This is a genomic window from Thiospirochaeta perfilievii (assembly GCF_008329945.1).
Lineage (GTDB): Bacteria > Spirochaetota > Spirochaetia > DSM-2461 > DSM-2461 > Thiospirochaeta > Thiospirochaeta perfilievii.
Genome location: NZ_CP035807.1, coordinates 749727 through 807397 on the forward strand (window position 1 = coordinate 749727; position 57671 = coordinate 807397).

Consider the following 57671-nt stretch of genomic DNA (forward strand, 5'->3'; position numbering starts at 1 on the left):
GCTAGTAAAACCAGATAATCTCTCCTTTTTTTTATTTAATTCAAAAATTACTCTTCTTAAAATATCAAGATTTAGTTTAATTGAAGTGATATACTTATTAGCCTGACTTCCAACCTCTGTAATAGCGGCAAAGAGTATATGCTCGGTTCCTACTAAGTCCCTATTGAAATTTCTAGCCTCTTTTGTAGCAGACTCTAGTAACCATTTAGTTCTTCTAGATTGGGGGATCTCCCCAGCGATAAAAACATCTTTGTCATCTTTCTTAATAGAGTCTAGAATTTCACTCTTCATATCATCTATATCAACACTCATTGCAGATAGGGCCTTGTATGCTAGACACTCAACATCATCTATTAGTCCAAGTATTACATGTTCTGGCTCAATCTTAACAGAGTTATTATCTTTTCCAATTTTTTGTACAGTTACTGAAATAATTTTTTGAAACTCTGGAGTAAAACCTCTTATCATAATTATCTCCTTAATTTAATTTTAGGATATAATTAAAAAAAATAAAATAAATTAATATTTTTGCATAATTTTTAGTGGCTTTATCAATCCTGCCTTTCTTGCTGGTAAGAAAGAGGCTACGGCTGTAGTTGTAATAGAGAAAAATGTCATTAATAGAAGTTTTAAATAGTCTAGATCCACAGGAATATCATCAAGATAGTACTCGGAATCTAATAATATAAACTTTTTATCACTCTCAATATTTAGTATAAAGTTAACAAATCTTAAACCATAGTTTAATAAGCTTTCAAACATGTCAATAAGTTGATTTATATTAAGGGAGATAAAAATTCCAATTACAACCCCTAAAATTGTACCTAAAACACCTATAATTATTCCAGTTAAAAGATATGAACCCATTACCTCATTAGGAGATAGCCCCATCCCCTTAAGAATAGCTATATCTCTTCTCTTCTCTAAAACAAGCATAATTAGGGATGATGATATATTTATTGCTGCCACAATAACAATTAGCCCCATAATTAATGCTAAAACCATTTTTGTAGTCTTAAAATTCTCATAGGTATTTCTATTTAACTGTTCCCATTTACGGATTATCCAACCACTGGGAATACTGCTTTTAATTTGTGAATATAGTTCATCTAAATTATTATATGGTTCTAAACATTTAACTCCAATAAAAGTATCAGAACTCTTATTTGGTAGAATTTTCTTTGCAAGATCCAGGGTTGTAAATAACCATAGTTTATCTAAATCTTCATACCCAGTTTTAACAATACCAACAACTTTTAATCTAGTTATTTTTGGAAGAACTCTATTATTGCTTAAAACCTTACCAGTTATAACCCTAATATCTTCACCAACTTTAACATTGAGTTTTCTAGCTAGAAAGCTACTAATCACAGTAGTGTCATCACTTAAGTTATCAAAAGAGCCATCCTGGACAGTAATATATTTATTAAACCCCTTATCACTTTTAAGAGCAATAGGATCTATCCCCCTAATATATATTCCAGTTTTAATATTGTTAACAACACCAACGGCTGCTCCTGTTCTCTCTATCTCTGAGGATATTATCCCTGGGACTTTATTTAACTCATTCCTAGTTTTATTATACTCATCAAAGTCTATAATATCCGCCGGCTGCCTTGAGTAGACTCTAAAGTGGTAACTAGAAGTTTCAATATATCTACTTGTAATCCCCTGTATCATACCATCTGCAACCATTACTACAACTACCAATGGAAGCATTGCTATAGTTACAACTAGAATTGTATGAACTACAACCCCCTTAATTCCATGTTTTTTAGGTTTAAATGGCCGTAACCCTAGGTAAAAAATAGTTTTTAGACTCATTGATTAACAAACCTTCCACTTTTAATTGAGTAATGGAAATTTCCCTTACTCTTTATTGTTGCGTCATGGGTTACTAGAATTAAAGATTTATTATAATCCTCTACTAGTTTAAAAAGTAAATTCTGTATTAATCCTGAATTCATCTCATCAAGGTTACCTGTAGGTTCATCTGCTAAGATAATTTTAGGTCTATTGGCAAGAGCCCTAGCTATAGCTACTCTCTGTCTCTCCCCACCTGATAATTGGGATGGGTAGTGTTTCTTTCTATCATATAAACCAACATCATTAATTAGTTTTAAAGCGTGTTCTTTAGCTATTTTTTTACTCTCACCATTTATTAATAGGGGTAACATTAAATTTTCTAGCGCAGAAAAGTCCTTTAAAAGGTAGTGAAACTGAAATATAAACCCTACTGACTTCTTTCTATAACTTGTAAGTTTTTCCTCACCCATATCTGTTATGTTTAAGCCACAACTATTTATACTACCAGATGTTACAGAGTCTAAACCTCCAATTATATTTAGTAGTGTACTCTTACCACACCCACTCTCACCTGTAATAATAAGAGATTCCCCTTTTTTTAGATCAAAGGAGATCTCCTGAAGAACCTCTAAACTCTCACCCTCAGACTTATATATCTTATTTACATTTCTAACTTCTAATAAACTACTCATTTCTAATTACCTCTCCAGGTCTAATCTCTGAAATTCTCTTTGATGCAGCATAGGCTGCTATTATGGATGTACCAACAGCAGATAAGTATACTAGGATTGACTCATTTAAATAGACTTCTACCGGAACTGTATTTAAGTAGAAAAATTGGGGACCATAAAATGATATAGAGCCTCCATTTGTAAATGAAAATACAAAATTTACTATATTTTCAAGAATTTCAAATATGTAGTTAATATTATTTACTATCCATAAACCTAGGAATACCCCTAGGGTAGCTCCAACAAAACCAATAAAAAAACTCTCTAAAATAAAAATTACCCTTATATCAAAGGATGTTGCACCTAATGTTTTTAAAACAGAAATCTCCTCAAACCTCATGTAAACCGATCTTCTTAGGGAGTTATAAATATTAATACCTACAACTAAAAATATAAGACCAATTAAAATTGTCATTAGATCCTTTTCATTTTTTAATGCGTTGTAATAACTTGTATTATAATCCTTCCATGACTTTATAGTATAGTTATCCAAAACTTCAGGAATACCTGAAAGAGTATTTACAAGGGATTGATATCTATTTCTATTCTCAATTTTAAATTTATACATAAATTCATTTTCAGAGATGAAATATCTTTCTGCACTCTCATTAGAGATAAATACAAGGCGTTCATCATACTCAATACTACCTGATCTAAAAATTCCACTAATGGTATACTCAATCTCCTTAGGACTGAATTTAGTCTCCTTTGATCCAAATGCAATTAAATTGATCTTATCACCAATTGATAGATGTCTACTATATGCTAAAGATTTACCAATAATAATAGAATTGTCACTATTAATATTAAAACTACCACTATGTATTTTTACCCAACTCTTAAAGGATTCATCAATTTTATAGATATTTTGAGGAAGAGAGTTTACCTGTAAGCCGATAATCTCACTGTCCCTACCATCTGAAGCTGCAGTTACAAACTCAGAACTCTTATAAAAACTCTTTACATTTTTAAGGTTGGTTAACAGGTTTATGTTAATAGATGAGTTATTTGAAATAGGTTCTAACGCTACGTGGCCGGATCCAATCTCAACTCTTTTATCAATGTTACTCCCTTGAAAACCATTCATTACCCCAATTACTGTAATCATAGTCATTACACCAGAGAGTATCCCAATAACAGATAAGAAAGTTGATGTATCTCCCTTCTCCTTTCTCTTTGTCTTTAGATGACGCAAAGATGTAAATATAATCCAATTATTCACTTAATTTCTCACTTTTAAATAGTTCTCCATTTAAGAACAGGTCCCTTTTTATTTTCTCACCCTTTTCATAGTACTCTTTAAGATAGATAACCCCACTCTTATACTCTTCTGTGGTATAACTACTGTTATTAAGATAAATACTCTTCTTATTTATAACATTGTTAACAAGATAATCTGTCTGTTTTATATTCCCATCCATATCTCTTTGATATATATATTCCTCTTTTTTTCCATGGCCACTAATCACTTCAGATATTAAATATGAGTTTTTATACTTAAACGTTGTTCTCTTACTTAAAATATCATCATAAAATTCCCTCTGTTCAGTAAGTTCTCCACTTAAATTATACTGGGAATCAGTTTTTTTACTACCTGTAATCTCTACAGTATTTAATAGAAGGTTATCCTTATTATAGTTAAATACCTTATTTGAATAAATCTGATCATTGATATATATTGATATTTTTGAAAATGTACCATTTATATTATATATACTCCTAGTGGATTTATCCCCTTCAATTAACCATGATTCTAAAATATACCCATCTTTATAAAACCAGTGGATATAGTAACCTTCAACTGTAGATCTCTCTATTTTTCTTAAGCTCCCATCCTTATTATAGAAGTAGCTCTCTACATATCTTTCATCTTCATTAGAGTCTAGACGCTTAGTATAAATTAATTGACCCCTATCATCATATAAGAAATTATTACTGTATTGTAAAATGTTTTTAGTATAAAACTCCTCCCTATCGATGCCAGAGTCATTATATATTTCAATGGTTTTATTAATTCCATCAAAAATTCTTCTTCTCTCTAGCATTAGAAAGTTACTTGTATACTCTTCTTCTGTTTTTTTAAGTAATTTTTTAGACTGATAAAAATTTAATGTCTTTGTCCAGTTAAGATCATCAACAATCTCTTCAATGTGGTACTCTCCCACACTGCTATCATCTATTGGCTCTAATGTCATTCCAGACTTGTTAGAGTTATATATTAGACTTTCTGGAAAAAGAGAAATAGATATTGTAAAAAAGATAATTAGAAAAAGTCTCATTAAACTCCTATTAACTCTTTTATATACTCTACCTTATTAAAGGGTTTAATATCATCTAATCCCTCCCCTGTACCAATAAAATAGAAGGGTATATTTAGCCTATTACATATTGCAGGGATTATCCCTCCCTTAGCACTTGAGTCATACTTTGTTAAAACTACACCATCAATCTTGACAGCTTCATTAAACTGTAGAGCTTGATTTAGACCATTTTGTCCAGTAGTACAATCAACTACTAATATTTTTTTATAATTTGCCTTATCAACAGCGTTTAAAACAATTTTATTTATTTTTTCCAGCTCCTTAATAAGGTTAGTTTTATTATGCATACGACCTGCTGTATCAGCTAATATTAGCTCTTCTCCCTTAGATTTAGCTGACTTTACAGTATCAAAGATAACCGCTCCTGGGTCAGCACCATGTTGCTGTGAAACAACTCTGCAATTGGTTCTCTCTCCATGGATTTTTAACTGATCAATAGCTGCGGCTCTAAAGGTATCACCTGCACTTAAAACAATATCCTTTACACTCTCTTTAGTCTTAAAATAATGGGCTAAACGGCCTATAGTAGTTGTTTTACCAACACCGTTTACCCCGAGAAAAAGGAAAAGATTTAGTTCCCCAGGTTTAACCTTTAAACTGTCCTCGATAACATAGTCACTTAAAATATTTCTAAGTTCTCCCTTTAATCCATCAAGGTTTTTTATACTCTTTTTTTTACACGATTCCCTTAGCTTATCAGAGATCTCCATTGAAAGCAGAGCTCCTAAATCAGATTCTACTAAAAGATCCTCCATGTTTTCAAAAAATTCTTCATCTATTTTTGCACTAAATATACTCTTAAGTCTCTGTCCAAAACTCTTCATACTAACTCCTTTATTCAACACTTAATTCTGCTGCTTTTAAATATCTAAATAGATCGATAAAAAGATTTATCCCCCAAAAAAATGCATTTCCAATTGATATATTATATACAGAACTATTTATATTATCACCCTGTGTCCCTAAAAATAGTGGTATGGCTAAAGAGAAAGAGAAAATAGCTGTATTCCTATAAAAGCGGTTCTTTTTAAGTATATAGTTGCTCTCTTTGTCTACTACTCCAGCTTTTAATTTAATTGTGCGGCTTATACTCTTTTGATCAATGATTAAAGATTTATCTAGATACCCATCTAAGGAGATAGTTAACTTCTGGGCAAAAGAGTATTTAGGAATATCTAAAGGGGTTGTCCCCATATACCTTGAACCGTAATAGATAGAAGCACCACTAGGTAGAGTATCTAAATTAATAAAATCACTCTCTAGGGGTTTTAATTCAAATTTCATGGTTCTACTTAAATTATTATCCCCACTTGTCATAATTTGGGTTTCATATCCCTCTTTTGAAAGTTTAATATCAAATTTATTGCCATTTAAGATGTAGCCGTTGTAGTGACCTAAGCCTTTAAACTTATTATTAATGTATATTAGGGTATCACTAGGTTCAACCTCTATTTTATACTCAACAATATTAGGAGAGATAACATACTTAATAAGCTGCTCTAATATCTCTTTTCTATAACCTAAAATCTCCTCACTACTACCTATCCCCGACCATATATTAATTGGGTTATTATTATATCTTGAGTATAACTTAATATCTAAAAGTAGATTATCCCCTAACTCCTCTAATATACCAGTTATATAATAATCAATCTCAGACTTTTCTAGGTAGTACTCTAATTCAATCTCCTTTTTAAAAGAAAACTTGTTATCTTTTGTAGGCGAGTAGAGTATTGGTAGGGATTTGATAGGTTCTAATTTTCCAATATCCAGGCTTTGGTTTTTTTAATATCAACCCTAAGTTTTTCAATATCTTCAACTAATTTATTATACTTTTTTTCATCTCTTTTAGTTTCAAAAAAGAGTTTATCTTTACTAATATATTTTAAACTTAACTCCTGCTGTAGTTCAGTTATTCTATTTCTAACAATCATTTTGTGTACTTCTTTAGACTCAACATCATCTAAAAAGTGGTACAATTCAGTATCTATATTATCCCTAAAATATGTTGGAATAATATTTAATAGAATCTTATTACTAAGGGACAAATTTTTGCCTTCTAAAGCTCCCCACTCTACACTCCAGGATTTTTTTACACTCTCATCAGCATTTATTATAAATATAACTTGAACCAGTAGAATAAGAAGATATTTTTTCAAAGTATAGCTTTCTCTAAGGCTGATAATATTCGCTCTTTTCTAAAGGGTTTAACAACAAAATCCTTTGCTCCAAGGGAAATTGCATTAACAATATTCTCCTGATCTCCTAGAGAAGAACACATAATAATTATTGCCTCTTTATTAATTTTCTTAATCCGCTTTAATGTCTCAATCCCATCTAAAACGGGCATATTAATATCTAATAAAACAACATCAGGTTTTACAGCCTTATACATAGCTAGAGCTTGGGCTCCATCAGAGGCCTCCCCAACAACACCAAAATCACCTGCAATGAGTATATCCTTAATAACGGACCTTATAAATGGAATATCATCTACTATTAAAACTCGTCTCATAGTCCTGCATTAAACCTCAAATAACTCTCTATAAATGGATCAAGATCCCCATCCATGACTCCGTTAATGTTTGAAGTCTCGTGTCTTGTTCTTAAATCCTTAACCATTCTATAGGGCTGAAATACATAACTACGTATTTGACTACCCCAACCTATATCATGCTTTTCTGCAGAGTTTTCAGCATTTTTAGCATCTTGTATCTGTTTATAATACTCATAAAGTCTAGATTTTAATACCTTCATTGCTAGTTCTCTATTCTTTAATTGACTTCTTTCATTTTGACATTGTACAACAATTCCCGACTCAAAATGAGTTAATCTTACTGCACTGGAAGTTTTATTAACATGCTGACCACCTGCCCCTGATGCCCTATAGGTATCGACTCTAATGTCATCAGGTTTTATATCCACAGTTATACTGTCATCTATTACAGGGGATACATATACAGAGGCAAAAGATGTATGTCTTCTTGCATTTGAATCAAAGGGAGATATTCGGACTAAACGATGAACACCTGTCTCTCCTTTTAACATCCCAAAGGCGTAATCCCCTTTAACCTCAAGGGATACGGATTTAATACCACCTTCTGCATCCTGCATCTCTATTATTGAGTATGTAAAGTTACTTTTTTCTATCCAACGAAAGTACATTCTATACAACATGTTTGCCCAATCACAGGCTTCAGTTCCCCCTGCTCCAGAGTGAATTGTAATATAGGCACCTGCGGGGTCTGCCTCATCCCCCATTAATTCTAGAACTGTTAACTTCTCATAGGTAGCATTTAGTTGGGATAGAGAACTCTCTATCTCTTCAAAATAGGATTCTTCACCCTCTTCTATGGCAAGCTCATACAAACCTTTAAGATCATCCATAACATGAACTAACTCTTCCCATGGCTCATATAACCCTTTAAGTTGATTCATCTTGGACATCTTAGACTCTGCCTGTTCCCTATCATTCCAGAAATCCGGAGCACCAGAGAGTAGTTCTATCTCCTTAACTTCCTTTTTTATAGTTGTAGCGTCAAAGACGCCTCCATGAGTCTTGGATTTTATTATATAAACTTTTTATTTGTGGATTTAAATCTTCTAACATATTTATCCCTTAATTATTGATTTATCTAGTATTATTTTCTTTTTCCATCTCTTTTCATGTAGATAGGAAATAACTAATTTATGATCTAATGGGTACTGATATAGTCTAACTTTATCAAAGGCGTCACAGTGTCTATCAATCTCTAATTTTAATTTAGAGACACTATTATCACCAATTGAGTTCATCTCGTAGGTATCTGTTTGAACCCTATTAAATCCATACTGCATTAATATGGAATCAACAACCTTTCTACTATTATCGCTATTAAAATCACAAACTATTGATACATACATAAATACAATCTATTTTAAAAAGTAGTACTATGTCAAACATTAATATTAAAAAACTAACTAAGAGATAGATTAATTGCTAAAGTCCACACCTTGTTAGGCCCGATTTTAATATCCCACTGGGGTAGAAATGTCGTAAACTGGTAAAGATCTAATAACTCACCATCCTTCATTGATTTTGAATATTGGGGTATCGACCAAAATTTTGATGTTTCATTGGAAAATGATAAATTTACTGTTACATTATCACTCTTATCTTCTATTATAAGATTATTAATATTTTTTGTTTTTGTTATTTTATCTAATAAAAAATACTCTTTATCAGATGATAGTGAAGGAATCTCTTTTTTTTCTATACCACTTAAGGAAAGATTAAATTCTGGGGAGAATGTAGTCTCAAGGGGAAGTTCATCATGGTTTTCAATATTGTAAGTTAAAACTAACCCCTTTTTATTAAAAAGATATTTTTTTTGTATAGATACATTGTGTTTAGACCCAGAACAGTTTACTAATCCCTTAGCTAATAAAACAATATATTTACTCTCCCTATTTAAACTATCATAGTCGTAAACACCATCAATAAAATTTCCTAATTCATTATACTCGTTCTTAAGAAAATTCTCTGGAGTAATACTCGATTCTAAAAAATGATCATGGAACATTTTTCTAGGATAACTATCATACCCATATGGGTTATTATCATCTGTATGATAGGACTCTTCTACCCGTTGTACTGTTGATAGTAGGTTTAGATTACTCTTAAAAAAATCAAGCTCAAAAATAATACCACCGTTAGCTGAGATATAAGAGTTATAATTATCACCCTGATATAGGGCCTCTTTTTTTCCATCTAAATTAATATCTATATGGCTTATTCCAGCTTTAAAAATACCCTTCTCTCTTGTGCTAAGTTCAGCCTCTAGTAGAAACTTATAAGTTCGAGATCTTAATTTTTTATCGTATATTCCAAGATGGGAACCGTGCCAGTAGACGTAGTGAGACTGGGTTCTCCACAGCTCTTCCCTTGCGGTTTTCTTTCTAGAACGATCACCCTTTATCTGGTTTACAAGAAGACTTATATATGTCATTTTTGAATATATTAGAGAGGAGTCATAGTATCTAGCTATAAACTGCTTAAAAAAACCACTATTTATCCAGTGGGATACATCCCCTAGGGCTCCTAAGTGTCTTGTTAACCGATTTAACTCTTTTTGAGATATTAAAGGTAGAGGTTTATTTCTCATACCATTTATTGAATATTGGGGAAAATAGACCCTATCTAAACTACCTTGAATCTGTTTTACATACTTCCCTGTATTAATCGTATCTATCCAACTACTATTCTCTTCTAAAAGTGAGTTAAACTCTTCTAACCAACTCTTGATCCCTTTTGAATCTAACTCTAGGCTGTTTAGATACTCCCCTTTGAACAAAATTGTAAAAACACCATCTAAATGGGAATTCTCCTGTAAATAATCAATTAGTTCCTGGGGATTACTTCTTAGATACATATTTGTTAGTTTTGAGTTAATAGGAATAACTGTAATTATCTTTCCTTGATCCTCAGTTATAACAGGCCTACACAACTTTTCATCTAAAATACCACTTGCTTTAAACTGGTTATCATCTAAAAATATATATTCAAAACCACAAGTTTTAAGACTTGAAACCAGGGATGAGTCCCAAACATTTTCTGCAAGAAAACATCCCCTAGGTTTTTTACTAAAATTCTTTCTTATATAAGTTGTAAGTTTCTCCATTTGACCAACACGGTCAGTAATTGGAAGCAGGGTTTGAGCTGGATCGTAATATCCACCACTTAACATTTCCACCTGTTTAGAATTTACCATCTCTTGTACTACAGATAAAAATTCAGGATGAGAATTTTCGATCCACTCAAGAAGTGCCCCATTATAATAAAGTGATAACTTTATACTAGGGCTATTATAAAGGGTAGTGAGAAAAGTCTTATAAGCCCTTTGATAAAACTCTTCAACTACAGAGTTCTCTTCTTCAGGAGGTTGACTATTATATATACCTAAAATTAACTTAACTTTCCCCATTCCCTTTTATTAAATGTTCCCTTTCTTTTCTTTGTATGGATGTATAATACATTTAACCGGACAAGCTTTTTCAACTTCTGTACGGTCACTATCAATGGTATAATCAACACTGGATAGATTTTTGTCAACTACAAAACCAGCTTCTGGGAATTTTCTTACACAAATCGAACATGCAATACAACCTACAGAACATTTTGACTTAACAGCTTTTCCCTTCTCCTGAGAAGAACATGCTACAATATAGTCAGCTGAGTATGGGATCATTTTTATAACGTTTGTTGGACAAATATCAACACATTTTTCACATCCAACACACTTATTCTTATCTACCCAAATTAAATTCTCTTCATCTCTGTAAATTGCATCAACAGGACAAACAGCCATACAGCTACCATCACCTAAACAACCAAATTTACATAGTTTATCACCACTATAAAGCTGATATTTAGCGTTACAATCACCGATACCATCATATTTAAATTGATCCTTGGAAGTACCTTGACCACCTCTACAGTGAACCTGGGCAACCATTCTTTTTACACCATCTGTCTTTACACCTAGCTGAGCTGAAATTTTATCTAATAAATCAGGCCCACCTGGAGTACATTTATTAATCGCTTCACCACTATTAATAACTGCATTTGCATATCCTGAACAACCAGAATAACCACACGCTCCACAATTATACTGAGGTAATATTTCTTCTAAATTCTTTACTCTTAAATCTTCTTCAACCTTTAATTTATCAGATGCTAAGGATAATACTGCTCCTAAAATCCCACCGATAAAACCAATTGAAACAATTGCAATTAGTATATTTAACATATCTACCCTACCAAATTCATTAACAACGCTTTATCAAAAGCCATAAATGCCATAGCCATTAAACCTGCAGAAATAAAGGCTATTGGAACACCTCTAAAACCCTTAGGAACCCACTCAATCTCTAGCTGTTCTCTTATTGCTGACATAAGTAAAATAGCAACAAGAAATCCTATCCCCGCCGAAAACCCAGCTAAGACACTGTTAAAAAGTGATAACTTTTCAACTTCAACAACCAATAAAGCGATACCCATTACAGCACAGTTTGTTGTTATTAGTGGAAGATATATACCTAAAGCTCTATAAAGTGCAGGTGAGTTCTTTTTTACAAACATCTCTACAAACTGAACTAAAGAGGCTATTACTAAAATAAATAGTATTATCTTTAAATACTCTAAACCTGCAGGAACTAATAACCAGTTATACAACATCCATGTAAACATTGTTGCTAATGTCATTACAAAAGTTACCGCAAAACCCATACCAACAGCAGATTCACTATTTTTTGAAACACCAATAAAAGGACATAAGCCTAAAAATTGAGTCAATATTACATTACTTACAAGAACGTAAGCAACAACTATACCAATAATATCTGTCAAAACTTCCATTATTTATTCCCCTTACTAATTCCATCAAATAGAGCCTTAAAATAACCCATAACTATAAGAGCTCCAGCAGGAAATGCAAAAACTCTAATTGGATTTTCATTAAGAGCACCTAACTTAATACGAACTAAGGTTTCACCCTGTTCAAAAAGTGTAATTTGACCCGATCCAAGAACTTCCCTTACAAAAGCTATTGCAATCAATGCAATTGTAAAACCAATACCCATACCTAAACCGTCTAAAACAGAGTCTAATGGTTTGTTCTTACTTGCAAAAGCTTCGGCTCTACCTAAAATAACACAGTTTACTACAATAAGAGGGATAAAAATTCCTAAACTTGCAGCTAATGAGGGTAAATAAGCCTTCATTAGTAACTCTACAATTGTAACAAATGCAGCTATAACAACTATATAAGCTGGAATATGAACCTCATCTGGGATGAAATTACGTAAAAGAGATATAATTAAATTAGAACATACTAATACAAAAATAACACCAAAACCCATACCAATAGCGTTCCAAACCATAGATGTAACAGCTAGGGCTGGACATAGACCAAGGGCTATAGCAAAAACAGGATTTTCTTTAAAAATACCTTTTGTTAAAATTTTCATTTAAGTCCTCCCTTTACAAAGTCACTACCATTTTTCAGAGCACTAGAAACACCCATAAATGTTATAGTTGCTCCAGAGACAGTATCAACCTCTTCCTCAACTTGGTAACTAAATAGGGGAATTGGATTATCACGACCACCACGACCAATAAACTTTCTCATATAGTCAGGTTTTTCTGCTTTTTTACCAAAACCAGGAGTCTCTGAGTTCTCCATTAAAACAGAACCGATTAAACTACCGTCTAATTTATAAGAAGCCATAACAGTCATCATTCCACCGTAACCCTTAGCCTTTAAGTATAGTATATAACCAATAGTTTCAATATCTTTTTCAATTAAATAGTAGGATGAAACAGTGCTGTTATCTTGAACAATCACCTCTTTATTTGGATCAGCGTAACCACTTTCAACTAGATCACTAAGAGCCTTAGCCTTAGCTTCATCTTCAAGTTTTTTAATCTCAGGAGCTGTAAATGCATTAACTACACCTAAAGCAAAAGCTGCTGCAGCGCAAATTACAAGTAATTTTAGAGCCATATTTAAAGTTTTATTCATTTTCAAGCTCCTTTTTATTATGTCCAAAAAGACGTGGTTTAGAGTATCTATTTATGATAGGAACAATAATATTCATAACTATAATTGCAAGGGAAACACCCTCTGGATTAGCACCATATACCCTAAAAAGGAAGGTTAAAAATCCACAACCAATACCATATATAATCATACCCTTTGCAGAGATTGGAGATGTTACCATATCAGTAGCCATGAAAAAGACACCTAATATTAAACCTCCAGATAGTAGATGAAATAGAATATCTCCTGTAAATAGACCATTACCAAATCTAGTTCCATCAAATATCCAGATAAATACAGTAAATGTTAATAGATATGAGGCAAAGATTTCCCATCTTATTATTTTTTTAATTATCAGATATATTGCACCTACTAATAATAAAAGGGCAGAAACTTCACCTATAGACCCACCAATTTTACCTAAAAACAGATCAAAATAACTAATACTGTTATCCCTTACTTCATTTAGTAGTGATAGTGGATTATTAGCACTGCCTGAGTAACCTAAAAGTCCAGATTTAACAGCGCCTAAGGGAGTTGCCCCTGTAACACCATCAAGCATTGGAACTTCCCACACAGTCATATGCTTAGTCCAAGAGAAAAATACAAATACCCTTCCACCTAGAGCTGGATTCATCCAGTTATTACCTAAACCACCAAATGCTCCTTTTACAATAAATATTGCAAAAAACGAAGCACCTAAAGGAACATAGATCCAGGCTAAACCTGGCATTTGAGGAGGCATATTTAATCCAATTAAAAGTCCTGTTAAAAATGCACTACCATCCCACAAGGATGATTTATTATAAATTTTATTTAATATAAATTCAGCAAACGTTGCTGAAACAATTGAAACTAATACAATCCATAGGGAGGAGAGCCCAAACATAGCAACACCCCAAACTAAGGCCGGGATTAGTGCCAATGAAACACTCCACATTACCGTTAGTGTAGAGTCACCATTATGAAACTGGGGACTCGACGTTATAACTAATTTATCCTTCACTACTTAGCTCCCTTACTTCTTCTTACGATTGATTTACCAGATCTAAACTGTTGCACTAAAAATAGATGGGCAGGACAATTGTAGGCACAGGAGCCGCACTCTACACAATCGTTTAACCCCTCATCCAATGCTTCATCATATTTATTATGGTCAATAAGTTTATATAATTTTGATGGTAATAACCCCATAGGACAACCATCGACACATCTTCCACACTTTAAACAGTTAGTAGTTTTAGCAGCATTAACCTCTTTTTTAGTTAAAGCAAGAATCCCCGATGTTCCCTTTGTAATAGGCACATCTAGATCAAAAACAGTGAAACCCATCATCGGACCACCAAAAATAACCTTTGATGGCTCTTCAATTAACCCACCACACTCTTCTATTAAAGATTTTGCAGTTGAACCAACTCGAACTCTATATACACCAGGTTTTTTAACTGCTCCACCAGCTATAGTAACAAAACGTTCAACTAGTGGTCTATTTAAACATACTGCCTCATAAATAGCATAAACTGTAGAAACATTAAGATTAATTACTCCAACAGATAGGGGTAATTTACCACTTGGAATTTCCTTACCAATTATTGCTCTAACTAAATTCTTCTCAGCTCCCTGGGGATACTTATTTTTTAATAATACAACACTTGCATCTAGGGACTCTTCTTTAAAAGTATTAGTTAATAACTCCCCTGCATCTTTTTTATTTACTTCCATTCCCACATATATATTTTTTGGGTCTAGAATTTTCTTTAAGATTTTAAGTCCAGTTGTTATCTCTTTACTATATTCAAGCATTAATACATGGTCACTAGAGAGATAGGGTTCACACTCTGCAGCGTTTATTATTAAATGCTCAAGTTCCACACCCTCTGGAAGGGTTAATTTAACATGAGTTGGAAATGTTGCTCCACCTAATCCAACTATACCTTGTCTTTTTATTATGTCAACTAATTCACTTTTATCTAATCCTTCCCAGGAACTTACTTCTAAGGGTTTACCTAACCTGGTAAATTCACCCTTTGTTTCTATAACAACTGCAGGACTAACTCGTCCACTTGGAAGATAGACATCTTTTATCTCTATAACTTCCCCGGGTATTGGTGTATGGATATTTGCCGAAACAAAACCAACAGATTCACCAATAAGATCTTCTTCTTTTACAATGTCTCCTACTTTAACAACGCATTTTGCAGGAGCACCAATGTGTTGAGATAGAGGTATAATAGCAATAGATGGAATTGTTGCATTTAAATCATCCTTACTATACATTGAATTTTTTCTATGTGGAGGATGTATCCCCCCTTTTGGAAAACTCTTTAACTTCATAAAACAACCTAATATTTTAGTTTTTTATCTCTGCCTTTCTTAAAAAAGAAAGATGAAAAGAACATACATATGGCTAATATACCTACATACGTATACTCTTTACTATTAGTATACAGAGAAAGAAGGGAATTTAATTCCAGTTTAAAAGGCCTACCGTAATCTTTATAAAATCTACCTAGGGCTGTTGTATCACAATATGATAGAAATTCACTTAAATAATCATCATCATAGGTAAATACAACCTTCTCATTTCTGGAAAGATAATAATCTTCTCTTTTGAACTCATCTATTGTAACAGAATTTCCATATGTTGGGAATAAATATTTGTCACCATATAAAAAGCTTTTTTGGTAAGCATAGTGGGTAAAATAATTACTTATGTTTGGAGTCGATTCATCAAAACTATTTTCTAGGTTTTCATACCCAAACCCTGTCTCTTCAAGGGGTATAGGAGTATAAAGAGTATTAGATAAGTCTATAAATATTGGGAAAAAACTAGGTAAAATAAAGAGAATTGTTCCAAGAAGGACTCTAATAATACCTATATTATTTCTTTTTATATATCTATTACTAAAGGATATAGACTCAACTATCATTATTATTAAAAAGTAACCAATAAAAAAAACAGAATACTTATATAGGGAGGATGCATCCATATATAGATAAGCAATTACACCGGATAAAATAGAGATAATGACTCTTGTTCTACACCCAAAACCAAATAGAAGTAATAGTAAAATGAAGCTTAAATAGTTTAAGACTACCCTCATAAATAGAGGATCTCCAACCTTATATGGTATTGCATTTTGCTCAAAGGCTTTATATATATTATAAATTGAAAAGATATTTGTCCTATCTAGTTTTACATACATGATCGGTTTATTATCATCTTTTGTTCTAAACAATGAGTTTAAATTTGATATATAGGGAGTATTCCTATAATCATTCTTATCTAATAAAGAGGATATATCTTTTAATCCCCTCTCTTCTAAATCAATATAGTTATTTATTCCAATAGAGATACCGTCTTCGTAAATTATTCCATTAAAGCCTAATTTACCTAGAGTATCTAAGGCCTTAACAACATCCTCATCCCTATCTAAGATAATTGGAGTATAACTCCCCCAATTGTGATTATTTATTTTTCTATTAAAAAATAAAATTGAGACGATTACAAACAGTATAACTAGTAATATTTTAAAGAGTGTTTTGATCATAGGTTAGTTTCATGTATTGGGTCGCCATTTGTCAATAGTTTATTTAGAAAAGGTGGTTGACCAATTAGCAGTGTAATAAGTATGTTTTTAAGGTGAATAAAGATAAATATGAATACTTTACAATTGCTGAGAATGACTCAGACAAACGTATAGATAGTGTTATAAGAAGATTCTTGCCACTAATGCCTCTTAAAAACATATTCAAAAGCATTAGATCAGGGGACATAAGGGTCAATAATTTAAAAGTAAAACAGAATCACAAACTTAAGATTGGAGACACTATAGCAATATACAAACCCTATCTACAGCAAAAAAAGACTGATACTAAAAATGTCGTAAAAGAAATCGATAAAGATAGAGTAATTTATGAGAATAGAGATATTTTAATTTATAATAAACCTAGAGGAGTATTAGTCCACGGCGAGAAGAATAGCCTGGATTTCCAAATTAGAAACTACCTAAAGGATAAAGTAGAAGAGAGTCTATCATTTTCCCCAGGTCCACTACATAGATTAGACAGAAATACCCAGGGATTAATAGCCTTTAGTGTATCTCTTAATGGTGCAAGGGAGTTTACTAACCTATTAAAAAACGGAGGTATAAGAAAATTCTATATTGCAGTTGTTGATGGTATACATAGTAAAAAAGAGGTATGGAAAGACTCTATAAGCAGAAACGAGATGGAAAATAAGAGTTATGTAACTAGTGAGGGGAAAATTTCAGAGACAATATTCAAACCAATTTTTTCAAAGGATAACTACACTATAGCTCTATTGGAGATAAAAACAGGACGGACCCACCAAATAAGAGTACAGTGTTCAGCCCACAATAAACCACTTACAGGTGATATTAAATACAATAAAAATACAAAATATAAAAAATACTATTTAAGTGCTATTTCATTATCATTTGTTAAAAAAAGTGATATTATTGATATAAATAATATAAGTATGCCTTTTTCCAAAATTTCAGATAGTTTAATTTCAAACTTATTTACTAGTCTAGAAATTAAAAATATTGATATGCTTATACAGAAGGAGCTAGAAAGAGTATGAATATTTTAAAATCTTTTAAATGGCGCCTTAAAGGTGTAAAAGTTTATGCGTTAGTAGGTAGAAGTGGGACAGGAAAAAGTTTCAGAGCCGGATTAGTTGCAAAAAAAAATCAAATAGAGCTAATGATAGACGATGGTTTATTAATTCATAACGAAAAGATAATTGCTGGAAAGTCAGCAAAAAAAGAAGACGCTTATATGGGAGCTATAAAAACAGCACTATTTGATAATCCCACCCATAAAGAAGAGGTAAAATCTAAATTACAAAGCACCAAGTTTAAAAAAATACTATTAATTGGAACATCAAATAAGATGGTTGCTAAAATAGCACAGAGGTTAGAACTCCCGGAAATTTCAACATATGTACAAATAGAGGATGTAGCAAGTAAAGAGGAGATAGAGACTGCAATAAACTCAAGAACAAGGGAGGGTAAACATGTTATACCAGTTCCTTCAATTGAAGTTAAAAGGGATTATGCCCACATTTTTTACGACTCTATAAAAGTCTTCTTCTCTAGAAAAAAAACTAAAAACTTTGTGGAAAAGTCAGTAGTTAGACCTATGTTTAATAAGAGAGAAAAAGGGGCTGTAACTATATCAGAGGCTGCTTTAAGCCAAATGGTACTACACTGTGTAGATGAACATAGTGGAAATGTTAAGGTAAAAAAAATAACTGTCTCCCAAAATCAAGCAGGTTTTAATATTGGTATTTTTGTTAATGTCTCCTTTGGAGAGCAACTATCTGGAAATTTCCACTCGTTACAAAAATATATTACAGAGAGCATAGAGAGATTAACTGGTATTATTATTAATCAGGTTGATATAACAATAGATCAAGTTTCCCATAAATAGGTATTATATGAAAAAAATATTACTTCTAATTATTACAGTTCAATACTCAATTTTTTCCCAGGACTTATTAATAAAAACATCGGATAACTATAATTTTAGTTATGAATCCTCAGTTCAAAACATAGAAGAGATAGTAACAAAGTGTGAATCTTTTAATAATTTTATTAATAAAGAATTAAAACTAAGTAGGGACATAGGCTTAAGGGATATCCTTGTTTTTAAGACAAAGACTTCATATAATTACTACCTGCAAAGTATTGGAGTAAAAGAGAGAGAAGACTATATTTTAATTCAATATAGTAATAATAGTTCTAAATTAATAATTTATTTAGATGACGAGGATCCAAATAAGAGTCTAAATTACCACTTAATTCTACAATATATGGCTTTTTATGCTTCAGATGCTCCATACTGGTTTACTATAGGTATTTCTACCTATTATGAGTGTAGTAATCGTAGTAATTGGATAGACCTTCTACAAAGGACAAATAATAAAGAAAATATTTTTACAACACTTTTAAACTCAGATAGGGAGAGTATAAAACCCTACCATTCATGGATAGTTATTGATTTTTTAATTAATAGTAAGGATAAAGGATACAATAGACTACTATGGGATACTCTATCCTATATTAAGTATAGCGATCAAGAAAATAAAGAACTAATTATAAATAGAAACTTCTCAACCTATAAACTAGATAAAGACCTATATGCCTACTTATTAGAACAGAAGGGTTATGAAGAGTATATGAATATTGGTATTGACCAGTATCAAAATAAAGAGTTTGAAAAAGCTATCAAAAACTTTCTTTTAGCTCTTAAATTAGAAGAGAATCAATATAGTCCTGAGTACTATTTAGCCCTCTGTTATAGTCAGTTAGAAGATTACAACAGATCCAATTCACACTTTACACTATCCTTAGATAAAGGAGCCCCTAAGGATGTAGTTTACTACTCTATAGGTATTAACTACTTTAAAGAGAGGAATTTTAAGCAGGCTAAAAAATATTTAGATGAGATTGAGGATAAGATGTATATTAAAATGGCAGAAGAAGTACTTAATGAAATCAGAAAATATTGACATTCTAGAATGGAATATATTTAGAGATATAGAGGTAAAAACCGGTATTACAACTAGAAGGGGTGGTTTTAGTAACCCTCCCTTTGACTCTCTGAATCTAGCAAAACATACAGGTGATAACATAGAATATGTGGATAAAAACAGAGAGATTTTATGCAATAAAATAGGTTCAGAAAAATCAAGTTATACCAGCGGTATCCAAGTTCATGGGGATAATATACACCTTGTTGATAGTAGTAATAAGGGCTTAAATAATTTTGAGTGTGACGCTTTAATTACAAGGGATAAAAATATTCTTTTAAATATCTTTGTAGCAGACTGTGTGCCAATTGTTGTCTATGATAAGGCGAAGAGTATTGGTGCTGTTTGCCATTGTGGATGGAAGGGTAGTAAAAAAAAATTACTAAAGAAAGTTATTTACTTTCTTATTGATAATTATAACTCTTATAGATCTGATATATTAATTGGTATAGGTCCATCAATTGGGCCATGTTGTTATAATGTATCAAAGGACCTTTTTGAGAGTTTTAAAACTAAGAAAATGGAAGGTTTTGTTAAAAAAAACAGCTATTACTTAGATCTTAAACTGATAAATAAAAACCAAGCCCTAAGTGTAGGTATTCCAGATGATAACATTGAAATTATGGATTATTGTACTTCTTGTAACAATAATTTGTTTTATTCATTTAGAAAGGAAGGAGAATCATCTGGTAGATTCTCCTGCTTCTTAGAAATTACTTCTTAAATAGTTTAGTTATCTTACTAAATATGCCACTGTTTTTTGGTTTTACATCACTCTTTGTAACCTTACTATTTGAAGGTGTTGATTTATTAGTTGTCACTTTAAAATCTTCGCCATACTTTTTCTTATAATAAGCAATTCGATCTTCAACCTTTGATTCAGATGAGACTCTTTTTATTCCATCCATTGGCTTAGAGTTAGGTTTCTTCTTAACGTAGTCATTTCTCTTTTTATTTGGCTTATTACTATTTTTGTTTTTAGTGTAATTACTATTTTGAGGATGTTTCTTTTTACTACTTTTTTTTGTATCTTTTTCAAAATCAACATCTAGGGAGTTAGTTCCAGAAACATTCATAACTCGACTTCTAAGTCGTTTTAATCGCTCTTCTTCAGTCTCATTATTACGTTTTTTATTAAAGTTATTACTGTTTCTAACATCTCTTTTTTATTATCCCTATTTCTGTTGTCTCTATTTCGATTATCGTTGTTTCTATTATCCTTTCCACGATTTTTATACTCATTTAAACTAAATCTTAGGTGGGAACTTGTATCTTCTAAAAATAGATCTTCAGTTGTTGGGAATACAGGAATTTTTGAATCTATATAATCCTCAATCCCAGAGAGACTATAAACATAATTCTCACAGGCTAAGGTTATAGCTTTCCCATTTTTACCTGCCCTGGCAGTTCTTCCAATTCTATGAACGTAGTTTTCAGAATCAAGGGGCAGATCATAGTTAATAACCAAAGAGAGGTCATCAACATGTAATCCCCTAGCAGCAACATCTGTAGCTACTAAAAACTTAACCTTACCCTCCTTAACACTATTTACAATACTAAGTCTCTTCTTTTGGGGTAAGTCACCCATTAAATACTCATTTTTATACCCATTATGATCCAATCTTTTAGATATTTCGTGGGCCATATGTTTTGTATTTGTGAAAATAATTGCAGAATCAGGATTTTCCCGGTTTAGAAGACCAAGAAGAATACTCATCTTTTCATCTTTCCCAACATGGTAAAGTTCCTGCTTAATAGCCTCTACTGTTAGCTGTTCAGCCTCAATAAAAATTTCCCCAGGGTTTTTCATATACTCCCATGAGATATTTCCAACACTTGGATTCATTGTAGCACTAAATAAAAGAGTAACCTTATCTTTAACATTTTTTGTTGCATTAAATATTTTTCTAATATCATCAACAAAACCCATATCAAAAAGTCTATCTGCTTCATCTACTACAAGAATTGAAAATTCACTAAACTTTATCTTTCCCTGCTTACTAAAGTCTAATAAACGACCAGGTGTAGCTATAACAATATCTACACCATTTTCTAATAGACTCTCCTGGGCTTTATAACTTGTTCCACCATAGAAACAACCCGCTTTAAAATTTAAATCCTGTCCTAAAATATCCGCTTCATCTTTTATCTGTACAGCTAATTCCCTTGTTGGAACTACAATTAGAGCCTTACTGTTTAAGTGTTTCTCTGTCTGTAATAAGTGGAATATGGATATTAAAAAAGCTGCAGTTTTACCAGTACCTGTTTGGGATTGTGCATATACATCCCTTCCTTCTAATACGTAATTGAAGGTTTTTTCCTGAACGGGAGTACATTCAGTAAAGTTTGCTTTCTGAATCCCGCTTTTAATTTCCGCACTAAATGCGTAATCGTCAAATTTCATTTTTTCTTCCTAATATTTAAGGTTTATTATATGGGATTGATCTAAAATTGTCGATACTCATTTCTCGGAACTACTTTTTATTTATATTATGTTATACTACTATATTGTAATGGAAAAATCTTTTTATATAAACTCTATAACCCCAGTAAAAGTAGAGAAGGCTCCATTTACCATGGATGTTGATACTAGGTCATTTTTAATAGGTTCTTGCTTCTCAGAAAATATATACAAAATATTTTATAATTATCATTTAAATAGTTTTAACTCCCCTTTTGGTTCTATATACAATCCTATATCAATAGCACAATCCCTAAAAAGATTAATACATGCAGAACTAATAACCAAGGAGGAGTGTATAATAAGTGATGGACTCTATCAACATTTTGATTTTCACTCAAAGGTTGGAGATACCTCCATTAATAACTACATAGAAAAGATAAACAGTTCAATTAAAGAGTCATCTATAAAACTTTTAAACAGTGACTTACTAATAATAACCCTTGGAACTGCTTTTACCTACCAGAGGGACGGAAGAAGTGTTAATAATTGCCACAAACAACCAAAATCAGAGTTTAATAGAAGGGTCTTAGAAATAGAAGAGATAGTAAAAGCATTAGAAACACCACTTATAGAGTTAAAAAAAAGAAATAACAGACTCAATATAGTTCTTACCCTAAGCCCAGTTAGGCACTTAAGGGATGACCCTAAAGAGAACTCATTAAGTAAGGCTGTTTTAAGGGTAGCAATAGATAAAATAGTAAAAGATCTTGATATTTACTACTTTCCTTCCTACGAAATACTTCTTGATGAATTAAGGGATTACAGATGGTACGATGAGTCTTTAAACCACCCTAGCAGTAGGGCTATAGAGTATATAACACAAAAGTTTTTCTTTGCAACAAGTAGTAATGGGTTAAATCAGTACCTGGAAAAGATACAAAAATTAAACAGTATGTTAAGTCATAGAATTATAAACCCCGGAAGCGAAACTTCACAAAAATTTATTAAAACCAGAGATAGACTATTACTTGAATTACAAAGGGAGTATTACTACTTAGAAAATTTAAAAGGGATTAGATCATCTCAGTATCTTTAAAATGATCAATAATCATCTCTATAAATACTTTGGTTGTTATCTTAACCTTATCACTTTTTCGATAAACAACACCAATTTTTCTACACTCATCTTTATTAAAAACTCTTCTGACATTTAAACTCTTCCCCTCTTCACCCTTTACTGCGATTCTAGGAATAACAGAGATACCAAAGTTAAGTTTTACCATCTGTTTGATAATTTCCATATTACCAACTTCCATAGCTACCTTTGGGATTGCTCCTATTAAGTCAAAATGAGTGTTTATATACTGTCTTGTATGGGCCTCTTTATCTAGGAGAATAAACTCATAATCAAGTAGGGATTTAACACTAAAGTCTTCAACCATATTTAATTCATGATTTATGGAAGTAATTACTACATCTTCTCTTACAACCAAGGGTTTACATATTAGTTTAGGATTATTTATTGGGAGCATTACTATACCAACATCACTCTCTTTATTCGCAACCATATCCGCTGCCTGATTAGAGAGTCCATTTTTAAGTATAATTTTTACTCCTGGATACTTATTTTTAAACTTTTTTAAAACTTCTGGAAGCATATAACATGCAGAGGTCATACTAGAGCTTATTGTTAACTCCCCCTCTTGTAAGTTTTTAAGAGAATCAATCCTAACTTGAGCAACTTCTATAGACTCTATTATAGAGACAGCATGTTCAAATAAAATTCTCCCAGCCTCTGAGAGTAGAACTGTTCTATTGTTTCTTTGAAATAGAGTTTCTCCTACTTCATTTTCCAAGAGTCTGATAGACTGACTTACAGCTGACTGTGTTTTATTTATTCGTTTAGCGGCATTGGAAAAACTCTTTTCAATAGCTACTGCATAAAAAATCTGTAATCTTTCTAAATTCATAACACACCTGTAGTAATTTTAGCCTTCATAGTACAAAAAAACAATAATTATAAAAAAGAAAAACCTAAGCTAAAGCTTAGGTTTTTAAGTAGTGGCGAAGGGACTTGAACCCCTGACAAAACGGATATGAGCCGTTTGCTCTACCAACTGAGCTACGCCACCTCGTTAATTGCTTTTGTAATATAGCAACCTAGTTAAAATATGTCAACTAATTGATGAAATATTTTAAAAAACTTTTCTCTCCCGTTTATCGTTTAATATTAATTCATTTAAATAATTACCAAGATAGAGATGTTTTTGATTATGTTCACTTAACTTACTAGCTCTATGTTGCAACAATCTAATAACTTTATTATATATGTTGTCCCTATTAACTCCATAATCCTCTAATACATTTTCTAATGATAAAAATAGGTAATAAAGATACTTATAATCATAAATTCCCTTTGAACTGTTAGATATATTGGTAATTTTATCAGCATATATCTTTAAAAAATTTTTATTCCCATTTACACATTCAAGTAGATACTTAAAATTATTTATCTCACTTTTTAAAATAGAGTGTTCCCTACTTCTATCGTAAAACTCTTCAATAAGAAAATAGCCATCCCTCCAGTTTAAATTCTCATCAAAAATAGTTTTATCCTCATCTTTAAACTCCGCAAGATAGATATACTCAATAGCCTTATCCCAATTCCCAGAAAAATATTCTAACTCTGATAAAAAGAAGAAACACTCAGGACTATCAACATTTGTTAATAAAACTTCCCTGGCTTCACCTTCTTTTCCAAGGTAGTAAAGAAATTTTCCTTTCCAGTTATTTAAAACTCCTAGAATATCTAAATAGTTGAAATTTTTTGCTAAAATAACCCCATGGTTAAGTAGATCTATGGACTCTTGGTAGTACCCAAGTTCTCCTAATGCCCTTGCACGTATAAACTGCAAATATAGAAACCATCTAGTTTTAAAAGAGACCCAACTATACTCAAGTAGTATCTTAGAGACCCTTAAAACACCACTAATATCCCCTTTAACAAAAAGAGCCATGGATAAAAAACATCCATTTCTAATGTATGAATAAGTATCATCAATATTTTTACTATAATTAAAATTCAGGTCAAAATAGTCTACTGATTCGTTAATACTACCTATACCTATAAGAGATAGGGCGAAGATTATCTTAGCTCTACTCTCATTATACGGTTCAGAACGAATCTGATAGTTATAATACAACTCCTTACACCTAGAAATAAGCCTTTCATCACTATTTGTTGACCAACTGTTCAAAACATCTAAGTATTCTAGGGATAGATAGTATTTATCATCTTTATTAATATTATTACCAAACTGAACATCTTTTATTACCCTCTCTAATCGGCTCTCCCTAATATTTTTATACTCTAAAATGCTTTTAAGGTTACTATTATCAGTAGCCTTATCAACTATTTTATCGGATAACTTTATTAAAAGCCCTAAATCTAAAACTTTCTGAATAAAGTTATATAATAGGTCAGTCACTTGGAACTTATAAGTCGAATTGAGTCCAATTAAGGAGATGATATAAGAGTAACTAAAAATTTTATCATAACCTAAGTTAAAAAAAGTACCTAAAAAGTTATCCCTCCACAACTTTATTTCTGAGTTTTTTAGTTTTGAAACAACTTCTAAAAGGTTATTATATCCTGGGTATAAGTTATTTTCGCCAATTAAAAGACCATCTCTTTTATATTTTTCTAACTCCTCTCTAAGGGTTATAATCTCATAACCTAACCCTTTGCAAATTAGTAAGATATCAGATGTTAATATTACTCCTTTAGTTATTAGTATTATATACAACAGTTGTAATGACTCATAACTCTTATCTTTTAATTGATCATATATAAATGAACTGCTAAAAGTACTGTTTTTAATGATTGGTAGAGGAGTTGTAAAACTACGACTTTCATTGGTAAAGATAGTAATAAAAACCCTGTTTATTAGGGATAAAAGAGTACAAAGCTCTCTAAAAAAATTATCCTCCTTATCAATTTGCAAAGTAAACATTACTCTGTATCGTTTAGAAAATGACTCAACCCATAAAAGAATCAGCTTATTAAAATGGATAACTGCATCATCTAAAATAAAACAGTCATAACTTCTTTGATTGAATTTTATAAATAGATCTTTATACATACCCCAATGGATAATCTCATCATCATCTAGATCTACACTTGGATCAAAAATTGGTTTAAGTGTAATAAGGAAGTCAATAAAAGATAAAAAGTAGTCACAGCTACCATTTAAATTAATATAAAAGATCTTATCTATGCTATTATTCCGGCTCCAGTAAACAAGATTGGTGTATATTTGATTATTAAACTCACTATTTGTTATATATAGATTACTATTTTTAAAACTAAAGTTATTCTGAAAATAACTATCAATTATTTCATGATTTATCTCCATATTATTTATCTTGAAATCCATAAATGTGTTATCAATAAGTATAAGTTTTTTATGTTTTTTCCCACTAATGTATTTTGATAGTATTTTAAAAGAGTCAGGAGTAAACCAAACTCTATTAATTCGATTAGTCATTATAGATAGATGGGCCCTCTTCTCCAAATACTCAAAATCACTATCCGGTCTAACATTGTCTACAATAATATTATACCCTACTAAATCAATATTACTACTTAAGACTTCATATACCTCTTGTAGGCAGTGGATAAAATTTATTAAAGAGTATTCATATCTTGATGGGAAGCAGCTAAGGTATGAAGAAAAATCACTAACATAACCTCCCCTTCTATCAATAACTTCAGATAAACTATTTACCAATTCACCTTCGTTTATGGAACTACTTTTTTTTAATAATTTTTTATGACTAATAACTATATATAATGATAACATAGTGACATTATAACATTAAAATAAAACTTATGTATAACTATTAATTATCATTAAATTAATAAAATAACCTTAACTTGACGCTTAGAATATGCGGTGGTATTATATATCTTAATCTGAGTACAACTTTTGTAAAATAAATTGGAGATGCCTGTGGAATTAAAAATTCGTAAAAGCTCTAATATCTATATTATAGATATACAAGGAGAGATGGATTTATACAATTCTTACAAACTTAAAGACCTAGTTATGAAAATGCTAGAGAAAAAGGTAACAAAGTTTGTAATAAATCTTGATAAGGTAGAGTATATCGATTCAAGTGGAATTGGAGCGTTAATATATATATGCTCAACTATAAAAAAGATGAACCTTCAACTACTAGTAACTAATGTTCATGGATCTGTAAAGAAGGTTATAGAACTTACAAAATTAATGGGTTATTTCCCAATGGCGGCTACTGTAAATGATGCCATAAAAACTCTTTAAAAATTAGGAGATTATATGTCGAATAAAATGATAGAGATAGATGATAATAGTAAACTATTTAATACTGAAGGCTGCTTTCATAAAGAGTTTCCTAGTGATTTAAGACAGGTTAGGTATTTTACATTATTAATTGTTCAAAAAGCACCTCCTGAGATAAAAGAGTTAAACCTTTTAGAACAACAGATTAGCGAATTAATCAAAAATGCGGTTAAACATGGTAACAAGTGTGACATCAATAAAAAGGTTCACATTTGGTACTACTTCTCAACAGAAGAGGCTAGAATAATTGTAGAGGATGAGGGAAAAGGATTTTTAAAGATTAGAGAGTGGAATGATTTTAATGAGAAAAGATTAAAATGTTTGCACGATGAAAACTTTGAAGAACTAGGTAATTACGTTTCTTATAGAACTCCTGATAGTGATGATAGGGACGGTGGAAATGCAATGTTTGCCGCCCTAGAGTATTGGAATAGCGGTGTAGTGTTTACTGAAAAAGCGAATAAAATAGCTGTAAGTAAAAAGTTTCCAAAATCCCAACGTGGTATTGAGATTAACTAATATAGATTATTATATGAAGAGGGATCAAAATATCCCTTTTCTTTTCTCTCTAACTGAAGATCAACTATTAGCCAATCTACATCAAATGTTAGATATATAGTTCCGACTTCAATATAATCCTTAAAATCTAGGACTAAATCTAACCAAGAAGAGTTATTATTTATACTAACCCCTCCTAAATACCAACTAAAATTTCTCTTATTATTTATTAGTCTATCTTTGTAGACAATATTAAAGATGAAGCTAAAATCTTCATCAAGGAATTTAATTTTATCACTACTATTTTTAATGGACAATAAAAAGTCATTAACTACATATAAGATAGCATTACTATTTTCAACATCTCCATAAAAATCCCCAAGATCCCCAATATAGAAGGACTTTGGCATTATATCTTTTTTAGATATTGTATTGGGTGTTTCTATATCATCTTTAGTGGCCTTACCCTTATTATTTCTAAGGTCAATGGGAGCATCTTCCGAAACTAATGAAAAGAGAGAGAATAGAACAAATAATGTAAAACAATAATATTTCATAAAAATATTATAGTTGTTCTTTTTAAAAAACAAAATAGATAGTTTTTTTATATAAAAAAGATTATAATGATTTATAATTATTACAAGGAGTATTAGATGCAGATTTACAACATAACAAAAGAGAGGGTAACTGATCTAGTTAATAAGGCTTTTGATTCCAGTGATAAACCTAAGGATTTATGCCTATGTTATCAATGCAGACTTGATGTTATGTGCTATGTATTAAATAGAGCAAAACCAATTTATGTACTTTCAGAACGGGGAATAGCCCATTTAAAAGACAATTATTCAAATTCTCTACAGGAGATAGCAGATCTTACTCGATTAGTAGCAAATGGGATTGATCTAGTTGCAAAGGCAAAGAGAGCCCACCACCTAGAACCATATGATTCACAAATAGATGAGGCCCCAGCATATTTTAATTTCCCAACAATTACAGGGACAATATTATCAGGGGAGACATTCGCTCCAGTTGAAGCATCTGTAACCCTACTTCTAGATAATAAAGTTGTGAAAATGAGGGATAGTAAGTGGATAAATCCAATTAAACTCTCTACTTCAATAAATGAGAATTATCTATTTTGGCCTAAGACACAGCCCGCAGAAAAGGTTGGTGAGATTAAAACATTTTTATTACAACTTAGTATTGAAGCTAAAGGTTATGAAACAACACCACACTTTTTTGAATTAACATTAACTTCTGAAAAAAATATAAATGATCATTTCCAAGCCCATAATACCTATACATGTAGCAATATTCTTCTATTTAAAAAAGATTAGAACTATCTGTATATGAAAAAAACATATTTACTAATTATCTTCTTAGCTACTAATATTTTTTTTTGTAGTGGAGAAGATAGTGGAAAAACAGTTTTTGCAACATCTCTTTTAAGTGATAACGATCTATACCTATCCCTAGAAGGTAGTTGGACTTTTGATTTAACTACATTTGCAAATGGTACACCCTCTGATATTTTCAAAAATCTGAGTTTTAAACAAAAACCAGATCTATCTGCATCCATTTGGTTATTTAACAAATTTTTCTTTGAAACAAACATTATATCAAATAGTGATGAAAACATTTTTCTTTTAGGATATCAAAATAGTGGAGAAGGTGGACTAAAAGAGTTTAGAATTGGTAATGACGATCTAAATATCTCAGAATATGCCCACTATACTCCCCCAATTAATAAAAATAGGTCTCCAGGGATAAGGGCTAAAATTGAAAATTCAAACTCAACCCATGAGATATTAGGAATCTATAGTAAAGAGGATAGGAACTTGGTAACCTATAGAGGGTTTCAAAACGTAGATACAGATACCCTAGATATTACTAATTACACCACAGGTTATTTTTTTGTCTTACCAATCGAAGTTAATGATTTTAACCTAATCTATAGTAATGATAGTAGTGAGTTATTAACTGTAGAAAAAAACAACTTTAACTATTACAAAAATAAACATCTTTTATATGTTGAGAACACAGATTTTAATAAAATATATATAGATGTGAATGAATTTGAACAGAGTGAATTAACCACTATTTTATATAATTTTATAGATCCAGATAATAACCCAGGAATAGTAACAACACTAACAGCAACAGAGATATGGGATAAGTATATTAAGATAATAGATGGTAAAAACTACCTATCCATATTTAGTGTTGGAGAGTTCTCCCCTTTGAGCACCTAGGTGTTTATACTAGTGATAATTTTGATCCAAACAGTAATTATGAAATATTCCTAGAGGATACAAAGCTAATTAACTATAGGGAGAGTAACGGTTTTATCATACTTGATGACCCTACATATAATTACCTAGACTTGAATTATAGATATCCTCTAATTCAGTTAGACCCATATATATATAGTGCCCAAGGTCAGGGACTAAATAGTAACATTAGTATATATATTAAAACATTTACAACTGTAGACTCTATTACTGTTCCATTAACAGTAAAAGAGAATAGTTTAACAGTAAATATAAATGGGGTTAAGTATACTGACTTTACCCACGATACTGATAGTGGGAAAATATCCTTTAAAAAACAGATTACCCCCCTAGATGATATAGTAATATATTATAAAGAAGATTCATCTATTGGTAATGGAAATTTGCTACTATCCTACGGTAGTAAGTATAATATAAATGAAAATTTAAGCTTAGAGTTATCAAACACAGGGAATTGGAATCTATCCAAGGAAGAGTATACCTACTCCACTAATGAGAATATTGGGAACCTATCATCAAAGGTGGAAGTAAACTATAAAAATAGCTATTTAAGTGGAAGGTTAACCTCTGAGTCAGTTATTTCAACACCGGATACATTAGGAAAGTATCTTCTTTTTTCCTATTCTACTTCTAACCTTATAATTCCTCTTTTAAGTACAGAGATTGGAATCTCCGACTCCCAGCTAGATCTAATTAAGAGGATAGATAATGATATCTTTCTAGAAACAAGTGATATACAAAAGTTAGCTCCCGATGATTCCGGGGGAGCATACTATATAAACCATGTTATAGGTAACTCTGTATTTGATGTTATAGTTCTAGAATCAGATGAAATTGGTAGTGGCCTATCCGCTTCCCTTAATTTGAACTTAAAGGATTATAAGGATAACTACTCATGGGCTACAAAATTTAATATAAACCTTCTTAGCAGCCTATCAGATAGGGATATTACTATAAAATTTATAAACCCTGATCTACCTGATAATAATGTTCTTAGTAAAGCTATTAGAGTTAATAAGAGTGATACCTACCAAGAGTATACAGTTGATTTTACTGAAGAAGAGAGAGCTAAATTAAAATATATAAGTAATATAGTTATCCAGTTAAATGAAGGTAGTAAGTCCTTAATTCTACTAAAATCAATTAGCTTTACAGGGGATTCATTAGTTAAACATCAGGGTTCAAATAGCTATACAGTAAGTAGTTTAAGTGAGGATATGATAATAAAAACTACAGGGACAACAGATGGAAAAGATATAGAAATCGGCTCTAAAATATCCCCTATAGATATTACCCAGTATAAAAAACTAAATATGACAATAACTAATAGTGGATTATTTAAGGGTGATACTTCTTTTAATTTAAATCTTAAAAACAGGGGGGAAGTAGTTGCTTCTATTACAATTCCAGGGAGTTATATAGAAATTGGGAATAATAGGATAGAAGTTGATTTAGATAATAAAACAATAAATAACAACAACAATACTATTGGTACTTTTGATATAACAGGTAGTGGTATAGTAGATAGTATATCTTATAATATATCTAACTATGAAATAAGTTCAGAACTAAGACTCTCTCCAATAGTTTTAAGTGAACCTGTTACAGACTTTTACAACCAGAGTGGGATTAAATTAGAGTATACCCCTAATTTAAGTTTAACATGGAAAGATAGGGAGATTCTTAGTAATTTTGTATTAACTACTTCAAATTATTTTAATTATTCAGACAGAAACTCCTACCTACTCTCAGCAGATATAAGATTTACTCTTTTAGAAAAGGATGTTAAAGCTGGTATAATATTTGATGATACAATAAAGGAGTTAAATTACTTTGTATCACTACCGACCCTCCAGTTACCACTATCTATTAGCGATTCATTTATATACTCAAGTAATAGTTATAGAAATAGTAAACTTAATTTAGACACTAAATATTTAGATCTAAGAATTGATTTAGAAGATACTACAGGGAGTGAAAGTGGAAAAAGAGTATCTCAATTTGAGTTAGAATTAAAGAATGAAGAGTCTTATTTATTAATTATAGATAGCCAGCTGACCCAACTGCGTAATGACTCTATAGATATACTAAATAGCGAGATAGGCCAAAGTTATTACAAAATTATCCCCAAAAATACCCTAGATCTTAGTAATAATCTAAACAGTAGTTTATCTTTTTTACTTAAAAAATCCATTTTTGAAATTAATTCCTTACAATCGACTAGCTACAAACAGGTTAAATATCCAGATAATATAGGTTCTAACAACTATTATGGAGATATATCTATTACTCTAGACCTAAAGGATATAAAACTTAAACCTAAAATATCTACAGATTACTCATTCTTAGAGAGTAGTAGTATAAATAACTTAGAGGAGGGGGTAAAAAACCATTTAAGCAAGTTTTTAGAGTACAATCCCTATAAAGAACTCTCCTTCTCCGATATTTTTTACAGTGGTAATGGTCTAGATTTCTATTATAACGATGACCTTTTTTTAAATAAAAAACTGAATTCTTTACTATCACTAGAAATAGAAAACAACATAGAGACTTCAATAAATCTGTTTATTCCTAACAACATTACATATAGTTTAAATAAAACCTATACCGATGATGCAACTAGGGAAGAGACAAATATAATAAATAGTTTAGACCTAGGATTTACCAGTAGCAGAAGTTTAAAAAATAGCTTTACAGCAAATAATAGTTACAATATAGAGAATAAAAGTAACACTTTTTCTTTTCAGTGGAAATTAATATATTATAAGGAGTTATTTAAAGATTATATCCTGGATATAACAAATGACCTGATGTTGAAGGAGAATAGTTTTTCAACTCTACTTAAGACAAACTTTAATTGGCCAGGAAAATCTGGGCCCCTGCTTATTACTCCTTTATTTGATAAAGTACTGGATAAACCTTATAATTATAAACATGAGGAGGCTTTATACCTTAATTTTGATCAATTAGATAGTAAATTTGGTGTGGGATTCCGACACGAGACTGTTTTAAATGTTAAAGACATTAATAAAACAAGTTTTTATATTGATGTTGGTTACAAAAATTATAGTACAGTTAAATTAAGCTTAGAGTTAGGTATTTACACTACTATAATTTTCTAAAAAGTGTATAATTAAATATTATCTTTACAAAAAAAAGGAGATATATAGATGAAAAAAAATATTATTATAGTTTTATTATTTGTTCTTTCAGTTAAACTGTTTTCCCAAGGGATGCAACCTTCTGAAGGGATGGGAATGGGAATTGGTTTAAGTAACCAAAATATTAACGGCTTAAATTATCAATCAATCGCTTTAATGCCAGAGTTAAACCTTGGCTTTTTTGGAATTGGTCTAAATGTTGATTTAAGATTTACTCTTAAGATTTCAGCAGAGGGTGAGCCAGCTTTTGAAATTCTACAGGATGACTGGATAATTGAGGATGGAACTCCCAAAGAGTATCTATCCCTATATTTAGCTAAAATTGCCTATATCCGTTTAGGACAAAAGGATGAAAATTTTTACTTAAAAGCAGGGCAATTTAATAGAGCCACTCTAGGTAATGGTTCAATATTAAGTGACTACTCAAATATGCAGTTTCTACCAGAGACTAGAGTTTTTGGTTTAGCACTAGATATAGATGGAGCTCTATTTAATTTCCCATACATAGGGTTTGAATCCTTTGTTGGTAATATAGCAGCTGTAGATGTTTTAGGTGGTAGATTATACACAAGACCATTTAAGGCTCTATCTATTCCTGTACTCTCTAATGTAGAAATTGCGGCATCAGGAGTAATTGATAGGGATCCTTATTTTTATAACTCTGAAATAGACTCTTCCTCTGATGATCTTGTATCAATATACGGTGTAGATGTAACCATCCCTTTTATAGATACTCCAATTTTTGGTCTTAATATCTATGGGGATATGGTTTTTCAAAATGAGTCTAGTGCTCAAATTTACGGTTTAGGTGGAAAAGTAATAAGCCTAATTAACTATAAATTAGAGTATATTAATCAGAAAGAGAACTATATCGCAGACTACTTTAACGCAAGTTATGACTTAAATAGAACAAGTACAAACTTTGATATATACCATGGTAATATCTCAGACCCTAATGAAATCATTCCTGCAAAACAGGATATGGCTGCGTCGCTTGGTTTTGAAATACCTAAAATTTTATACTTTGATGCTAGGCTAACTGGAATATTATCACTTTTTGATACTCCAGCACTCTCTGCAGAAGAAGCTCCTCAACTATACCCTTCACTTAAAGGGACACTGCATATAGATGATGAGATATTAAAAATTGTTAGTGCCGATTTCTTCTATCTCAAAAATGGTATGGATAGTTTCAACTCTATAATTGATCCAACTAACGCAATAATTGGTGGTAGCGTAAGCTACTATCAAGGGAATATGGTGGTATCTTTTATAGTTGATGTTAAATATAACGGAGATGCTGTAGATAATATTGATACAACTAATGTTGATGAATCTGTTACTGAACAGTGGATAACAAATACACAAATCGCAGTAAACTTTAAACTTTAGTATCTATTATTAATTAAAAACCGAAGCCCTATACTTATACATAGGGCTTTTTTTTGCTAATATTAAATTATGAAACCAGTAAAAAAATTAAACGACCTAGTAGCAAAGAAAATAGCTGCAGGAGAAGTTATAGATAGACCATATTCGGTAGTTAGAGAGCTTTTAGATAACTCTATTGATGCAGGTAGTAGCGACATCTCTATATATGTTGAAAATGGTGGAGTTACAAATATAAGAGTAGTTGATAATGGTTCTGGAATGAGTCGAGAGGATCTCTCCCTCTGCTACCTACCCCACGCAACAAGTAAAATAGAGACTGAGGATGATCTATTATCCCTTAAGAGTCTTGGATTCAGGGGTGAGGCGCTCTCTAGTATATCAACCTGTACAAAATTAAGCATAGTAAGTAAAAAACAGGGGGAGGAAGCATATAAACTGATTGTTCATGGAGGAGAGTTTCTATCCCTTAACGAGTTTAGAGGTTCAGTTGGGTCTATAATAAACGCTTCAGACCTATTTTACTCAATCCCTGCAAGACGTAAGTTTTTAAAAAAAGCATCTGCTGAGACAACACTTTGTAAAAATACCTTTCTAGAGAAGGCTATCCCCTTCCCAAATATTAACTTTAAATTCTATAAGGATGACAAACTTGAACTTTTTCTACCTAAATCAACCCTTAAAGAGAGGGTAATTAATAGTTTCAAAAATAAGTTTAACTCATCCTTATTAGAGGAGGTATCCTGTGAAGGGGAAGGTTTTAAAATTCAAGCCGTATTAGGAAGACCTGAACTCCACAGAAAAGATAGGAAGTATATGCATGTATATACAAATAAGAGACGTATAACCGAATTCGCCTTTATTCAAGCCTTACAGTATGGTTATAACGAAGTATTACCAGGAGGGAACTACCCTATTGCATTTATCTTTATAGATGTGGATCCATCTTTAATTGACTTTAATATCCACCCTGCTAAAAAAGAGGCTAAGTTTAATAATCTTCAGACAATACATCATAGGCTAGTTGAATTGGTAAAGTCATTTTTAAGTCAGTACCACTATAATATGTTAACTTCCCATAAATCATCTGCACCAATAGTAAAGGAATTAATAGATTCTAAACGGGATTATAACTATACAAAAAATATCCCAGTTAAAAATGATGTGGTATATAAGGAGAAATTTGATTCATTTCTAGAAAATCCTCCTACTTTTAAAAGCCACCAAGAGCTAAGGGATGAGGTAACTAATAATAACAACTCTAGAAGTTATAAATATTTAGGTCAAATAATGGATGTTTTTCTACTAGTAGAGAGGGATAACACCCTCTATGTAATAGACCAACACGCAACCCATGAAAGGATTCTTTACAATAAACTAACTAGTCAAAAAGTTAACTCACAAGATCTTCTTCTACCAATAGAATTTGAAGTTACAAATGAGGATATAAACCTTATAGAAAAGAATTTAGATACATATTTAGAACTTGGGATTAAAGTAGCAAAATTAGACGATGATACCTATAAAATTACCGCTCTACCAAGCTTTTGTAAGTTACTAGATTCTGAAATAATAGACTTTATAAAGAGTAAAAAGGGTGCAAAGGCAGATATACAAAGAGACCTATATGATACTTTAGCCTGTCGAAGTGCAATTAAAGAGGGAGACCCAATAGATCCTGTTGCAGCAAGGGAGTTAATCGATGCTGCTTTTCAACTGGATCAAGCTAGATGTCCCCACGGTAGGCCTATATGGTTTGAACTAACAAAAAAGGAGTTATACGAGTTGGTTGGTAGAATTTAATAATCTCTCTTTTATGCAGTTGTAATATATTGAAACTCTAAAACATATAGATATTGGAAAAATTATTATCAGTGCCACTGTTAAATATGGATATATAGCGTATATATCACTCTCCATAGTTAATGGATTTATATATGGGGAGATGATTAGTGCTAATAAAAATTGTAGTATTATTGGGAAAATATATATTTTTAATATTTTTATTAAATATCCATCTTTTAAACTATTTGTAGTGGCTATTATAGACTCTTTTAAACTTTTATTACCAACAACATATTCGACTTTTAAAAGATTTAAGTAGACCATAGCTAAAATACCTGGAATTATAAATATAGATAAACCTAAAAAGATAAGACCAGCACCTATAAAAGTGATAAAACTATAAACAACAACCTTAGGGATACTACTTTGTATCTCTTCCCATATTATAAACTCCCTATCTACATATCCAGTACTAATTAATCCTGTGGAAACGACCTCTACTAGGATCATTAGAAATACAAAAATAGGGATAATAACTATAAAGATATCTGGTAAAGATTCCATTCTAACCAAGATAGTATACGGTCCTAATACAGCCCCAATTAAGATGGTTGCATATAAAAAGTGTGACTTATACAGAGCCACACTGTCGATTAATATTTTTTTCAATGTTAAATAACTATTCATAATTTATATTATACATAAATATAAATTAAGTTCTATTCCTAATTACTGATTGTGCACCAGCTAACCTTGCCAATGGAACTCTAAATGGAGAACAAGAGACTAAATTTAGCCCACTTCTATATACAAAGTCTATAGATTTTGCCTCTCCACCATGTTCACCGCATATGGACATTTTTAAATCACTCTTAACACTTCTACCCTTATTTACCGCAGTTATAACTAACTGGCCTACTCCCTCTTCATCAAGAACTTGAAATGGATCGTTCTGTAGTATCTTTTTACTTAAATACTCAGGAACAAAGGAGCCTACATCATCCCTTGAGTAACCAAATGTCATTTGGGTTAGATCATTTGTACCAAAGGAGAAAAAGTCAGCATATTCTGCAATTTTATCAGCGGTTAATGCTGCCCTTGGGATCTCTATCATTGTTCCAATTTTATAGGGAACACTATCTTTTAACTCATCAAAAAGTCTAGTAATTATAATTTCTGATCTTTCACGTAGAATTTTTAGCTCATTAACAGTCCCTACAAGGGGTATCATTATCTCTGGGAATACTTTAATACCCTCCCTTTGACAAAAGATTGCACCACGAATAATAGCCTCTATCTGCATATCATATATCTCAGGATAAGTTATACCTAACCTACAACCTCGATGTCCAAGCATTGGATTTTGCTCTTTTAGAGACTCAATTCTTAACTTCAGTTCTGATACATCTTTATGTAGCATTTTAGCTAGACTATCAAACTCATCGCCAGGTACAAACTCATGTAATGGAGGGTCTAATAACCTAATAGTTACTGGGAGTCCATCCATAACCTTAAAAATTCCCTTAAAGTCTGAGATCTGTAGATCTTTAATTGTTTCAAGGGCTTCAACCCTCTCACTAAGGCTATCAGCTACAATCATTCTTCTAAAGTGTTCAAGTTTAGCCTCGTCAAAAAACATATGCTCAGTACGGCAAAGTCCAATACCTACTGCACCAAACTCTCTAGCTCTTTTTGCATCCTCCGGAAGGTCAGCGTTTGCTCTAACATCAAAACCTTTTTTAACTCCATCCCTAGTTGCACTCTCTCTTACTTCATCACTCCATTTTAAAAATATCTCTAACTGGTCAGTTAATTTAGGGTATACTAAAATACATTTTCCACTATAAACATTTCCACTACTACCATCGATTGTTATTGTATCCCCCTCTTTAAAATAGTTATTACCTATCTTCATCGCTTTACCTGATATCTCAACAGCTTTACAACCGGCGACACAGGGTTTTCCCATTCCCCTTGCAACAACAGCAGCGTGACTTGTCATACCGCCTGTAGCTGTTAATATACCCTCTGCAGCATTCATCCCTCCAATATCTTCTGGGGATGTCTCTCTTCTTACCAATAGGACATTACGCCCCTCTAGAGCCTTTGCCTCTGCATCCTCTGGAGTGAATACAATTTCTCCACATGCAGCTCCAGGAGAAGCATTAAGACCTGTTGCAACAGCTTTTAAGGAGTTTAGTGTAGTTGGATCAATCATTGGATGTAGAAGTTGATCTAACTGATCTGGAGTTACACGCATAATTGCAGTCTCTTTATCTATTAGACCCTCTGAAACAAGATCAACAGCTACTTTAACAGCTGCCTGACCTGTTCTCTTTCCATTTCTAGTTTGAAGGAGAAAGAGTTTCCCCCTCTCTATGGTAAACTCCATATCCTGCATATCTTTATAGTGATTCTCCAGTGTCTGTTTAACATCTAATAACTCTTTATATAACTGGGGGTTTTCACTCTCTAATGTGCTTAGTTTCTGAGGTGTTCTAATCCCTGCAACAACATCCTCTCCCTGGGCATTCATTAGATACTCACCATAAAAGTAGTTATCTCCTGTAGCTGGATCCCTTGAAAAACATACACCAGTACCGGAATCATCACCAAAATTTCCAAAAACCATTGATTGAACATTAACAGCGGTACCAATTAAACCATCTATCTTATTTATAGTTCTATATTTAACCGCCCTCTCATTATTCCATGATCCAAAAACAGCTCCAATTGCAGCCCATAATTGCACCAAAGGGTCTTCGGGAAAACTCTCTCCCGTATTATCTTTATAAACTTCCTTATAGAGATTTACCAACTCTTTTAAGTCATCTACATTTAATTCTGTGTCTAGATCATAATTATGAAAGTTTTTAATTGATGTTAATTTATCTTCGAAGAGGGAGTGGGAGACACCCATTACAACATCTCCAAACATCTGAATAAACCTTCGGTAGGAGTCCCATGCAAAACGTGGATTACCACTTATCTGGCCTAGTGCAACTACAGATGTTGAGTTTAAACCTAGATTAAGAACTGTATCCATCATTCCTGGCATTGAGATAGCTGCTCCAGAACGCACAGAGACTAGAAGAGGATCCTTAGGGTCGCCAAACTTCTTATTTGTCTCTTTTTCTAGTTTTACAATATTTGATTCTATCTCTTTTTTTACATCTTCAGGATAAGAGTGATTTTTCTCTGAATATATTTTACAAACCTTTGTAGATATTGTGAAACCAGGAGGGACAGGGATATTTAAATTGGTCATCTCTGCCAGGTTTGCGCCCTTTCCCCCAAGTAAATTTTTCATAGATGTTGAGCCTTCTGCTTTACCACTACCAAAAAAGTAAACGTTTTTTTTGTCCATATTTTCCTCCAATCTATATAAATAATCATTATATATGAAGTGGTGGAAGTCAAACTTTTTAAGCGACAAAAACCTCTAGTGATTCCCTATTTACAGAATCCCTTAGTTTTTCTAAAGCTTTTTTTTCTATTTGCCTAACTCTCTCTTTTGTTACACCTAATTGATCTCCAATTGCCCTTAAAGAGAGGGGTTTATTTTCATTTAGACCAAACCTTAAATTTATGATCATAGCTTCTTTATCATTTAAGTTCGAAAGCTCACTATTTATACTCTCCTTAAGGGAGTTAGTTAAAGCCTCTTCTTCTGGTGTTTTATATGTTGATTCAATAATATCACCAAGGTTACCTGAATCAGAGGCATCTGAACTTGGAGAGTCTAGTGATATTAAATCTTGGGATATTTCAATTAGTTCTTGTACTTTAATATTATCCATACCTAATATTGCTGCGACTTCCTTAGTATCAACTTGTTCTCCTGTTACCCTTGAAATCTCTCTTTGAGTTTTCTGAATTTGAACAAGTTCGTTAGCTCTATTAAGGGGTAGTCGTATAGATCTTGATTTTTCACATACAGCTTTTAATATAGACTGTCTAATCCACCATACTGCGTAGGAGATAAAATGATACCCTTTGTCTGGATCAAACTTATCAACTGCAGTCATAAGACCCAAATTCCCCTCATTTATCAAGTCTTCAAAGGGTATTCCACTGTTTTTATATTTTTTTGCAACATTGACAACGAACCTAAGATTAGAAGTTATTAATCTCTCTTTAGCTTCTGAATCACCATCCAAGGCTTTCTAGCTATTGAGTCCTCCTCTTCTCTTGTTAATAAAGGTATTCTATTTATCTCATCTAAATATAATGCTAGTAAGTTTTCTTCATTATTAATCATTGTATCCTCCATAGGAACTGTTATGTAAACAATAAAGCAAGTAGCGTGCCAACTATTCTAGAGGTTAACTAAGGGGGTTAGATCAGAATTTTTAGTTATTTTTAATGAAAGTTGAGTCAATAAAACACATTTTATTCTTTTGTTATCAGAAGTGGGTCAAATTATCCTTATTTATATATTATTTGTTCAAGGTGTGTCAAAAAGTAACAGTTAGCGATTAAAAGAGTGAAAATCTACATAGGTTATTCCATCACTCCAGCTTGATGGGATATCTGAATATGGGAATATTATTTCAATTGATTTAAAAATATCCTCTTTTTCCTTAGTATCTTTATTATTTATATAACCAGTAGCTAGGAGATCACACCAATAATCCTTTATTAAATCGATTATCATATCCAGCTCTGGGGAACTTACTTTTTTATTATTCTTTTTTTCTGATAGATATTTATTTATCTGTACTTCTTTAAAAATAGAGAAATCTTCCATAAAAAAAATTGCTCTAGATAAATTGTCCAGCACTTCTAACCTTCCTAACACTCTATATCCTTTTGTTAATAAAAAAATAATAAATAAATAACAAAATGACAATTTATTTTCAAAAAAACTTACGTTATGTTGCCCATAGAACTAAATTTGACTATATTATATTTAAGTTTTTATGATAGTTAAGGAGTTACATGTGAAAATTAAACCATTAGGTGATAGAGTATTAATTAAAATAGAAGAAGCAGAAACAAAAACAGCCTCTGGACTATTTATTCCACAAACAGCTCAGGAAAAGACTCAGCAGGGTGTTGTTGTAACTATTGGCGATGATACTGAGACAATAACAGTTAAAGCAGGTGATAAAGTTATGTATGATAAATATGCAGGTACACCTGTAAAGATTGATTCTGCTGATCATCTTATAGTGCAAATGTCAGATATTATTGCAATTATTGAGTAATAATTTACAATAAACGATTATAAAGTCATCTTTTATAGGTGACTTTTTTTTTACTTTTTTAAAAGGGCAAAAAAAAACTGCCCCTTAGGACAGTTTAAGTAGATAAGGTTATCTAACTTTTTTTCAAAGAACTTTCTTTTATAGAAAGTTCCATTTAGGCACAATTACTTAACCTTTTTTCTAATAAGTTCTTTAACCTTAGCTTTTTTACCAACTCTTTCTCTTAGGTAGTAAAGTTTAGCTCTTCTAACTTTTCCAAGTCTAGAAACTTCAACTTTTTCAATTCTTGGAGAATTTATAGGAAAAACTCTCTCTACACCTACATTGTTGAAAGAGATCTTTCTAACAGTAAATGTTTTTCTAATACCAGCATTGTTTTTCGCAATTACTATACCTTCATAAACCTGAACTCTCTCTGTAGTACCTTCAACAATTCGATAGTGAACTTTTACAGTATCTCCAATTTTGAAGTTTTCAGGATTATCTTTTAACTGTTTAGCTTCTACTGCTTTTATGATATCCATATTCAAATCCTTCGACCCTAATCTTTTAAAAGATCTGGTCTGTTATTTAATGTTTTTTCGTAACGCTTTTTACATCGCCACTCTTCAATAACCCTATGATTACCTGATAATAAGACATCAGGAACTTTAAGGCCTCTAAACTCAGCAGGTCTAGTGTAATGGGGATACTCTAGATATTTCCCTTGAAAGCTCTCCTCTTCTAAGGATTCCTTCGTAATTACACCGTCACAAAGTCTATAAATGCTGTCAATTACAACTAAAGATGAAATCTCTCCAGATGATATAACATAATCACCTATAGAAACCTCATGATCTACATACTCATCAATAACTCTTTGGTCTATACCTTCGTAACGACCACAGACAAGCACTATCTCACTCTCTTTAGAAAACTGCTCAGCTAGTTGCTGCGTATATTTCACTCCAGATGGAGTAGGAAATATTACAGTTTTATCTTTTGCCTTTATGGAGTCTAGAGCTAAAGCCAATGGCTCAGCCTTTAGTACCATTCCAGCACCACCACCAAAGGGGTAGTCATCGCATTTTTTATGCTTATCTAAAGCATAATCACGAATATTTAAAATCTCATACTCTATTAGTCCTCTCTCTACGGCCTTAGCCATAATAGATGAACTAAAGAATCCTTCTATGATCTCAGGGAATAGTGTTAAGATCTTGAATTTCATCTAATCTAAAATCCAGTCTACTCTTAACTCTATCTTTTTGTTGATAATATCAACATCACCGACAAACTCATTTCTAAAGGGAACTAAAACAACAACATCGTTATCACTTTTTTTAACCTCTAAAAGATCATTTGGGCCACCGTAGACCATGTCTAAAACGGTAGCTAAAGTCTCCCCTTGATACACAAGGTCACAGCCAATTAAATCCGATTGGTAATACTCACCCTCATAACAAGGTGCTTTTAACCCTTCATCAACTAAAATATCATAACCAGCGTATAATTTCCCCTCTTCAGGAGAATCAATACCCTTTAATTTTAATAGTGTAGATGCTCCACTGCCTTTAACAGCTTCTACTTCAAAACTCTTTGATCTATTACCTTTTTTTAAAACTACTGTTTCAAAATTCGAGTAGTGATCATAGTCTCCAGATGAACTAAATACTTTTAAATCACCTTTTACACCATGTGAAGTTCTTATTTTACCAACAATTATCTGACTCATATTAATCTAAAATTTCCAATACAGTTCGTCTATGACTACTGTTATTAGTAGCATTTAGGATAGTTCGAATTGATCTTGCTATTCTACCATGCTTCCCTATTACTTTTCCAATATCACCATCAGCTACTTTTAACTCAAGTATAGTAGATTTATCACCTTCTATCTCGTTTAATTCTACACTATCCGGATTATCTACAAGTGATTTTACAATGTATTCAACAAGATCTTTTTCCATTCGTCCCTACTTACTTTGCTGCTTTAGCTCTATTAAGAAGTTTTTTTACAGTTTTTGTTGGTTGTGCACCATTTTTGATCCACATATCAACTTTTTCCTGATCAACTCTAATTTGTTTATCTTCAGCTTCTACTGGGTGGTAAAAACCTATTTCTTCGATAGCTCGACCATCTCTAGGTGTTCGAGAATCCATAATAACAATTCTATAATAAGGTCTTTTTTTAGCCCCTAATCTTTTTAATCGAATTTTAACCATTAACAATTTCTCCTGTTACATCATTCCGCCAAACTGTTGCATAAGCTGAGCTTGGTATTTTTTATTTTTAGTAACTTTCTTCATCATAAGTCGCATTTTATCGAACTTTTTCAGAAGCCTAGATACTTCGGCAACGCTAGTACCGCTACCTTTGGCAATTCTCTTTTTCCTAGGAGGACCAATAAGTCTATGGTTTCTCCTTTCAAGAATTGTCATTGAGAGAATTATTGCTTCTTCTCGTTTCATGCCCTTTTCATCTATATCTTCATCGTTAATCTTCCCGGCCATTCCTGGAATCATACCAACTAGAGACTGCATTGACCCCATCTTCTTAAGCTTTTTGAACTGATCCAGATAATCCTCTAATGTGAATGTAGCACTCATCATCTTTTTCTGCATCTGTTCCGCTTCGTCTTGGGTAACACTCTCCTGCACCTTTTCTACAAGAGATACAACATCTCCCATACCCAGAATTCGAGAGGCAACCCGCTCTGGGAAAAAAGGCTCTATATCTTCAATTTTTTCTCCAATACCTATAAATTTAATAGGTTTCCCTGTGCTGCTTTTGAGGGAAAGAGCAGCACCGCCGCGGGTATCGGAGTCAAATTTCGTTAACATTACACTAGAGATACCAACTTGCTCATCAAAGCTTTTTGCTATCTCTACGGCATTTTGACCTGTCATTGCATCAGCAACAAACATAGTCTCATCTGGATTAACAGCCTTTTTAACAGCTATTATTTCATTCATCATATCTTGGTCTAATTGAAGTCGACCAGCAGTATCAATGATTATAGTATTAAATTGATTCTTTTTTCCATAGTCTAAAGCGTTATTTACTATTTTTACTGCATCTTTATGCTCTTCAAAGTAGACAGGAACATCAATTTGGCTACCTAAAACCTTTAATTGCTCTATTGCAGCTGGTCTAACCAAGTCTGCAGCAACTAATAGTGGATTTCGGCCCTCTTTTTTCAATTTATATGCGAGCTTAGCTGATGCAGTTGTTTTACCTGCTCCTTGAAGTCCAAGCATTAATATAGTAGTTGTTTTATTGGGGCTATTAAGATTAAGAGCCTGGTTTTCATCACCAAGTAGGGCAACAATCTTATCATAGACTATTTTAGTAAACTGCTGTCCTGGATCAACGGCCTTTAAAACCTTCTCACCCTTTGCTTCTTCTATAGTTCTATTAACAAATCTTCTTACAACTCTAAGGTTTACATCCGCTTCTAAAAGTGCAATTTTTATCTCGTTTACTGCATCTTCTATATTCTTTTCTGTAATCTTTCCTTTACCTGAAAGTTGTTTTGTAATATCTGTAAATTTTTGCGCTATATTTTCTAACACTACTGAAAGCCCCTCTAATTTGTACTACTTTTTATAATAATTTCATAGGAATGTCAACATTTATAGGAAATCTACCTAACTTTTAGGAAGTTATCTATAATATATTCCATTTTTATTTTAGCATCCTCATAATAGATGCTAAGAGGGTAATTATCATAAATATACTCAAATAACTCTTTTGATTTTTTTAATATACCCTCATCAAAATATATAAGTCCAAGTTTATAATATATCTCATCAGGATTATCGTAACTACTTAAGTCTTCTAACGCCTTCTCCAGGACCCTTTTCTCACTAAGGTTTTCAACTATATTATCAGGCATTATAACAATATTATTCTCCTCTTTTATAGTATTAGGACTATCAACTACTGCATTAACCTTTACCCTTGTATATTTTTTTGAATCCCCTGTATATTTAACAAAACTTATTAAATACTCTCCTAATTTTTGAGGAGTAAATTCGAATAAAACTTTATCATTTGTATAAAATTTATTCTCGAAATAAAGATCCTTTAACGTAGTTTCATATAACCACCCTGTTTGATCCATCTCAATTGTAAAGCTTTTACCAACTAAAACATCCATTTCATCTAAAAATCGTGTGGACTCTACAGGTTTTGTAATAACTGGTTTATTTGTTTCAACCTTTGGCTTTGTAATAACCGGTTTACTTGTAACAACCGTTGGTTTTGTTATAACCGGTTTATTTGTAACAACCTTTGGTTTTGTAATAACCGGTTTACTTGTAACAACCTTTGGTTTTGTTATATCTGGATTATTTGCAACTAAAGTTTCCTTAGGAACTATCTCTATCTCCATTGGAGGAAGGGAGAACTCCTTAGCTTTGTAACTATTAAATGGAATACTTTCACTAACTACAAATAACTTCTTAAAGTCTAAAACAGGAAGTAAGTAGTCCTTTGGTTTTATTAACTCTGGCCTATAAAATGAGTTACTTATTACAAGTGTTAATGTATCTACCCTCTGTAGTTCAGGAATAAGGTACTCCTTTACATCTAAATTCTCAAACGGTTCTAACTCCGAGGATATGTCAACTATCTCCAGGGTCTGACAGGATGAGAGGAATATTGATAGTATAATAATAAGTTTATCTAATATCTTTAAGTCGAGCTTTAAGGTAGTCAAAATTATTCTCATCTAAATTTTTAATATCTAATGTTTCTAAATCAATCCAGAACTGATCAATATCACTTTGGCTCCATTTACTTTTTGCCTCCCTAGTCAGTTCAAAAAATGATGAGTAGTCATCATCCTTAACAGGAAGTATAAAGTCGTTTAACTTTGGGGATTCGACCATAATGTTATTAGCTTCATCTATAACAACATCTACAGCTAATTTTAACTGGTCATCATTCATATTTTTTAATTCATCAACACTATACTTGGCTAGAAGAAGCTGATCTACATATGTTTCATACTTATTTGCCTTACTCTCTAAGATCTTTTTATCATTTTGAACATCTCTAGCTATTAAGAACATAACCAATAAAAATGCGATAAAAAATGATGCAAAGATAATAAGTTTAAATCTTAAATCAAGCCATGCGTTGGAAAAAAACTGTGTAATGGATATTTTACTCTTCTTCTTCTTCATGTTCTAACCTCATTGTTATTAATTTTGAAACACCAGACTCCTGCATTGTAACACCTAAAAGTGCACCTGATCCAGTAACTGTTTTTTTATTGTGGGTAATTACAATAAATTGTGACTCTTTAGAAAATTCAGTTAGTGTATTTACAAACCGGGATATATTTCTCTCATCTAAGGCAGCATCAATTTCATCTAAAATACAAAAAGGAGAAGGCTTTATCTCATAGGTAGCAAAAAGCAGGGCTACAGCTGTTAAACTTCTCTCTCCTCCTGAAAGTAGGGAGATATTCTCTAGGCTCTTACCTGGTGGTCTTGCGTAGATCTCAATACCACTTTCTAGAACGTTATGAGGGTCTGTTAATTGAAGTTCTGCGGATCCTCCACCAAAGAGTCTTTGATACATAACAGAGAAACTTTTTTGTATATTAAAAAAAGTTTCTGAAAAAAGCTTTGTAGATTCACTCTTTATCTGTTCAGTAATTTTACTAAGGTTTTCATCCGCATTTTTCAAATCTTCAATTTGAGATTTTAAGAAGTGATACCTTTTAGAGACCTCTTTGAACTCTTCTGGAGCCATTAAGTTTATCTGTCCTATCATCTTCTGTTTTACTCTTAAGTCTGCTATAGCCTGTTTAAGGGTATCTTCATCCCTATTTAATATCTCAGTACTATTCTTAGCATCAGTTAACTCTATAGAGTATTTATCCTTAAACTCTTCATAAAGTTCAGCAACCTTATTATCTATATGCTCTGTTTCAAAATTATATCGTTCAATTTGAAGTGAAATTTTAGAGAGGTTTTCTCTTTTTTTATTTAATAACTGCTCTTTATCCCTGTTATTATTAAGAAGCTTATTTACTTCCTCTTCCATTTTTTTAATATCACTACTAATTTTTTCTTCACTAAGTTTTAATTCTTCTAATTTTTTTGATAGAGTTTCTCTATCCATTACAATCTGTTTTATCTTCTCACCTATTTGAATTCTCTCTCGCTTAATTTCATTAAGAAGAGTCTCTTCCTCCACTAGGTTTTTATTAATTAATACTAAATTCTCTTCAATCCCTGATAACTTAACCTTACTCTCGGCAATCTTTATCTTCTCTTTTGATATAAGCTCACTATTTATCTCGATTTTACTATTTGTTAATTTTATTTCATCTTTGGATTTTTGAATTACACTCTTACACTCTTGGATTTTTATTGTTATATCTTTAAGTTCTAGATCATAACTCTTTTTTTGACTTAAATTTTTATCTTCACTAATTAGTTTTAACAAATTTATAGGAAAATTATTAATTAACTCATCAAAATCCCTCTCAAGGTTAAATAAAATTGATGGGTTTGTTTTAGATAACTTTAACTGTTTCCTAAACATCTCTACAAGAGTCTCATGTTTTTCAATAGAGAAACTCTTTAGACTCTCTTCTAACTTATCTGTTATTTTAGTTGCAAGATCTTTTATATTTTCAATTATTCCATCTTTTTTATCTTCGTAAGTGGCAACATTATTACTATTGTTTTCGATATTATCTGTTAAACCCTGGACATGTTCACTAAACCTAGAGTTCTCCGTTATGTACTTACTTAGATTTTTCTCAAAAGTGATTAATTCAGACTTTAAACCCTCGCTAGTTCTGTTTTTCTCTTCAATATCACTTTTAAGCTCTTTACTTCTTAAGTTATATTTACTCTCCCGCTCATCAAGGGACTTAAACTGGAGATTATACTCCTTCTCCCTATCCTTGTTAGCTGTTATTCTATTTTTTAAAGACTCTTTCTCAACACCAAGACCATAGAGTTTCTTCTGGCTCTCTGAAAGAGTGTTTTTAATTTGGCCTTGATTCCTATGACTCTCAGAGAGATCACTACCTAAAAGTTTTATATCATCTTCAATTGATTTTAGACTTTTTTCTCTCTGTTTATGCTCTTCGCCTCGTCTTTGATGAAGCTCTTTTAACTTTTCAATTTTAAGCAGTTGAAGATTTACATCGATATCAAAAAGTTTATTCTTAATATCCCTATACTCTGTTGTTTTCTCAGACTGTTCTTTTAAGGTAAAATAGCTTTTACTTACCTCAGTTAATATATTTTGAACCTGTTTAATATTATCCCTGGTTTTTTCTAATTTTTTTGCCGCTTCTATACCTTTTAACTTATATTTAGTTATTCCAGCGGCTTCTTCAAAGAGGTATCTCCTCTCTTCTGGTCTACTAGAGAGAATTTGGTCAATTTTCCCCTGTTCCAAAATGGAGTAGGCAGTTTTACCAATACCTGTATCAAAAAAGAGCTCTCTTAACTCCTTTAATCTAACAACTGTATTATTGATAAAGTATTCACTATCTCCATTTCGATATAACCGTCTTTTAATCTCAATTTCAGGTGCATCGATTTCTAATATGTTAGTCTCATTACTAATTGTTAGTGTAACTTCAGCTACATTAAGAGCCTTACGCTTCACAGTCCCATTAAATATTACATCCTCCATCTTAAGGGCACGCATATTTTTTGTTGACTGTTCACCTAAGACCCACTTAACAGCATCTACAATATTACTTTTACCACAACCATTTGGTCCTAGTAGGGCTGATATTCCAGGAGAAAAATCGATGTGAGTTCTATCAGCAAAGGATTTAAAGCCCATTAATTCCATGCTTTTTAAAAACATTATTTTTTAGCTCTCGCTTCAATAAATTTTATTGCGTTATCCAAACCAGAAATAAAACTACTAAGGTCCTCTTTTTTCACACGGATAGATTGATTATTATAGTTCCCATCTTTAGTTAAAGACTCTATTAACACAAGTTCAGTCTCACCCTTATATCCATCTTTTACAATAAACTTATACTTTCGTTTACCTGATCCTGGGGCAATTTCATATGTTTCTCTTCCATCATTAAGAGCTATTACAGATATTTTATTAAATTCTGATTTAAATAGGTCTAAATCCTCATTAAATATCATTATGGAAAATCTTTGAAATCCATGATCTTTTTTTACACTCTCCGCTAAATTTACATAGAAATCTCCATATCTATTCTCTTTAACATTAAAAAAATATGTTTTTTTTCCATCTTCTGTAAACTGTCTTGTAGAAAATAATTCTCCACGTCTTCCCATTTAAATACCCTAATACCTTATATAAAATGTTTGTTATCTTATACATTTGACTATTATTTTACAATAACTAATGTATGCTCTTTAATATAACTTTTAAACTCTTCAATAGCTTTTTTGGAAGGAATTGGTAGATCTTCTAAGGGATATTTATACCCAAGAGCTACCCATTTCTCCTTTCCATAATCATGATATGGCAATATATCTACTCTTTCAATATTTTTAAACTCTTTTATAAAGTCACAGAGTTTTATAACATCCTCCTTGGAGTCCGTATACCCTGGAACAAAGACATATCTAAGCCATATTTTTATATCTAATCCCTTTACATACTCAAAAAAAGATACAACATACTCTCTGTTTACTCCAGATATCTTTTTATGAACATCATCCATTAAGGATTTAACATCCATTAATAGATAGTCTGTATTATCTAGTACCTGCTTTACACTATCTGTTAATAAAAAATGCCCAGATGTGTCCACAGCAGTTGTAAGGCCCATATCATGGACGTTTTTAAAAAACTTATATATAAATTGACTTTGCAAAAGAGGTTCCCCACCAGAAACTGTGACACCGCCACTATCCTCTTTATAGAACCCTTTAAGGGATTCTACCTTCTTAGTTAGTCTATCTAGAGTTGTAACCGTACCACCCTCTAGATCCCAAGTATCCCTATTATGGCAATAGAGACATTTCATATTACAACCCTGAAAAAATACTACATATCTTAACCCAGGGCCATCAACACTTCCCATAGTTTCATACGAGTGAATTCTAGCTTCCATATAGAAAATATAACACTTATAATTTTTTTTTAAAAGAAAGGGAGGGTAAACTGTAGTAATAAATTAATATAATAATTTTTGGACAAAAAAAAGGCTGTCTTTTCAGACAGCTTTCAATAATATAAATATAAAATATAATTAGTTTAAAATTAAGCTAATTTTTTTACATTAATTGCGCAAGGTCCTTTTTGACCATCACCGATTTCAAACTCAACTTTATCACCTTCGTCGATGTATCCTTGGATTTCGCTAGTGTGTACGAAAAGGTCATTACCATTTTCTTGAGTAATAAAACCATATCCTTTTGTTGAGTTAAACCATTTTACAATTCCTGTTTCCATTGTGCCCTTCTTATTAAAAATTTATTAAATGATATGGTACTAATGACTATTAATCAATATCAAATTCAAAAAGAATTGAATATAATAAATTATTTTTGTTTTATTTCACGTTTAACTAATGAAATATAACTTTAAAACGTTTCCCTTTGATAGTTTCGTTACTTAAAATATTAAAAGCTTCTTGGGACACTTCCCTCTTAATAGCAACAAAAGTTATATAATCCTGTCTATCTATCTTACCTACATCACTTCCTGCTATACCGTTATTAGAAGTTAGGGCTCCAAGTATATCACCTGGACTGATTTTATTTTTTCTTCCACCATTTATAGATATTGTTACCCAGGGAGTAGAACTATCATCTAGCTTATCTAATTTATAGATAAATTCTTCACACTTATGGTTTAAATTCATATATTCATTAATAGCATCTAGACGGAACTCCTCTCCAGATGTGATAAAAGAGAACGCATTTCCACTTTTCCCAGCCCTACCTGTTCGGCCAATTCTATGAACGTAGGTCTCAGTCTCGAAGGGCATGTCATAATTAATTACTGCACTTAGACTACCAATATCCAGTCCTCTAGCTGCAACATCGGTGGCTACAAGTACCCGAGAACTTCCATTTGAAAAGAGAACTAATACCTCATTTCTATCCTTTTGTTCCAAATCTCCATGTATTGTAAGGGCATTTACACCGCTTTTATTTAACTCTTTAACAACACTTTTACAGGTTTCCTTTGTATTGCAAAATACAATTATCGAGTCAAAATTATGGTTTTTTATTATATCTACTGTCTTTTCTACTCTATCCTTAGATGCAAAATAGAATTTCTGCTCAATAATGCTACTTGTATGGGTAGATTCCACCTCTATATCAACAGGGTCATTTAGAACTTTTTTTGTAAAGAGTTTTATATCACTTGCAAAAGTTGCTGAAAAACATAGAGTCTGGATATTTTGGGGCAGGAAGTCTAGGATTGCATTAATCTCGTCGGAGAACCCCATATCTAACATTCTATCAGCCTCATCAAGTACTAGATTTTTAAGATGGTCTAGGTTTAATGATCCCCTTTCTAAGAGTTTTAAAATTCTCCCTGGAGTACCTACAACTATGTGGGCCTCATGGAATAGGGAACCCTCCTGCTTATAAAGAGGAATTCCTCCTGTTAATTTTAATATCTTAATATTATGCTTAAATCGCGCTAACTTCCTTAATTCTGCTGTAACTTGTTCAGCAAGCTCCCTTGTGGGACAGAGAACTAAAGATTGTACTCTAAACTTTTTTACATTAAGTTTCTCTAAAATTCCAATACCAAAAGCTGCGGTTTTACCACTTCCAGTCTTGGCCTTTGCTATTATGTCCCTACCCTCTATTATTATAGGGATGCTTTTCTCCTGTATAGGAGTCATCTGCTTATATTCCAGATTATTTAGGTTTTCTACCATACCCTTGGATATTGATAGTGTTTCAAATGAATTCATGGCTTAAAGTAGCATAAAGTTAAAAAGTTGTAAAATTAAGATAGTACTATTTAAACAATTTGTTTTTATTTTTAACTAAGGCCATCATAATAAAACATCTTCTTTCAACTATCTAATATAAAAAGTAAAATATTTATATGAAATTTGTAAACTATGAAAAAAAGATAAACGACAATATTATTACTATCCCTAACTGGGAGATTAAAAGGGATGAAAACTGGGCTGTTTTAGGAAATAACGGTTCAGGAAAGACCCTTTTAGGTAGAGTTTTAACAAGTAGTGATTTAGGAGATAAATGTGGTTACGTCTCCTTTGAAAAGGTTGAAGAGTTATTAGAAGAAGAGAGAAGAAATGATGATTCAGACTTTCTAGATAGAGAGGATGTTGGAACCCTTGTAAAGGAGTATATTAATGACCCCCATGGTGTATTTGATCTTGAACATATTAAAGATAGGGGTTTAAAGTATCTCTCCACAGGAGAACTTGTTAAACTTTTAATTATAAAAGAGCTTGAGCGATCCCCAGACTATCTAATTTTAGATGAACCCTATGATGGCTTAGATATTGAGTCCCAAGAACTACTTTATAACTTGATTGAAGATTTAATACTCTCTAAAACAACAATAATACTAATTCTAAATAGGGAGAAAGATATACACCCCTTAATTTCCAATATCTCATTTATTCATAATAACAGGGTAATATTAACAGGAAGTAGAGATTCTATACTCTCTAGTGATGCTTTTAATAGAATAAGACACTTTAGTGGTAATATCCCTGAACAACTCCCTGGATTGGAAAAAAGGGATAAAAGTATTGAGACATTAATTGATATGAGATCTGTTTCAATCTCTTTTTCAGAAACAAAGGTATTAAAAGATATCACCTGGAAGGTTAAAAGTAGAGAACACTTTAAAATTGTTGGTCCAAACGGGTCAGGTAAGTCAACTCTACTTAAAATAATTAGTGCAGATAATACACAATCATACGGCCAAGATATTACACTTTTTGGATATAAGAAGGGAACAGGAGAGTCTATATGGGATATAAAACAACATATAGGTCTTGTATCATCCACACTACAGAAGGATTATAGGGTCTCTATATCGGTTTTAAATGTTCTGTTATCAGGATTTTATGACACTATTGGCCTTTATACAAAGCCTACCCCATCTGAGATAGACCAGGGAGTTAAATGGTTAAAAATAGTTGGATTATACAGTAAGAGAGATAACTCATATAAGGAGTTATCCTACGGGGAACAAAGATTGGTTTTAATTATTAGAGCAATGGTGAAACACCCTAAGATACTAATATTAGATGAACCATGCCTAGGTTTAGACCAAGTTAATAGGGAGATGATACTATTATTATTAGATAGCTTAGCAAATAAGGGAGAGACAACCCTTCTCTATGTAAGTCATAGAAGAGAAGATTATATTCCATCAATAAAAAATGAGTTATTACTACATCCATCAGTAGATGGAAGCCTAGGAGAAATAAGTTGTATATAAAATACCATCTATCGGCTATTATAACAGTTAAAATTGTACTTGATGTCTTAACCCCAACCCAGTTAACTCTATACCGTTTTATAATAGGATATATCTGTCTTTTTATTATTATAAGACCTAAAACATTAAGGAACAAATTACTCTTTTTAAAACCCTAGGTATGATATTAATTATTTTGGGTATGGTTATACCTGTTTTTACTAGGAAAAAATCCTAACTTAATAGGGTATTACTCCTAGTAAAAATGAATGACTTCCCTTATGGAAGGATTTTGTTTCCAATGATATATTTTCATTATGTAAAAACATAAATGAAAATATATTAAAAAAAGTTTATTAACAATTAAACCTAAGAAGAGCTGTATAATCAGTTCTTTTTTTATAAAAGGATCCTTTTTCATATATCTTTTATAGGTTATTATTGTACTAGGAGATAGTTATGATTTTTGATAAGGGTGTAAATTATATTAAAGAGTTTGCTAGACCATTGGAGAGACAACTCTTAGAGTTTTATTTTTTTGATGGTTCAAAATACCTTGTTCTTGAGGAGTTATTAAAATTCCATAATAGTGATGGAGGTTTTGGTAGAGGTTTAGAACCTGATTATAGAGCTAATGAAAGTTCTATACTTGCATCAACCTATGCAATGGACATATTAATTGACCTAGAGTTTGATAGTAGTGAAGCTACTGTGATCTCTACAATGAACTACATAATATCTAACTATAACCAAACTAAAAGCACATGGAGACTTCTTCCAGAGATAGAGGAAAACTATGCCCATGCTCCTTGGTGGAATCAAAATAAGCTTGAAAAAACTTTTAACTTTTTTATAGAGAATCCAAAGGTTAAAATATGTGGTTATCTATTTCACTATCCAACCCTATCTAGTGAAAAGTTTAGGAATAAGATTTTAAATGAGGTACTAGACTACTTAGATAAAAGGGATACAGAGGCTTCAGTTGATGAGATACTAAACTATACAAGACTTTTTAATAGTAAAAACCTACCCCTTGAAGTAAAACACACCGTTAAGAAAAAGCTTAATCAGATGATTATAACCTCGGTGGAGAGTAACCCTGAGAAGTGGGGAGAGTACTGTCTGAAACCAATTAATGTAGTTACTTCAATAGAATCACCTTTTATTAATTTAATTATTGAACAGCTTAATACAAACCTAGACTTTGAAATAGAGAATCAAAATAGTGATGGCTCATGGTCACCAAATTGGAACTGGGCAAATACATTTCCAAAGGAGTGGAGTGCAGCAAAAAGGGAGTGGAGCGGAATAATAACCCTAGAGAGGTTAAAACTTTTAAGGGATTTTAATAAAATTTAAAACCCCTATATCCCTATCTCTTCTTTTTATATATAAGGTCCCACTGGCTTAGTATCATACCAGTAAACATTAATAAGCAACCTATTATACCACGGTTAGTTAATCCTTCTGATAAAAAGAGTACTCCCCCAACTACAGCAAAGACACTCTCAAAACTTAATATTATAGAAGAGTGGGCTGCAGGAGCATCCTTTTGTGCTACAACCTGTAGTGTATAGGCAATACCTACAGAACCTATACCACCATATAATATTGGAACTGTAGCATTAACAATACTTGCTAACTCTATCGGCTCTATAGCTATAGCTGTAATAAAACTTAGTAGAGAACACCAAAAAAATTGGATTGATGCAAGTAAAACAGGTTCTATCCTTTTTGAATAGTGATCAATTAATAAAACGTGTAGTGCAAAACAGACGGAACTTAGAAGAACTAAAAAGTCTCCCTTACCAATCCCGGAACCCTTTGTTACACTGATTAAGTATAGTCCTGTAACAGCAATAAACGCTCCAATCCAAGTAGGTATACCTGTTTTATGTTTAAGAAAAACACCAAAGACTGGCACCAGTACTACGTATAGCCCTGTAATAAACCCCGCCTTACCTGCGGTTGTAAACTGTAACCCTACCTGCTGAAGGGAAGCACCTAAGAAAAGAACTATACCTGCAATTAACCCAGCAATAAAAATATGCCTATTAGTTAATCTAACATGCTGGGTATTCTGCTTAATACGTTTTTTTCTCATAAAAAATATTAAGGGAATTAATGAGACGGAACCAATGGCAAACCTCACTCCATTGTATAGGTATGGACCAATATACTCCATTCCTTTTAACTGGGCGACAAATGCAAAGCCCCAAATTGCTGATGTTAATAGTAGTAGAGCATCAGACCTTAATGTTTTATTTATCATTTTTACCCTTAATTAAAATATCTTTTTATATGTATGACAATACGGTTCTTTATTATTTTTTTGGTAATAATCTTGGTGATACTCTTCCGCTTTCCAAAATTTACTCGCCTCAAAAAGCTCTGTAGCCACATCATACCCCTTACTCTTTAACAAGTTTATAACTTTTACAGCAGTTTCAAACTCTTCTTTATTTGAGTAGAATATTGCTGATAAATATTGGGGACCAATATCTGGGCCTTGACCATTTTTCTGTGTAGAGTCATGAATTTCAAAAAAGAATTGAACTAACTCTCTATAACTTATTATTTTAGGATCATAACTAACCTTTACAACCTCTAAATGCCCTGTTTTTCCTGTACATACATCCTGGTAACTAGGATTATTTGTCACCCCACCCATATAACCGGAGGTAACTAAATATACACCATCTTGCTTTTGAAATAGATGCTCAACACCCCAAAAACATCCACCTGCAAAGTATGCGGAACTAGATGGTTTAAACTTTATAGATAAGGAGTTTACACAGTATCTACTGTTTTTCTCAGTAAGGTTTTCACCTTTAAAAAGATGTCCTAGATGACCACCACAATTGGAACAAAGAATCTCTGTTCTTCTACCATCAGCATCAATTTTTTTATCGATAGTCCCAGGTAGTTCATCATCGAAACTAGGCCACCCACACCCTGCATTAAACTTATCGTCAGAGCTGTATAACCTAGTATCACACTGCTTACAGTGGTAAAACCCCTCTATAAAAAAGTCATCATACTCCCCTGAAAATGGTGCCTCAGTTCCCTTATATATAATTATATTCTCTTCTTCTTTTGTTAATTTATTACTCATATATTTATCCTTAAAAAATCTTATACTATTTGAGATGGAAAGTCCAATAA

60 protein-coding genes and 1 tRNA gene (2 of these 61 cut by a window edge) are annotated in these 57671 nt (G+C 31.9%); 15 read left to right on the plus strand and 46 right to left on the minus strand.

The window, feature by feature from the left end; translation table 11 throughout:
- From EW093_RS03435 to EW093_RS03525, 19 genes are all read right to left on the minus strand, one after another.
- Nucleotides 1-468, minus strand: partial view of an ATP-dependent Clp protease ATP-binding subunit gene (locus tag EW093_RS03435; protein WP_149567047.1) — the start only. It extends 1992 nt beyond the left edge of the window; 468 of the gene's 2460 nt are visible here — the first part of the coding sequence; it begins with the start codon at nt 466-468; its stop codon lies off the left edge, out of view.
- A 51-nt stretch (nt 469-519) separates the two neighbouring features.
- Nucleotides 520-1824: an ABC transporter permease gene (locus tag EW093_RS03440; protein ID WP_149567048.1), complete on the minus strand. Its 1305-nt coding sequence runs from the start codon at nt 1822-1824 to the stop codon at nt 520-522.
- The gene (locus EW093_RS03445) at nt 1821-2498 is read right to left on the minus strand and encodes an ABC transporter ATP-binding protein (protein WP_149567049.1); all 678 of its coding nucleotides are present in this window, start codon (nt 2496-2498) and stop codon (nt 1821-1823) included. Before EW093_RS03445 ends, EW093_RS03440 begins: the two co-directional genes overlap by 4 nt.
- A complete protein-coding gene (locus EW093_RS03450) occupies nt 2491-3759 on the minus strand; it encodes an ABC transporter permease (protein WP_149567050.1) in 1269 nt (422 codons plus the stop codon). The genes EW093_RS03445 and EW093_RS03450 overlap by 8 nt, the downstream gene beginning before the upstream one ends.
- Entirely contained in the window at nt 3752-4816 is a 1065-nt protein-coding gene (locus EW093_RS03455) for a hypothetical protein (RefSeq protein ID WP_149567051.1), read from the minus strand. Before EW093_RS03455 ends, EW093_RS03450 begins: the two co-directional genes overlap by 8 nt.
- Nucleotides 4816-5682 (minus strand): signal recognition particle-docking protein FtsY, encoded by an 867-nt coding sequence (gene ftsY, locus EW093_RS03460; protein ID WP_149567052.1) that lies wholly within the window; start codon nt 5680-5682, stop codon nt 4816-4818. The genes EW093_RS03455 and ftsY overlap by 1 nt, the downstream gene beginning before the upstream one ends.
- A gap of 10 nt (nt 5683-5692) precedes the next feature.
- Nucleotides 5693-6175 carry a PEGA domain-containing protein gene (locus EW093_RS03465; protein WP_149567053.1) on the minus strand — a complete coding sequence of 161 codons (483 nt, stop codon included), beginning with the start codon at nt 6173-6175 and terminating at the stop codon, nt 5693-5695.
- Nucleotides 6176-6612: 437 nt separating this feature from the next.
- Nucleotides 6613-7017, minus strand: coding sequence for a hypothetical protein (locus EW093_RS03470; RefSeq protein WP_149567054.1), 405 nt, complete (start codon nt 7015-7017; stop codon nt 6613-6615).
- A complete protein-coding gene (locus EW093_RS03475) occupies nt 7014-7373 on the minus strand; it encodes a response regulator (protein ID WP_149567055.1) in 360 nt (119 codons plus the stop codon). The genes EW093_RS03470 and EW093_RS03475 overlap by 4 nt, the downstream gene beginning before the upstream one ends.
- Nucleotides 7370-8468 (minus strand): peptide chain release factor 2 gene (gene prfB, locus EW093_RS03480; RefSeq protein ID WP_149567056.1). Its coding sequence is split into 2 segments (ribosomal slippage): nt 7370-8398 and nt 8400-8468, totalling 1098 coding nucleotides; the frame shifts between segments, so codons are not numbered across the junction. The genes EW093_RS03475 and prfB overlap by 4 nt, the downstream gene beginning before the upstream one ends.
- Nucleotides 8469-8470: 2 nt before the next feature.
- The gene (locus tag EW093_RS03485; protein ID WP_149567057.1) at nt 8471-8761 is read right to left on the minus strand and encodes a CRISPR-associated protein Cas2; all 291 of its coding nucleotides are present in this window, start codon (nt 8759-8761) and stop codon (nt 8471-8473) included.
- A gap of 53 nt (nt 8762-8814) precedes the next feature.
- Entirely contained in the window at nt 8815-10821 is a 2007-nt protein-coding gene (locus tag EW093_RS03490; protein ID WP_149567058.1) for an alpha-amylase/4-alpha-glucanotransferase domain-containing protein, read from the minus strand.
- 9 nt (nt 10822-10830) lie between these two features.
- Nucleotides 10831-11646, minus strand: coding sequence for an RnfABCDGE type electron transport complex subunit B (locus EW093_RS03495; RefSeq protein WP_149567059.1), 816 nt, complete (start codon nt 11644-11646; stop codon nt 10831-10833).
- A 2-nt stretch (nt 11647-11648) separates the two neighbouring features.
- Nucleotides 11649-12254, minus strand: a complete 606-nt coding sequence (locus EW093_RS03500) for an electron transport complex protein RnfA (protein ID WP_149567060.1) — start codon at nt 12252-12254, stop codon at nt 11649-11651.
- Nucleotides 12254-12865: an electron transport complex subunit RsxE gene (rsxE, locus tag EW093_RS03505; RefSeq protein ID WP_149567061.1), complete on the minus strand. Its 612-nt coding sequence runs from the start codon at nt 12863-12865 to the stop codon at nt 12254-12256. The genes EW093_RS03500 and rsxE overlap by 1 nt, the downstream gene beginning before the upstream one ends.
- The gene (locus EW093_RS03510; protein ID WP_149567062.1) at nt 12862-13419 is read right to left on the minus strand and encodes an RnfABCDGE type electron transport complex subunit G; all 558 of its coding nucleotides are present in this window, start codon (nt 13417-13419) and stop codon (nt 12862-12864) included. Before EW093_RS03510 ends, rsxE begins: the two co-directional genes overlap by 4 nt.
- Nucleotides 13412-14443 (minus strand): RnfABCDGE type electron transport complex subunit D, encoded by a 1032-nt coding sequence (locus tag EW093_RS03515; RefSeq protein ID WP_149567063.1) that lies wholly within the window; start codon nt 14441-14443, stop codon nt 13412-13414. Before EW093_RS03515 ends, EW093_RS03510 begins: the two co-directional genes overlap by 8 nt.
- Nucleotides 14443-15771, minus strand: coding sequence for an electron transport complex subunit RsxC (gene rsxC, locus EW093_RS03520; protein ID WP_149567064.1), 1329 nt, complete (start codon nt 15769-15771; stop codon nt 14443-14445). Before rsxC ends, EW093_RS03515 begins: the two co-directional genes overlap by 1 nt.
- An 8-nt stretch (nt 15772-15779) precedes the next feature.
- Complete coding sequence (locus tag EW093_RS03525) at nt 15780-16988, minus strand: hypothetical protein (protein ID WP_149567065.1); 1209 nt, start codon at nt 16986-16988, stop codon at nt 15780-15782.
- Between the two features lie 92 nt (nt 16989-17080).
- Here EW093_RS03525 and EW093_RS03530 point away from each other — a divergent pair, with 92 nt between their 5' ends.
- Genes EW093_RS03530 through pgeF form a run of 4 tightly spaced genes read left to right on the plus strand, consistent with a single transcriptional unit; the run spans nt 17081 to nt 20720 of the window.
- Nucleotides 17081-18043, plus strand: coding sequence for a pseudouridine synthase (locus EW093_RS03530; protein WP_149567066.1), 963 nt, complete (start codon nt 17081-17083; stop codon nt 18041-18043).
- Nucleotides 18040-18894: an Asp23/Gls24 family envelope stress response protein gene (locus EW093_RS03535; protein WP_149567067.1), complete on the plus strand. Its 855-nt coding sequence runs from the start codon at nt 18040-18042 to the stop codon at nt 18892-18894. Before EW093_RS03530 ends, EW093_RS03535 begins: the two co-directional genes overlap by 4 nt.
- A gap of 7 nt (nt 18895-18901) precedes the next feature.
- Nucleotides 18902-19975 (plus strand): tetratricopeptide repeat protein, encoded by a 1074-nt coding sequence (locus tag EW093_RS03540; protein WP_149567068.1) that lies wholly within the window; start codon nt 18902-18904, stop codon nt 19973-19975.
- Nucleotides 19956-20720, plus strand: coding sequence for a peptidoglycan editing factor PgeF (pgeF, locus tag EW093_RS03545; protein ID WP_187759814.1), 765 nt, complete (start codon nt 19956-19958; stop codon nt 20718-20720). Before EW093_RS03540 ends, pgeF begins: the two co-directional genes overlap by 20 nt.
- Here the strand turns inward: pgeF and EW093_RS03550 are convergent.
- Entirely contained in the window at nt 20710-21072 is a 363-nt protein-coding gene (locus tag EW093_RS03550; protein ID WP_149567070.1) for a hypothetical protein, read from the minus strand. The genes pgeF and EW093_RS03550 overlap by 11 nt on opposite strands.
- Before the next feature lie 20 nt (nt 21073-21092).
- The gene (locus tag EW093_RS03555) at nt 21093-22400 is read right to left on the minus strand and encodes a DEAD/DEAH box helicase (RefSeq protein ID WP_149567071.1); all 1308 of its coding nucleotides are present in this window, start codon (nt 22398-22400) and stop codon (nt 21093-21095) included.
- A gap of 109 nt (nt 22401-22509) precedes the next feature.
- Here EW093_RS03555 and EW093_RS03560 point away from each other — a divergent pair, with 109 nt between their 5' ends.
- Nucleotides 22510-23496 carry a GSCFA domain-containing protein gene (locus EW093_RS03560; RefSeq protein WP_187759815.1) on the plus strand — a complete coding sequence of 329 codons (987 nt, stop codon included), beginning with the start codon at nt 22510-22512 and terminating at the stop codon, nt 23494-23496.
- On the opposite strand, the gene EW093_RS03565 is transcribed toward EW093_RS03560, so the two are convergent.
- From EW093_RS03565 to EW093_RS03575, 3 genes are all read right to left on the minus strand, one after another.
- Nucleotides 23474-24370, minus strand: coding sequence for a LysR family transcriptional regulator (locus EW093_RS03565; RefSeq protein ID WP_149567073.1), 897 nt, complete (start codon nt 24368-24370; stop codon nt 23474-23476). The genes EW093_RS03560 and EW093_RS03565 overlap by 23 nt on opposite strands.
- 89 nt (nt 24371-24459) lie before the next feature.
- Nucleotides 24460-24532: transfer RNA gene (locus tag EW093_RS03570), tRNA-Met, on the minus strand.
- Nucleotides 24533-24595: 63 nt separating this feature from the next.
- Complete coding sequence (locus EW093_RS03575) at nt 24596-27262, minus strand: hypothetical protein (protein ID WP_149567074.1); 2667 nt, start codon at nt 27260-27262, stop codon at nt 24596-24598.
- A gap of 150 nt (nt 27263-27412) precedes the next feature.
- Here EW093_RS03575 and EW093_RS03580 point away from each other — a divergent pair, with 150 nt between their 5' ends.
- Nucleotides 27413-27745 carry an anti-sigma factor antagonist gene (locus tag EW093_RS03580; protein WP_149567075.1) on the plus strand — a complete coding sequence of 111 codons (333 nt, stop codon included), beginning with the start codon at nt 27413-27415 and terminating at the stop codon, nt 27743-27745.
- A 15-nt stretch (nt 27746-27760) separates the two neighbouring features.
- Nucleotides 27761-28303 carry an ATP-binding protein gene (locus EW093_RS03585; protein WP_149567076.1) on the plus strand — a complete coding sequence of 181 codons (543 nt, stop codon included), beginning with the start codon at nt 27761-27763 and terminating at the stop codon, nt 28301-28303.
- On the opposite strand, the gene EW093_RS03590 is transcribed toward EW093_RS03585, so the two are convergent.
- Nucleotides 28300-28839 (minus strand): hypothetical protein, encoded by a 540-nt coding sequence (locus EW093_RS03590; protein ID WP_149567077.1) that lies wholly within the window; start codon nt 28837-28839, stop codon nt 28300-28302. The two genes, EW093_RS03585 and EW093_RS03590, sit on opposite strands and share 4 nt — an antisense overlap.
- 96 nt (nt 28840-28935) lie before the next feature.
- Between EW093_RS03590 and EW093_RS03595 the strand changes: the two genes are divergently transcribed.
- The 5 genes from EW093_RS03595 to mutL all read left to right on the plus strand — a co-directional run bounded on the left by EW093_RS03595 (nt 28936) and on the right by mutL (nt 36926).
- The gene (locus tag EW093_RS03595) at nt 28936-29619 is read left to right on the plus strand and encodes a late competence development ComFB family protein (protein WP_149567078.1); all 684 of its coding nucleotides are present in this window, start codon (nt 28936-28938) and stop codon (nt 29617-29619) included.
- Nucleotides 29620-29631: 12 nt separating this feature from the next.
- Nucleotides 29632-30534, plus strand: coding sequence for a hypothetical protein (locus EW093_RS03600; protein WP_149567079.1), 903 nt, complete (start codon nt 29632-29634; stop codon nt 30532-30534).
- 131 nt (nt 30535-30665) lie between these two features.
- Nucleotides 30666-33695, plus strand: coding sequence for a hypothetical protein (locus EW093_RS03605; protein WP_149567080.1), 3030 nt, complete (start codon nt 30666-30668; stop codon nt 33693-33695).
- A 48-nt stretch (nt 33696-33743) separates the two neighbouring features.
- Nucleotides 33744-35126 carry a hypothetical protein gene (locus EW093_RS03610; protein ID WP_149567081.1) on the plus strand — a complete coding sequence of 461 codons (1383 nt, stop codon included), beginning with the start codon at nt 33744-33746 and terminating at the stop codon, nt 35124-35126.
- 69 nt (nt 35127-35195) lie between these two features.
- Entirely contained in the window at nt 35196-36926 is a 1731-nt protein-coding gene (gene mutL, locus EW093_RS03615; protein ID WP_149567082.1) for a DNA mismatch repair endonuclease MutL, read from the plus strand.
- Here mutL and EW093_RS03620 read toward each other — a convergent pair.
- The 5 genes from EW093_RS03620 to EW093_RS03635 all read right to left on the minus strand — a co-directional run bounded on the left by EW093_RS03620 (nt 36900) and on the right by EW093_RS03635 (nt 41709).
- A complete protein-coding gene (locus EW093_RS03620) occupies nt 36900-37595 on the minus strand; it encodes a hypothetical protein (RefSeq protein ID WP_149567083.1) in 696 nt (231 codons plus the stop codon). The genes mutL and EW093_RS03620 overlap by 27 nt on opposite strands.
- Nucleotides 37596-37620: 25 nt before the next feature.
- A complete protein-coding gene (gene ppdK, locus EW093_RS03625; protein ID WP_149567084.1) occupies nt 37621-40275 on the minus strand; it encodes a pyruvate, phosphate dikinase in 2655 nt (884 codons plus the stop codon).
- A 58-nt stretch (nt 40276-40333) separates the two neighbouring features.
- On the minus strand, nt 40334-41068 hold the full coding sequence (locus EW093_RS03630) for a sigma-70 family RNA polymerase sigma factor (RefSeq protein ID WP_342781921.1): 735 nt from the start codon (nt 41066-41068) through the stop codon (nt 40334-40336).
- Complete coding sequence (locus EW093_RS17935) at nt 41035-41169, minus strand: sigma-70 factor domain-containing protein (RefSeq protein WP_342781922.1); 135 nt, start codon at nt 41167-41169, stop codon at nt 41035-41037. The genes EW093_RS03630 and EW093_RS17935 overlap by 34 nt, the downstream gene beginning before the upstream one ends.
- A 210-nt stretch (nt 41170-41379) precedes the next feature.
- On the minus strand, nt 41380-41709 hold the full coding sequence (locus EW093_RS03635; protein ID WP_149567085.1) for a hypothetical protein: 330 nt from the start codon (nt 41707-41709) through the stop codon (nt 41380-41382).
- A 142-nt stretch (nt 41710-41851) separates the two neighbouring features.
- On the opposite strand from EW093_RS03635, the gene EW093_RS03640 reads away from it, so the two are divergent.
- Nucleotides 41852-42118: a co-chaperone GroES gene (locus EW093_RS03640; protein ID WP_149567086.1), complete on the plus strand. Its 267-nt coding sequence runs from the start codon at nt 41852-41854 to the stop codon at nt 42116-42118.
- A gap of 164 nt (nt 42119-42282) precedes the next feature.
- On the opposite strand, the gene rplS is transcribed toward EW093_RS03640, so the two are convergent.
- The 13 genes from rplS to dbpA form a co-directional block, all read right to left on the minus strand.
- On the minus strand, nt 42283-42642 hold the full coding sequence (gene rplS, locus EW093_RS03645; RefSeq protein ID WP_149567087.1) for a 50S ribosomal protein L19: 360 nt from the start codon (nt 42640-42642) through the stop codon (nt 42283-42285).
- A 17-nt stretch (nt 42643-42659) separates the two neighbouring features.
- Nucleotides 42660-43328 (minus strand): tRNA (guanosine(37)-N1)-methyltransferase TrmD, encoded by a 669-nt coding sequence (gene trmD / locus EW093_RS03650; RefSeq protein WP_149567088.1) that lies wholly within the window; start codon nt 43326-43328, stop codon nt 42660-42662.
- The gene (rimM, locus tag EW093_RS03655) at nt 43329-43832 is read right to left on the minus strand and encodes a ribosome maturation factor RimM (RefSeq protein WP_149567089.1); all 504 of its coding nucleotides are present in this window, start codon (nt 43830-43832) and stop codon (nt 43329-43331) included.
- Between the two features lies 1 nt (nt 43833).
- Complete coding sequence (locus tag EW093_RS03660) at nt 43834-44067, minus strand: KH domain-containing protein (protein ID WP_149567090.1); 234 nt, start codon at nt 44065-44067, stop codon at nt 43834-43836.
- Nucleotides 44068-44077: 10 nt separating this feature from the next.
- Nucleotides 44078-44323, minus strand: coding sequence for a 30S ribosomal protein S16 (rpsP, locus tag EW093_RS03665; protein ID WP_149567091.1), 246 nt, complete (start codon nt 44321-44323; stop codon nt 44078-44080).
- A 15-nt stretch (nt 44324-44338) separates the two neighbouring features.
- Nucleotides 44339-45673 carry a signal recognition particle protein gene (gene ffh / locus EW093_RS03670; RefSeq protein ID WP_149567092.1) on the minus strand — a complete coding sequence of 445 codons (1335 nt, stop codon included), beginning with the start codon at nt 45671-45673 and terminating at the stop codon, nt 44339-44341.
- A 71-nt stretch (nt 45674-45744) separates the two neighbouring features.
- A complete protein-coding gene (locus EW093_RS03675) occupies nt 45745-46833 on the minus strand; it encodes a hypothetical protein (protein WP_149567093.1) in 1089 nt (362 codons plus the stop codon).
- On the minus strand, nt 46784-47290 hold the full coding sequence (locus EW093_RS03680) for a hypothetical protein (protein WP_149567094.1): 507 nt from the start codon (nt 47288-47290) through the stop codon (nt 46784-46786). The genes EW093_RS03675 and EW093_RS03680 overlap by 50 nt, the downstream gene beginning before the upstream one ends.
- Nucleotides 47271-49952 carry a chromosome segregation SMC family protein gene (locus EW093_RS03685; protein WP_149567095.1) on the minus strand — a complete coding sequence of 894 codons (2682 nt, stop codon included), beginning with the start codon at nt 49950-49952 and terminating at the stop codon, nt 47271-47273. Before EW093_RS03685 ends, EW093_RS03680 begins: the two co-directional genes overlap by 20 nt.
- Nucleotides 49952-50404, minus strand: coding sequence for a DUF3276 family protein (locus tag EW093_RS03690; protein ID WP_149567096.1), 453 nt, complete (start codon nt 50402-50404; stop codon nt 49952-49954). Before EW093_RS03690 ends, EW093_RS03685 begins: the two co-directional genes overlap by 1 nt.
- A gap of 53 nt (nt 50405-50457) precedes the next feature.
- The gene (pflA, locus tag EW093_RS03695; protein ID WP_149567097.1) at nt 50458-51189 is read right to left on the minus strand and encodes a pyruvate formate-lyase-activating protein; all 732 of its coding nucleotides are present in this window, start codon (nt 51187-51189) and stop codon (nt 50458-50460) included.
- A 149-nt stretch (nt 51190-51338) separates the two neighbouring features.
- Nucleotides 51339-51530 carry a cold-shock protein gene (locus EW093_RS03700; protein ID WP_149567098.1) on the minus strand — a complete coding sequence of 64 codons (192 nt, stop codon included), beginning with the start codon at nt 51528-51530 and terminating at the stop codon, nt 51339-51341.
- Between the two features lie 115 nt (nt 51531-51645).
- On the minus strand, nt 51646-53013 hold the full coding sequence (dbpA, locus tag EW093_RS03705) for an ATP-dependent RNA helicase DbpA (protein ID WP_149567099.1): 1368 nt from the start codon (nt 53011-53013) through the stop codon (nt 51646-51648).
- Between the two features lie 137 nt (nt 53014-53150).
- Here dbpA and EW093_RS03710 point away from each other — a divergent pair, with 137 nt between their 5' ends.
- A complete protein-coding gene (locus EW093_RS03710) occupies nt 53151-54527 on the plus strand; it encodes an ATP-binding cassette domain-containing protein (RefSeq protein ID WP_149567100.1) in 1377 nt (458 codons plus the stop codon).
- Nucleotides 54528-54965: 438 nt separating this feature from the next.
- Nucleotides 54966-55865: a hypothetical protein gene (locus EW093_RS03715; protein WP_149567101.1), complete on the plus strand. Its 900-nt coding sequence runs from the start codon at nt 54966-54968 to the stop codon at nt 55863-55865.
- Nucleotides 55866-55878: 13 nt separating this feature from the next.
- Here the strand turns inward: EW093_RS03715 and EW093_RS03720 are convergent, their stop codons facing one another.
- The 3 genes in view from EW093_RS03720 to EW093_RS03730 are tightly spaced (at most 20 nt apart) and all read right to left on the minus strand, a layout consistent with a single transcriptional unit that may run on beyond the window.
- Nucleotides 55879-56778 (minus strand): DMT family transporter, encoded by a 900-nt coding sequence (locus EW093_RS03720; protein ID WP_149567102.1) that lies wholly within the window; start codon nt 56776-56778, stop codon nt 55879-55881.
- A gap of 12 nt (nt 56779-56790) precedes the next feature.
- Nucleotides 56791-57621, minus strand: coding sequence for a bifunctional methionine sulfoxide reductase B/A protein (locus EW093_RS03725; RefSeq protein WP_149567103.1), 831 nt, complete (start codon nt 57619-57621; stop codon nt 56791-56793).
- 20 nt (nt 57622-57641) lie between these two features.
- Nucleotides 57642-57671, minus strand: partial view of a sensor histidine kinase gene (locus EW093_RS03730; protein WP_149567104.1) — the 3' portion only. Its footprint extends 1860 nt past the window's final position; only the last 30 of its 1890 coding nucleotides appear in the window; the start codon falls outside the window, past its right edge — the gene reads right to left on this strand; it ends in the stop codon at nt 57642-57644.

Coding starts and splice junctions, on each gene's coding strand:
- EW093_RS03440 (WP_149567048.1), bottom strand. CDS start 1,824: ATGAGTCTAAAAACTATTTTTTACCTAGGGTTACGGCCATTTAAACCT.
- EW093_RS03445 (WP_149567049.1), bottom strand. CDS start 2,498: ATGAGTAGTTTATTAGAAGTTAGAAATGTAAATAAGATATATAAGTCT.
- EW093_RS03455 (WP_149567051.1), bottom strand. CDS start 4,816: ATGAGACTTTTTCTAATTATCTTTTTTACAATATCTATTTCTCTTTTT.
- ftsY (WP_149567052.1), bottom strand. CDS start 5,682: ATGAAGAGTTTTGGACAGAGACTTAAGAGTATATTTAGTGCAAAAATA.
- EW093_RS03465 (WP_149567053.1), bottom strand. CDS start 6,175: ATGACAAGTGGGGATAATAATTTAAGTAGAACCATGAAATTTGAATTA.
- EW093_RS03475 (WP_149567055.1), bottom strand. CDS start 7,373: ATGAGACGAGTTTTAATAGTAGATGATATTCCATTTATAAGGTCCGTT.
- EW093_RS03485 (WP_149567057.1), bottom strand. CDS start 8,761: ATGTATGTATCAATAGTTTGTGATTTTAATAGCGATAATAGTAGAAAG.
- EW093_RS03490 (WP_149567058.1), bottom strand. CDS start 10,821: ATGGGGAAAGTTAAGTTAATTTTAGGTATATATAATAGTCAACCTCCT.
- EW093_RS03495 (WP_149567059.1), bottom strand. CDS start 11,646: ATGTTAAATATACTAATTGCAATTGTTTCAATTGGTTTTATCGGTGGG.
- EW093_RS03500 (WP_149567060.1), bottom strand. CDS start 12,254: ATGGAAGTTTTGACAGATATTATTGGTATAGTTGTTGCTTACGTTCTT.
- rsxE (WP_149567061.1), bottom strand. CDS start 12,865: ATGAAAATTTTAACAAAAGGTATTTTTAAAGAAAATCCTGTTTTTGCT.
- EW093_RS03510 (WP_149567062.1), bottom strand. CDS start 13,419: ATGAATAAAACTTTAAATATGGCTCTAAAATTACTTGTAATTTGCGCT.
- rsxC (WP_149567064.1), bottom strand. CDS start 15,771: ATGAAGTTAAAGAGTTTTCCAAAAGGGGGGATACATCCTCCACATAGA.
- EW093_RS03525 (WP_149567065.1), bottom strand. CDS start 16,988: ATGATCAAAACACTCTTTAAAATATTACTAGTTATACTGTTTGTAATC.
- EW093_RS03535 (WP_149567067.1), top strand. CDS start 18,040: ATGAATATTTTAAAATCTTTTAAATGGCGCCTTAAAGGTGTAAAAGTT.
- EW093_RS03540 (WP_149567068.1), top strand. CDS start 18,902: ATGAAAAAAATATTACTTCTAATTATTACAGTTCAATACTCAATTTTT.
- pgeF (WP_187759814.1), top strand. CDS start 19,956: ATGAAATCAGAAAATATTGACATTCTAGAATGGAATATATTTAGAGAT.
- EW093_RS03550 (WP_149567070.1), bottom strand. CDS start 21,072: ATGAATGTTTCTGGAACTAACTCCCTAGATGTTGATTTTGAAAAAGAT.
- EW093_RS03555 (WP_149567071.1), bottom strand. CDS start 22,400: ATGAAATTTGACGATTACGCATTTAGTGCGGAAATTAAAAGCGGGATT.
- EW093_RS03560 (WP_187759815.1), top strand. CDS start 22,510: ATGGAAAAATCTTTTTATATAAACTCTATAACCCCAGTAAAAGTAGAG.
- EW093_RS03565 (WP_149567073.1), bottom strand. CDS start 24,370: ATGAATTTAGAAAGATTACAGATTTTTTATGCAGTAGCTATTGAAAAG.
- EW093_RS03575 (WP_149567074.1), bottom strand. CDS start 27,262: ATGTTATCATTATATATAGTTATTAGTCATAAAAAATTATTAAAAAAA.
- EW093_RS03585 (WP_149567076.1), top strand. CDS start 27,761: ATGTCGAATAAAATGATAGAGATAGATGATAATAGTAAACTATTTAAT.
- EW093_RS03590 (WP_149567077.1), bottom strand. CDS start 28,839: ATGAAATATTATTGTTTTACATTATTTGTTCTATTCTCTCTCTTTTCA.
- EW093_RS03595 (WP_149567078.1), top strand. CDS start 28,936: ATGCAGATTTACAACATAACAAAAGAGAGGGTAACTGATCTAGTTAAT.
- EW093_RS03600 (WP_149567079.1), top strand. CDS start 29,632: ATGAAAAAAACATATTTACTAATTATCTTCTTAGCTACTAATATTTTT.
- EW093_RS03610 (WP_149567081.1), top strand. CDS start 33,744: ATGAAAAAAAATATTATTATAGTTTTATTATTTGTTCTTTCAGTTAAA.
- mutL (WP_149567082.1), top strand. CDS start 35,196: ATGAAACCAGTAAAAAAATTAAACGACCTAGTAGCAAAGAAAATAGCT.
- EW093_RS03620 (WP_149567083.1), bottom strand. CDS start 37,595: ATGAATAGTTATTTAACATTGAAAAAAATATTAATCGACAGTGTGGCT.
- ppdK (WP_149567084.1), bottom strand. CDS start 40,275: ATGGACAAAAAAAACGTTTACTTTTTTGGTAGTGGTAAAGCAGAAGGC.
- EW093_RS17935 (WP_342781922.1), bottom strand. CDS start 41,169: ATGATTAATAATGAAGAAAACTTACTAGCATTATATTTAGATGAGATA.
- rplS (WP_149567087.1), bottom strand. CDS start 42,642: ATGGATATCATAAAAGCAGTAGAAGCTAAACAGTTAAAAGATAATCCT.
- trmD (WP_149567088.1), bottom strand. CDS start 43,328: ATGAAATTCAAGATCTTAACACTATTCCCTGAGATCATAGAAGGATTC.
- rimM (WP_149567089.1), bottom strand. CDS start 43,832: ATGAGTCAGATAATTGTTGGTAAAATAAGAACTTCACATGGTGTAAAA.
- EW093_RS03660 (WP_149567090.1), bottom strand. CDS start 44,067: ATGGAAAAAGATCTTGTTGAATACATTGTAAAATCACTTGTAGATAAT.
- rpsP (WP_149567091.1), bottom strand. CDS start 44,323: ATGGTTAAAATTCGATTAAAAAGATTAGGGGCTAAAAAAAGACCTTAT.
- EW093_RS03675 (WP_149567093.1), bottom strand. CDS start 46,833: ATGAGAATAATTTTGACTACCTTAAAGCTCGACTTAAAGATATTAGAT.
- EW093_RS03680 (WP_149567094.1), bottom strand. CDS start 47,290: ATGAAGAAGAAGAAGAGTAAAATATCCATTACACAGTTTTTTTCCAAC.
- EW093_RS03685 (WP_149567095.1), bottom strand. CDS start 49,952: ATGTTTTTAAAAAGCATGGAATTAATGGGCTTTAAATCCTTTGCTGAT.
- EW093_RS03690 (WP_149567096.1), bottom strand. CDS start 50,404: ATGGGAAGACGTGGAGAATTATTTTCTACAAGACAGTTTACAGAAGAT.
- pflA (WP_149567097.1), bottom strand. CDS start 51,189: ATGGAAGCTAGAATTCACTCGTATGAAACTATGGGAAGTGTTGATGGC.
- EW093_RS03700 (WP_149567098.1), bottom strand. CDS start 51,530: ATGGAAACAGGAATTGTAAAATGGTTTAACTCAACAAAAGGATATGGT.
- dbpA (WP_149567099.1), bottom strand. CDS start 53,013: ATGAATTCATTTGAAACACTATCAATATCCAAGGGTATGGTAGAAAAC.
- EW093_RS03710 (WP_149567100.1), top strand. CDS start 53,151: ATGAAATTTGTAAACTATGAAAAAAAGATAAACGACAATATTATTACT.
- EW093_RS03715 (WP_149567101.1), top strand. CDS start 54,966: ATGATTTTTGATAAGGGTGTAAATTATATTAAAGAGTTTGCTAGACCA.
- EW093_RS03720 (WP_149567102.1), bottom strand. CDS start 56,778: ATGATAAATAAAACATTAAGGTCTGATGCTCTACTACTATTAACATCA.
- EW093_RS03725 (WP_149567103.1), bottom strand. CDS start 57,621: ATGAGTAATAAATTAACAAAAGAAGAAGAGAATATAATTATATATAAG.